At 73.5% G+C, this 55,116-nt stretch carries 51 protein-coding genes, 2 tRNA genes, 1 pseudogene and 1 riboswitch (2 of these 55 cut by a window edge); of the genes and pseudogenes, 18 read left to right on the top strand and 36 right to left on the bottom strand.

The features are described 5' to 3' along the window. Positions 1–1,140: the 5' portion of a LuxR C-terminal-related transcriptional regulator gene (locus ACIGXJ_RS32345; RefSeq protein ID WP_399652985.1), read on the bottom strand. Its footprint begins 705 nt before the window's first position; only the first 1,140 of its 1,845 coding nucleotides appear in the window; the start codon lies at positions 1,138–1,140; its stop codon lies beyond the left edge, outside the window. 94 nt (positions 1,141–1,234) lie between these two features. Between ACIGXJ_RS32345 and ACIGXJ_RS32340 the strand changes: the two genes are divergently transcribed. Continuing rightward, entirely contained in the window at positions 1,235–2,317 is a 1,083-nt protein-coding gene (locus ACIGXJ_RS32340; protein WP_399652982.1) for a M12 family metallopeptidase, read from the top strand. A 130-nt stretch (positions 2,318–2,447) separates the two neighbouring features. On the opposite strand, the gene ACIGXJ_RS32335 is transcribed toward ACIGXJ_RS32340, so the two are convergent. From ACIGXJ_RS32335 to ACIGXJ_RS32250, 18 genes and pseudogenes are all read right to left on the bottom strand, one after another. Then, entirely contained in the window at positions 2,448–3,587 is a 1,140-nt protein-coding gene (locus tag ACIGXJ_RS32335) for an MsnO8 family LLM class oxidoreductase (protein ID WP_399652979.1), read from the bottom strand. Beyond that, positions 3,580–4,650, bottom strand: coding sequence for an LLM class flavin-dependent oxidoreductase (locus ACIGXJ_RS32330; protein ID WP_399652977.1), 1,071 nt, complete (start codon positions 4,648–4,650; stop codon positions 3,580–3,582). The genes ACIGXJ_RS32335 and ACIGXJ_RS32330 overlap by 8 nt, the downstream gene beginning before the upstream one ends. Beyond that, positions 4,647–6,029 (bottom strand): NtaA/DmoA family FMN-dependent monooxygenase, encoded by a 1,383-nt coding sequence (locus ACIGXJ_RS32325; RefSeq protein WP_399652975.1) that lies wholly within the window; start codon positions 6,027–6,029, stop codon positions 4,647–4,649. Before ACIGXJ_RS32325 ends, ACIGXJ_RS32330 begins: the two co-directional genes overlap by 4 nt. A gap of 20 nt (positions 6,030–6,049) precedes the next feature. Beyond that, positions 6,050–7,234 (bottom strand): LLM class flavin-dependent oxidoreductase, encoded by a 1,185-nt coding sequence (locus ACIGXJ_RS32320; RefSeq protein WP_399652972.1) that lies wholly within the window; start codon positions 7,232–7,234, stop codon positions 6,050–6,052. A gap of 107 nt (positions 7,235–7,341) precedes the next feature. Beyond that, complete coding sequence (locus ACIGXJ_RS32315) at positions 7,342–8,355, bottom strand: ABC transporter substrate-binding protein (RefSeq protein WP_399652970.1); 1,014 nt, start codon at positions 8,353–8,355, stop codon at positions 7,342–7,344. Between the two features lie 117 nt (positions 8,356–8,472). Further along, entirely contained in the window at positions 8,473–9,237 is a 765-nt protein-coding gene (locus ACIGXJ_RS32310) for an amino acid ABC transporter ATP-binding protein (protein WP_399652967.1), read from the bottom strand. Beyond that, complete coding sequence (locus ACIGXJ_RS32305) at positions 9,234–10,217, bottom strand: amino acid ABC transporter permease (RefSeq protein ID WP_399652963.1); 984 nt, start codon at positions 10,215–10,217, stop codon at positions 9,234–9,236. The genes ACIGXJ_RS32310 and ACIGXJ_RS32305 overlap by 4 nt, the downstream gene beginning before the upstream one ends. A gap of 223 nt (positions 10,218–10,440) precedes the next feature. Next, positions 10,441–10,596 (bottom strand): hypothetical protein, encoded by a 156-nt coding sequence (locus tag ACIGXJ_RS32300; protein ID WP_399652961.1) that lies wholly within the window; start codon positions 10,594–10,596, stop codon positions 10,441–10,443. 32 nt (positions 10,597–10,628) lie between these two features. After that, positions 10,629–10,738: riboswitch (SAM riboswitch) on the bottom strand. A 63-nt stretch (positions 10,739–10,801) separates the two neighbouring features. Further along, on the bottom strand, positions 10,802–11,464 hold the full coding sequence (locus ACIGXJ_RS32295; protein ID WP_399652958.1) for a glutathione S-transferase family protein: 663 nt from the start codon (positions 11,462–11,464) through the stop codon (positions 10,802–10,804). Between the two features lie 63 nt (positions 11,465–11,527). Continuing rightward, positions 11,528–11,650 (bottom strand): hypothetical protein, encoded by a 123-nt coding sequence (locus tag ACIGXJ_RS32290; protein ID WP_399652955.1) that lies wholly within the window; start codon positions 11,648–11,650, stop codon positions 11,528–11,530. Positions 11,651–11,734: 84 nt separating this feature from the next. Further along, positions 11,735–12,943: a VWA-like domain-containing protein gene (locus ACIGXJ_RS32285; RefSeq protein ID WP_399652953.1), complete on the bottom strand. Its 1,209-nt coding sequence runs from the start codon at positions 12,941–12,943 to the stop codon at positions 11,735–11,737. A gap of 4 nt (positions 12,944–12,947) precedes the next feature. After that, on the bottom strand, positions 12,948–14,150 hold the full coding sequence (locus tag ACIGXJ_RS32280) for an AAA family ATPase (protein WP_399652950.1): 1,203 nt from the start codon (positions 14,148–14,150) through the stop codon (positions 12,948–12,950). Then, positions 14,147–16,021: an ankyrin repeat domain-containing protein gene (locus ACIGXJ_RS32275; protein WP_399652948.1), complete on the bottom strand. Its 1,875-nt coding sequence runs from the start codon at positions 16,019–16,021 to the stop codon at positions 14,147–14,149. Before ACIGXJ_RS32275 ends, ACIGXJ_RS32280 begins: the two co-directional genes overlap by 4 nt. Beyond that, entirely contained in the window at positions 16,018–17,160 is a 1,143-nt protein-coding gene (locus ACIGXJ_RS32270; RefSeq protein ID WP_399652946.1) for a gala protein, read from the bottom strand. The genes ACIGXJ_RS32275 and ACIGXJ_RS32270 overlap by 4 nt, the downstream gene beginning before the upstream one ends. Positions 17,161–17,219: 59 nt before the next feature. Continuing rightward, positions 17,220–17,292 (bottom strand): annotated as a pseudogene (locus tag ACIGXJ_RS32265). Positions 17,293–17,471: 179 nt separating this feature from the next. Continuing rightward, positions 17,472–17,545: transfer RNA gene (locus tag ACIGXJ_RS32260), tRNA-Pro, on the bottom strand. A 53-nt stretch (positions 17,546–17,598) separates the two neighbouring features. Beyond that, a complete protein-coding gene (locus ACIGXJ_RS32255; protein WP_399652943.1) occupies positions 17,599–18,240 on the bottom strand; it encodes an SRPBCC domain-containing protein in 642 nt (213 codons plus the stop codon). 114 nt (positions 18,241–18,354) lie between these two features. Beyond that, positions 18,355–18,861 (bottom strand): hypothetical protein, encoded by a 507-nt coding sequence (locus tag ACIGXJ_RS32250; RefSeq protein ID WP_399652940.1) that lies wholly within the window; start codon positions 18,859–18,861, stop codon positions 18,355–18,357. A gap of 130 nt (positions 18,862–18,991) precedes the next feature. Here ACIGXJ_RS32250 and ACIGXJ_RS32245 point away from each other — a divergent pair, with 130 nt between their 5' ends. Continuing rightward, the gene (locus ACIGXJ_RS32245; protein WP_399652938.1) at positions 18,992–19,336 is read left to right on the top strand and encodes a cupin domain-containing protein; all 345 of its coding nucleotides are present in this window, start codon (positions 18,992–18,994) and stop codon (positions 19,334–19,336) included. A 27-nt stretch (positions 19,337–19,363) separates the two neighbouring features. Here ACIGXJ_RS32245 and ACIGXJ_RS32240 read toward each other — a convergent pair whose 3' ends face one another. Continuing rightward, complete coding sequence (locus ACIGXJ_RS32240) at positions 19,364–20,365, bottom strand: LacI family DNA-binding transcriptional regulator (protein ID WP_399652935.1); 1,002 nt, start codon at positions 20,363–20,365, stop codon at positions 19,364–19,366. 119 nt (positions 20,366–20,484) lie between these two features. Here ACIGXJ_RS32240 and ACIGXJ_RS32235 point away from each other — a divergent pair, with 119 nt between their 5' ends. After that, the gene (locus ACIGXJ_RS32235) at positions 20,485–21,642 is read left to right on the top strand and encodes a Gfo/Idh/MocA family protein (RefSeq protein WP_399653309.1); all 1,158 of its coding nucleotides are present in this window, start codon (positions 20,485–20,487) and stop codon (positions 21,640–21,642) included. 43 nt (positions 21,643–21,685) lie between these two features. Continuing rightward, a complete protein-coding gene (locus ACIGXJ_RS32230; protein WP_399652933.1) occupies positions 21,686–22,690 on the top strand; it encodes a Gfo/Idh/MocA family oxidoreductase in 1,005 nt (334 codons plus the stop codon). A 15-nt stretch (positions 22,691–22,705) separates the two neighbouring features. Here ACIGXJ_RS32230 and ACIGXJ_RS32225 read toward each other — a convergent pair whose 3' ends face one another. The 5 genes from ACIGXJ_RS32225 to ACIGXJ_RS32205 all read right to left on the bottom strand — a co-directional run bounded on the left by ACIGXJ_RS32225 (position 22,706) and on the right by ACIGXJ_RS32205 (position 29,851). Next, positions 22,706–24,088 (bottom strand): glutamate decarboxylase, encoded by a 1,383-nt coding sequence (locus ACIGXJ_RS32225; RefSeq protein ID WP_399652930.1) that lies wholly within the window; start codon positions 24,086–24,088, stop codon positions 22,706–22,708. 283 nt (positions 24,089–24,371) lie between these two features. Then, positions 24,372–25,775, bottom strand: a complete 1,404-nt coding sequence (locus tag ACIGXJ_RS32220; RefSeq protein WP_399652927.1) for a GH1 family beta-glucosidase — start codon at positions 25,773–25,775, stop codon at positions 24,372–24,374. A gap of 90 nt (positions 25,776–25,865) precedes the next feature. After that, positions 25,866–26,747 carry a carbohydrate ABC transporter permease gene (locus tag ACIGXJ_RS32215; protein WP_399652924.1) on the bottom strand — a complete coding sequence of 294 codons (882 nt, stop codon included), beginning with the start codon at positions 26,745–26,747 and terminating at the stop codon, positions 25,866–25,868. Next, the gene (locus ACIGXJ_RS32210; protein ID WP_399652922.1) at positions 26,744–27,706 is read right to left on the bottom strand and encodes a carbohydrate ABC transporter permease; all 963 of its coding nucleotides are present in this window, start codon (positions 27,704–27,706) and stop codon (positions 26,744–26,746) included. The genes ACIGXJ_RS32215 and ACIGXJ_RS32210 overlap by 4 nt, the downstream gene beginning before the upstream one ends. An 843-nt stretch (positions 27,707–28,549) precedes the next feature. Continuing rightward, positions 28,550–29,851, bottom strand: coding sequence for an ABC transporter substrate-binding protein (locus tag ACIGXJ_RS32205; protein ID WP_399652920.1), 1,302 nt, complete (start codon positions 29,849–29,851; stop codon positions 28,550–28,552). A gap of 371 nt (positions 29,852–30,222) precedes the next feature. Here ACIGXJ_RS32205 and ACIGXJ_RS32200 point away from each other — a divergent pair, with 371 nt between their 5' ends. Then, positions 30,223–32,997 (top strand): glycosyl hydrolase, encoded by a 2,775-nt coding sequence (locus ACIGXJ_RS32200; RefSeq protein ID WP_399652918.1) that lies wholly within the window; start codon positions 30,223–30,225, stop codon positions 32,995–32,997. A 100-nt stretch (positions 32,998–33,097) separates the two neighbouring features. On the opposite strand, the gene ACIGXJ_RS32195 is transcribed toward ACIGXJ_RS32200, so the two are convergent. Next, positions 33,098–34,120, bottom strand: a complete 1,023-nt coding sequence (locus ACIGXJ_RS32195) for a LacI family DNA-binding transcriptional regulator (protein WP_399652915.1) — start codon at positions 34,118–34,120, stop codon at positions 33,098–33,100. A 281-nt stretch (positions 34,121–34,401) separates the two neighbouring features. Here ACIGXJ_RS32195 and ACIGXJ_RS32190 point away from each other — a divergent pair, with 281 nt between their 5' ends. Beyond that, the gene (locus ACIGXJ_RS32190; RefSeq protein ID WP_399652912.1) at positions 34,402–34,668 is read left to right on the top strand and encodes a hypothetical protein; all 267 of its coding nucleotides are present in this window, start codon (positions 34,402–34,404) and stop codon (positions 34,666–34,668) included. Then, the gene (locus ACIGXJ_RS32185; protein WP_399652910.1) at positions 34,665–34,805 is read left to right on the top strand and encodes a hypothetical protein; all 141 of its coding nucleotides are present in this window, start codon (positions 34,665–34,667) and stop codon (positions 34,803–34,805) included. The genes ACIGXJ_RS32190 and ACIGXJ_RS32185 overlap by 4 nt, the downstream gene beginning before the upstream one ends. Here the strand turns inward: ACIGXJ_RS32185 and ACIGXJ_RS32180 are convergent. Genes ACIGXJ_RS32180 through ACIGXJ_RS32170 form a run of 3 tightly spaced genes read right to left on the bottom strand, consistent with a single transcriptional unit; the run spans position 34,802 to position 37,738 of the window. Continuing rightward, positions 34,802–35,635 carry an ATP-binding cassette domain-containing protein gene (locus tag ACIGXJ_RS32180; RefSeq protein WP_399652907.1) on the bottom strand — a complete coding sequence of 278 codons (834 nt, stop codon included), beginning with the start codon at positions 35,633–35,635 and terminating at the stop codon, positions 34,802–34,804. The genes ACIGXJ_RS32185 and ACIGXJ_RS32180 overlap by 4 nt on opposite strands. Before the next feature lie 7 nt (positions 35,636–35,642). Further along, complete coding sequence (locus tag ACIGXJ_RS32175) at positions 35,643–36,722, bottom strand: ABC transporter permease (protein ID WP_399652904.1); 1,080 nt, start codon at positions 36,720–36,722, stop codon at positions 35,643–35,645. Next, complete coding sequence (locus ACIGXJ_RS32170; protein WP_399652901.1) at positions 36,719–37,738, bottom strand: sugar ABC transporter substrate-binding protein; 1,020 nt, start codon at positions 37,736–37,738, stop codon at positions 36,719–36,721. Before ACIGXJ_RS32170 ends, ACIGXJ_RS32175 begins: the two co-directional genes overlap by 4 nt. A 367-nt stretch (positions 37,739–38,105) precedes the next feature. Here ACIGXJ_RS32170 and ACIGXJ_RS32165 point away from each other — a divergent pair, with 367 nt between their 5' ends. Next, positions 38,106–38,831 (top strand): SDR family NAD(P)-dependent oxidoreductase, encoded by a 726-nt coding sequence (locus ACIGXJ_RS32165; protein WP_399652898.1) that lies wholly within the window; start codon positions 38,106–38,108, stop codon positions 38,829–38,831. A gap of 89 nt (positions 38,832–38,920) precedes the next feature. On the opposite strand, the gene ACIGXJ_RS32160 is transcribed toward ACIGXJ_RS32165, so the two are convergent. After that, a tRNA-Pro gene (locus ACIGXJ_RS32160) sits at positions 38,921–38,994 on the bottom strand. Positions 38,995–39,097: 103 nt separating this feature from the next. Between ACIGXJ_RS32160 and ACIGXJ_RS32155 the strand changes: the two genes are divergently transcribed. The 3 genes from ACIGXJ_RS32155 to ACIGXJ_RS32145 all read left to right on the top strand — a co-directional run bounded on the left by ACIGXJ_RS32155 (position 39,098) and on the right by ACIGXJ_RS32145 (position 42,669). Further along, complete coding sequence (locus ACIGXJ_RS32155) at positions 39,098–39,613, top strand: DUF309 domain-containing protein (RefSeq protein ID WP_399652895.1); 516 nt, start codon at positions 39,098–39,100, stop codon at positions 39,611–39,613. Positions 39,614–39,751: 138 nt separating this feature from the next. Continuing rightward, positions 39,752–40,525 (top strand): precorrin-6A synthase (deacetylating), encoded by a 774-nt coding sequence (gene cobF, locus ACIGXJ_RS32150; protein ID WP_399652892.1) that lies wholly within the window; start codon positions 39,752–39,754, stop codon positions 40,523–40,525. Between the two features lie 68 nt (positions 40,526–40,593). Continuing rightward, positions 40,594–42,669, top strand: a complete 2,076-nt coding sequence (locus tag ACIGXJ_RS32145; RefSeq protein ID WP_399652888.1) for an MDR family MFS transporter — start codon at positions 40,594–40,596, stop codon at positions 42,667–42,669. A 1-nt stretch (position 42,670) separates the two neighbouring features. Here the strand turns inward: ACIGXJ_RS32145 and ACIGXJ_RS32140 are convergent, their stop codons facing one another. The 4 genes from ACIGXJ_RS32140 to ACIGXJ_RS32125 all read right to left on the bottom strand — a co-directional run bounded on the left by ACIGXJ_RS32140 (position 42,671) and on the right by ACIGXJ_RS32125 (position 47,167). Further along, positions 42,671–43,405, bottom strand: coding sequence for a cobalt-precorrin-6A reductase (locus ACIGXJ_RS32140; RefSeq protein WP_399652884.1), 735 nt, complete (start codon positions 43,403–43,405; stop codon positions 42,671–42,673). Positions 43,406–43,506: 101 nt separating this feature from the next. Next, positions 43,507–44,280 carry a sulfite exporter TauE/SafE family protein gene (locus ACIGXJ_RS32135; RefSeq protein WP_399652881.1) on the bottom strand — a complete coding sequence of 258 codons (774 nt, stop codon included), beginning with the start codon at positions 44,278–44,280 and terminating at the stop codon, positions 43,507–43,509. 135 nt (positions 44,281–44,415) lie between these two features. Then, on the bottom strand, positions 44,416–45,930 hold the full coding sequence (locus ACIGXJ_RS32130; RefSeq protein WP_399652878.1) for a long-chain fatty acid--CoA ligase: 1,515 nt from the start codon (positions 45,928–45,930) through the stop codon (positions 44,416–44,418). 49 nt (positions 45,931–45,979) lie between these two features. Next, the gene (locus ACIGXJ_RS32125; RefSeq protein ID WP_399652875.1) at positions 45,980–47,167 is read right to left on the bottom strand and encodes a thiolase family protein; all 1,188 of its coding nucleotides are present in this window, start codon (positions 47,165–47,167) and stop codon (positions 45,980–45,982) included. Between the two features lie 237 nt (positions 47,168–47,404). On the opposite strand from ACIGXJ_RS32125, the gene ACIGXJ_RS32120 reads away from it, so the two are divergent. Together ACIGXJ_RS32120 and ACIGXJ_RS32115 are read left to right on the top strand one after the other, a co-directional pair. After that, positions 47,405–47,701, top strand: coding sequence for a hypothetical protein (locus tag ACIGXJ_RS32120; RefSeq protein WP_399652872.1), 297 nt, complete (start codon positions 47,405–47,407; stop codon positions 47,699–47,701). A gap of 49 nt (positions 47,702–47,750) precedes the next feature. Next, positions 47,751–48,563 (top strand): SAM-dependent methyltransferase, encoded by an 813-nt coding sequence (locus ACIGXJ_RS32115; RefSeq protein ID WP_399652869.1) that lies wholly within the window; start codon positions 47,751–47,753, stop codon positions 48,561–48,563. Here ACIGXJ_RS32115 and ACIGXJ_RS32110 read toward each other — a convergent pair. Together ACIGXJ_RS32110 and ACIGXJ_RS32105 are read right to left on the bottom strand one after the other, a co-directional pair. Beyond that, positions 48,553–49,788, bottom strand: a complete 1,236-nt coding sequence (locus tag ACIGXJ_RS32110) for an amidohydrolase (protein ID WP_399652866.1) — start codon at positions 49,786–49,788, stop codon at positions 48,553–48,555. The two genes, ACIGXJ_RS32115 and ACIGXJ_RS32110, sit on opposite strands and share 11 nt — an antisense overlap. Before the next feature lie 108 nt (positions 49,789–49,896). Continuing rightward, positions 49,897–50,757, bottom strand: a complete 861-nt coding sequence (locus ACIGXJ_RS32105) for an HAD family hydrolase (protein WP_399652863.1) — start codon at positions 50,755–50,757, stop codon at positions 49,897–49,899. A gap of 117 nt (positions 50,758–50,874) precedes the next feature. On the opposite strand from ACIGXJ_RS32105, the gene ACIGXJ_RS32100 reads away from it, so the two are divergent. The 5 genes in view from ACIGXJ_RS32100 to ACIGXJ_RS32080 are tightly spaced (at most 25 nt apart) and all read left to right on the top strand, a layout consistent with a single transcriptional unit that may run on beyond the window. After that, positions 50,875–51,711 (top strand): SAM-dependent methyltransferase, encoded by an 837-nt coding sequence (locus tag ACIGXJ_RS32100; RefSeq protein WP_399652860.1) that lies wholly within the window; start codon positions 50,875–50,877, stop codon positions 51,709–51,711. 25 nt (positions 51,712–51,736) lie between these two features. Next, positions 51,737–53,140: a glutamine synthetase gene (locus ACIGXJ_RS32095; protein WP_399652857.1), complete on the top strand. Its 1,404-nt coding sequence runs from the start codon at positions 51,737–51,739 to the stop codon at positions 53,138–53,140. A 1-nt stretch (position 53,141) separates the two neighbouring features. After that, positions 53,142–54,278: an amidohydrolase family protein gene (locus ACIGXJ_RS32090; RefSeq protein WP_399652854.1), complete on the top strand. Its 1,137-nt coding sequence runs from the start codon at positions 53,142–53,144 to the stop codon at positions 54,276–54,278. 24 nt (positions 54,279–54,302) lie between these two features. After that, positions 54,303–54,830, top strand: coding sequence for an NUDIX hydrolase family protein (locus tag ACIGXJ_RS32085; protein ID WP_399653306.1), 528 nt, complete (start codon positions 54,303–54,305; stop codon positions 54,828–54,830). Further along, positions 54,827–55,116, top strand: partial view of a (2Fe-2S) ferredoxin domain-containing protein gene (locus ACIGXJ_RS32080; protein ID WP_399652852.1) — the 5' portion only. It continues 109 nt past the right edge of the window; 290 of the gene's 399 nt are visible here — the first part of the coding sequence; it begins with the start codon at positions 54,827–54,829; its stop codon lies beyond the right edge, outside the window. Before ACIGXJ_RS32085 ends, ACIGXJ_RS32080 begins: the two co-directional genes overlap by 4 nt.

Genomic DNA, 55,116 nt, shown 5'->3' with positions numbered 1-55,116 from the left:
GCGCAGGCGCGAGAAGCGGGCGCGTACGGCCGCGTAGGACGCGGGCACCGGGGTGCCGGACTCGGTGAGCCAGTCCCCCGCCGGTGTCGGCAGGTCCCGTACGTCGGCCTGCTCGACGCGCCGTTCCAGTGCGGCCGCCTCGGTCCTGAGCGCGAGGCCGGTCTCCTCGGACGTGGCGGAGAGGCGGCGGGCGCGCAGTCGGCCGGCGGCGGCGCGCAGCGCGGGGCCGTGCAGGGGGTGGGCGAGGCGGACGGCGTCCGGGCTGCGCGGGTGGTCGGTGACGACGACGAGGCCGTCGGACTCCAGGCGTTCCAGGACGCTCAGGTCGCAGTCGGCGGCGTCGAGCGGCAGGGGTCCGGCGAAGGCCAGCCGGTCGAGTGTCTCGCGTTCGGCGGGGTCGGCGCGGTCCAGGACGGTCGCGGCGCGCTCGCGGACGGTGGCGGTCAGCGGGAGCGGGCCGTGCCAGGCGTGCTCCCCGGTGTCCGGGTCGGGCACGAGCGGGCCCCGCTCGCGGACGGCGTCCAGCAGGTCGCGCAGCAGCCGCAGGTCGCCGCCGCACAGGCGGTGCAGCCGGCGCGCGGTGAGGGGCTCGACGGGGCCTCCCGCGGCGGCGGTGACGAGCCGGTCGGTGTCCTCGCGGGGCAGCGGTCCCAGCGTCAGCCGGGGCAGCAGCTCGCCGGTCCACAGCCGTCGCACCGCGCCGGGGGCGGCCATGCCGTCGGTGGCGACGACGATCAGGCGGGTGCGGGCGTGCAGGGCGAGCTGGTGGACCAGTGCGGCGGAGGCGTCGTCGAGGAGATGGGCGTCGTCGACGACGAGCAGCCGTACACCGGACAGCAGGCGCAGCGCGCGGTGCAGGGTCACGGTCTCGGGGAGCAGGTGGGCGAACGCGGCGAACGGCGTGTCGCGGGTCCCGGGGGTGCCGGCGACCCGGGTGTGGCCGGCGCCCCGGACGGCCTCCTCGACCAGTGCGGTCTTGCCGTATCCGGCCGGGCCGGTCACCACGATGCCCCGCCGGCTCGCCGCCGACGACCGCCGGACCTGCTCCAGTTCCTCCTCGCGGCCGGTGAACGGCCAGGTGGTGTCCGGGGACTTGGCCGGGGCGGGGTCGGCGGGCGGCACCGTCTGGAGAGTCGTCACGGTATCGGGAGCCGGGGTACTCAGCCCTGATACAGGGCGACTTGAGCAGACCCCGACTCAGGCGCCCGGCGGGGCCGGACGGCAGGCTGCTGCCATGACCGGACGCTACTGCTCGCTCGCGCAGGCGCCGGCCCCCGCCTTCGCCCCGGGGCTGGCCGCCGAACGGCTGAGCGCGCTCATCGGCGGCCGGCCGATGTGGGTCAACGGCACGGTCCTGCACTACCACTTCTTCGACGGCGACGACGCCTCGGTCATCCACCTGCCCGGTTCCACGGAGACCCGGCGGGTGCCGTGGGCCGGCCCGCGGGAGCAGCGGGACGTCGTGCGCGCCGCGTTCCGCGAGTGGCACGACCTCGGGATCGGGCTGTCCTTCGTGGAGGTCCCCGACCGTTCCGAGGCGGAGCTGCGCATCGGGTTCCAGCTCGGCGACGGCTCCTGGTCGTCGGTCGGCAAGGACGCGCTGCGCGTCGGCATCAACGACCGCACGATGAACTTCGGCTGGGACCTGACCGCGCCCGGCGAGCATGCCACGGCCCTGCACCAGATCGGGCACGCCCTGGGCATGCTGCACGAGCACCAGAGCCCGTGCGCCGGCATCCACTGGGACGACGAGGCCGTCTACGACGAGCTGTCGGGTCCGCCGAACTTCTGGAGCCGGGAGACCACGCACGTCAACATCCTGCGCAAGCTGAGCCCCGCCGAGGTCAACCGCGCGGTGTGGGACCCGCAGTCGATCATGGAGTTTCCGTTCCCGCCGGGCCTGATCCTGGAACCGGAGGAGTTCCGCGGCGGACTCCATCCGCCCGGCACGCTGTCGGCGCTGGACAAGGAGTTCGCGCTGCGCTGGTACCCGCCGCCGGCCGCGCCGCGTCCGCCCGCGCTGGTGCCGTTCCGTTCCGCGCCGCTGCGCCTCGGCCCCGGCGAGCAGGCGGACTTCACCGTCGAGCCGGCCGAGACCCGCGAGTACACGGTCGCCGCGTTCGGCGACTGCGACACCGTCGTCGTGCTGTTCGAGGAGCGGGACGGGGAGCCCCGCTATCTCGCCGGCGACGACGACGGCGGCACCCCGCGCAACGCCACGATCAGATCCCGGCTGGTCAAGGGGCGCCGCTACGTCGTACGGGCCCGTCTGTACTCGGGCTGGGGTCCCGGCGAGACCGCCGTCATGTGCTGGTGACGCCGACCGTACGAGCCACAGTCCGGCACCGGGGGGCGGCCGGGGTTCGTCGGCCTTCGGGGGAGGGCGGCGAGCCCCGGGCCGCGAGCGGGAACCCCGCACCACGAGGGAGGTGCGGGGCTTCCGCCCGTCAGGGGCGCCGCGTGTGGCCGCGGCGGGCCCACTCCTTCGCGAGCAGTTCGTAGGAGCGGACGCGGTCGCGGTGGTCGTGGGTGATGGTGGTGACGAGGAGCTCGTCGGCGCCCGTGGCCTGCTGAAGCTGCTCCAGCCGGTCGGCGACCGCGGCCGGTGAGCCGGTGATCTGGGTGTCGATCCGGTCCTGGACCAGGGCGCGGTCCGCGTCGCTCCACACGTACGCCCGGGCCTCCTCCGGGGTGGGGAAGGGGATCGCGCCCTCGGCGGTGCGGATGCTGCGCACCCACAGCCCGTAGCCGGTGGCGAGTTCGCGGGCCCGGTCGTCGTCCTCGGCGACGACGACGTCCGCGGAGACGCTGACGTAGGGCTCGTCGAGTACGGCGGAGGGCTTGAAGTGTTCCCGGTAGGCGTCGACGGCCTCCAGGACGGTGGCCGGGCTGACGTGGTAGTTCGCCGCGAACCGCAGTCCGCGCGCGCCCGCCGTCTCGGCGCTCTGCCCGCCGCTGCTGCCGAGGATCCACACCTCGACGTCGGCGCCCTCACCGGGTACGACGTGCGCCTCGACGCCCTCGGGTGAGCGGTAGGTGCCGGCGAGCAGGGCGAGGAGGTCGTCGATCTGCTCGGCGTAGTCCTGCGGCTCGGCGCCGGGCTGCAGGAGCAGCTTGCGCTGGAGGGCGATCCGCGGGGAGCCGAGGAGGTGCTCGAAGGAGAAGCGGGGCGGGATCAGCAGCCCGTTGGGGGTGTGCCGGGGGCCGTCGTCCCCGGGCGGGGCGGGCGTCGGCCGGCCGCCCGAGCGCCCGAGGCCCAGGTCCAGACGGCCCGGGTGCAGGGCGTCGATCAGGCCGAACTCCTCCACCGTGCTGAGGGCCGTGCGGTGCCCGAGCTGGACGGCGCCCGAGCCGAGCCGGATGGCCGAGGTCGCGGCGGCCGTCAGCGCGAGGAGCACGGCGGGTGAGGTGCCCGCGACCCCGGGGTTGAGGTGGTGCTCGGCGAACCAGTGGCGGGCGTAGCCGAGGCGCTCGGCCTGCCGCGCCAGGTCGATCGAGTTGCGCAGGGCGTCGGCGGCGGTCGCCCCGGACGGGATCGGCACCAGGTCGAGGACGCCGAGGGGGATCTCGGGGGTGTTCTCAGGCATGAGCGGGCTCCTCACCGGCGCCCCAGGCGAAGGACGGGTCCGGTATCTCCTTGCGCAGGACGGGGGCGACCTCGGACTGGAAGAGCGTGAGCGAGTCCCGGTGGGCGCGGTCGTCCAGTCCCCCGGCGTCCGCGGGCAGGTGCAGCACGCTGTGCCCGAACCGCTCGTGGTAGCGGTGCACCTTCTCGACGACCTGCTGCGGGCTGCCGATCAGGGCCGAGCTGCGCTCGACGAAGTCCTCCAGGGTCTCGAAGACGACCGGCAGGCCGTGCTGCCGCTGGAAGGCCAGGTTGCTCTCGAAGACCGGCCGGTAGGTCCGCACGGCCTCCTGCGAGGTCCGTGCCACATACAGCCCGGCCGTGCCGGCGCCGACCGCGAGGGCGGCCGGGTCGTGGCCGTGGTGCGCCCAGCGTTCGCGGTAGTACGCGATCAGCTCGGCGTACGGCCCGATGGGATGGGTGACGTTCGCCGAGAACAGGGGGTCGCCGTAGCGGGCGGCCAGGTCCACGGACTCGCGGCTGGTGGCGCTGCCGTGCCACACCCGCAGCGGCTGCTGGTAGGGGCGCGGCCAGGTCTCGGCGTCCTTCAGGGGCGGGCGGAACCGGGTGTCGGCGGTGACCCTGTCCTCGCGCCACAGCCGCCGGAAGACCTCGTAGCTCTCGGCGTTGCGCTCCCACTGGTCCTCGGGCGTGACCTGGAAGAGGTCGCGCTGCGCGGAGCCGTTGCCCTTGCCGATGATCAGTTCGAGGCGGCCTTCGGAGAGGTGGTCGAGGGTGGCGTAGTCCTCGAAGGCGCGTACCGGGTCGAGCAGGCTGAGCGTGGTCACCGCGGTGAACAGGCGGATGCGTCCGGTGAGCGCGGCGATGTGGCTGAGCACGACCGGTGGCGAGGAGGACAGGAAGGGCCGCTCGTGCCGCTCCCCCACGCCGAAGCCGTCGAAGCCGAGTTCCTCCGCGAGCAGGGCGTTGTCCAGGACCTCGCGGAAGCGGTCCTGCGTGGACTTCAGGACGCCGGTGACCGGGTCGGGCCGGTGGACGACGAGGGTGATGGCGAGGAACCTCACGACGCCGCCCGCGCGTGGGAGACCTCGTCGGGGTGGGCGAGGCCCAGGTGGTCGCGCAGGGTCGTGCCCTCGTAGTCGGCGCGGAAGACGCCCTGTTCCTGGAGCAGCGGGACGACCTTGTCGGCGAACTCGTCGAGGCCGCCCGGGGTGATGTGCGGGACGAGGATGAACCCGTCGCTGGCGTCGGCCTGGACGTAGTCGTTGATGGTCCTCGCGACCGTCGCGGGGGTGCCGACGAAGTTCTGCCGGTTGCCGGTCTCGATGACCAGGTCGCGGATCGACCACTTGTTGGCCTCGGCGAGCTCCCGCCACTCCCGTGCGGTCGCGACGGGGTCGCGGTACATCCGCACCTGGGCGCGGCCGCGCGCGATGTGGTGCTCGCCGGGATCGGGGTCGATGTCGGGCAGCGGCCCTTCGGGGTCGTACGCGGACAGGTCGCGGTTCCAGACGAACTCCAGGTGCCTGATCGCGGTGGCCCCGCTGACCTGCTGCCGGCGTACTTCGCGGGCGAGCTCCTCGGCCTCCGCGTCGGTGTCGCCGAGGACGAAGCTCGCCGCGGGCAGGATGAGCAACTGGTGCGGGTGGCGGCCGTACTTGGCGAGGCGGGACTTCACGTCCGTGTAGAAGGCGCGTCCCGCGTCGAACTGGGCGTAGCGGCTGAAGATGGCGTCCGCACCGGCGGCGGCGAACTCGCGGCCCTCCTCGGAGTCGCCGGCCTGGAAGATCACCGGCCGGCCCTGAGGGGAGCGCGGGACGTTGAAGCGGCCGTGGATGTCGAAGTGCTTGCCGGTGTGGCGGAAGGCGCCGGCCCCGGCGTTGCTGAGGAAGGTGCCGGTGGCCTGGTCGGCGAGGATCTCGTCGCCGTGCCAGGAGTCGAAGAGTTCGTTCGCGGTGGCGAGGAACTCCTTGGCGCGGGAGTAGCGCTCCTCCTGCGGCAGGAAGCCGCCGCGGCGGAAGTTCTCGCCGGTGAAGGCGTCCCAGGAGGTGACGACGTTCCAGGCGGAGCGGCCGTCGGAGAGGTGGTCGAGGCTGGCGAACTGGCGGGCGACCTCATAGGGCTCGTTGAAGGTGGAGTTGATGGTGCCGGTCAGGCCGATCCGGTCGGTGACGGCGGCGAGCGCGGCCAGCACGGTGAACGTGTCGGGGCGGCCCACCACGTCCAAGTCGTAGATCTTGCCGCCCTGTTCACGCAGGCGCAGGCCCTCGGCGAGGAACAGGAAGTCGAACTTGGCGCGTTCGGCGGTGCGCGCGAAGTGGGCGAAGGAGGAGAACTCGATGTGGCTGCCGGCGCGTGGGTCGCTCCAGACGGTGGTGTTGTTGACGCCGGGGAAGTGGGCGGCGAGGTGGATCTGCTTCTGCGGCTTGCTCGGCTTGCTCATGGGTGTGGTCTCCCTCCGGCTCAGGCTGCGGCGTAGCGGTTGGCGGGGCGCGGCAGGCCCAGCAGCCCGCGCAGGGTGCTCGCCTCGTAGGCGGAGCGGAAGGCGCCCCGGCGTTGCAGCTCGGGCACCAGCGACCGGGTGATCGCGGGCAGGTCGTGCCCGGCGACGGCCGGCCGCAGCCGGAACCCGCTCAGCCCCTCAGCCTGGAACTCCTGGAGCAGGTCAGCCAGTTGGGCGGCTGTCCCGGTGAAGACGCGGGCGTCGCCGCCGTACGGGATGCCGGCGAGTGTGTCGAGCCGTTCACGGCGGGCGACGGCCTCGGCCTCGCTGCCGTCGAGGAACACGACCAGGTCGCCGAAGACGTGCAGCGGCTCGTCCGCCCGTCCGGCCGCCTCCTGCTCGGCGCGGATCTCGGCGACGATCGCGCGGGCCTGGGCGGTGTCGTGCGGGGTGACGTAGCCGACGTCGGCGGCGCGGGCCACCAGCCGGTAGGGCGCGCTCTGGTGGGCGAGGGCGCTGACGACGGGCTGGCCCTGCGGCGGACGCGGGGTTATCGAGGGGCCCTTGACGCTGAAGTGGCGGCCCTCGAAGTCGATGTAGTGCAGCTTGTCGCGGTCGATGAAGCGGCCGGTGGCCACGTCCCGGATCTCGGCGTCGTCCTCCCAGCTGTCCCACAGCCGACGGACGACCTCGATGTAGTCGGCGGCCTCGGCGAAGAGTTCGGGCACCGACGGGTCGTCGTAGTTCTCGATGCGGCTGAGGGTACGGCGGCCGAAGTGGGCGGCCTCGTTGGGGCGGGCGCTGATCTGCACCCGCAGGCCGGCGCGGCCGGTGCTGACGTAGTCGAGGGTGGCGATGGCCTTGGAGATGTGGAACGGCTCGGTGTGTGTGGCGACGACCGTCGGCACCAGGCCGATGTGCGAGGTGAGCGGGGCCACGCGGGACGCGATCAGGACGGCGTCGAGGCGGCCGCGGACCTGGTCGGTGCGCTCGTCCGGGTCGAGGAAGTGGGAGGACTGGGGGCCGAGGCCGTCCTCGATGGTGACGAAGTCGAGCAGGCCGTGCTCGGCCTCGATGACGAGGCCGGCCCAGTAGCCCGCCGTGAACAGCTCGCGGGGCCGGGCGACCGGCTCGCGCCAGGAGGCCGGGTGCCAGCCGGTGCCGTCCAGGGCGACGGCGAGGTGCAGGGGTGACGAGGGTGACATCAGAGGGTGCCTTCCGTTGCGGGCCTCGGAGTTGCCTCAGGGGTGCCGAGTTGCCTCAGGGGTGCCGACGCCTCAGGGGTTGCCCGAGGCGTCGGCGAGGGGCTTCCTCAGGAGTTGGTGAGCGGCAGGCCGGGCGGGTTGACCTCGGACTTGGCCACCGCCTCGCCCGAGAGGTTCCAGGCGGCGAGCCACTTGGCGTAGGCGCCGCTTTCGATGAGGTGGTTGATGGCGGCGGCGAGGGGCTCGGCCAGGCCGCTGTCCTTCTTGGCGGTCGCGGCGATCAGGCCCTGGAGGGTCTCTCCCGCGCCGGAGAACTGGCCGGCGATCCGTGTCGCCTGTGGCGTGCCGGCGGTCTGCGTCGCGTGGTAGGCGAGGTTCGGGTTGGGGCCGAAGTACGCGTCGATCCTGCCGCTGTTCAGGGCCAGGTAGAGGCTGTTGGTCTCCTGGAAGTACTTGACGGTGAGAGGCTTGCCCTCCTTGGCGAGCTTGGCCTTCCACTCCAGGAGGATCTTCTCCTGGTTGGTGCCGTTGCCGACGGAGACGGTCTTGCCGGCGAGGTCGCGGTAGTCGCCGTCGAAGGTCCAGGTGTCGTCCTTCTTCACCTCGAAGGCCAGGTCGTCCTTGCGGTAGGAGGCGAACTCGTACTTGCGCTTGCGCTCCTCGGTGTCGGTGACGTTGGAGAACGCCACGTCGACCTTTCCGCTGTCGAGGCCGATGAAGAGGTTCTCCCAGGTGGAGCGGCGCACTTCGGGTTCGAGGCCGAGGACGGCGGCCACCAGGCGGCCGAGGTCGACCTCGGAGCCGGTGAGGGTCTTCTGGTCCTCGCCGACGAAGCCGAGCGGCGGGCTGCCGGAGGGCAGCGTGCCCGAGCCGATGACCAGCGTGCCGCGCTTTCTGATCTCCTCGGGGAGGCGGGCGCTGATGGACTTCACCTCGGCGACCTTCAGGGTGGTCTCCTCGGCGGCGCCGTTGGAGAGCCGTCCGACGGTCACGGTGCCGGCCTTGTCGGTCGTCGTGGTGGCGGCGTCGCTCTCGCCCCCGCAGGCGGTGAGGCCGGTGGCGAGGGTGGCGGCGGCGGTCGCCGCGGTCAGGCCGCGGAGGAGGGTGCGTCGCGAGAACATGGGTGTTCCTTTTCTGGGGTGTTCGTCGGGTGGGCTGTTCGTCGGGTGGGCTGTTCGTCGGAAAGGGGGTCCGTCTGGTGCGGTGTTCGTCGGGTGGGGTGGCCGTCGGGTGGGGTGTCAGAGGACCTTGGCGAGGAAGTCGCGGGTCCGTTCGTGCCGCGGACGGTCGAGGACCTGGTCGGGCGGGCCCTGTTCGACGATCCGGCCGCCGTCGATGAAGACGATCCGGTCGGCGACCTCGCGGGCGAAGCCGATCTCGTGGGTGACGATGACGAGGGTGGTGCCGCTGGTCGCGAGGTCCTTGATGACGGCGAGGACTTCACCGACCAGCTCGGGGTCGAGCGCCGAGGTCGGCTCGTCGAACAGGATGATCCCGGGCCGCAGCGCGAGCGCCCGGGCGATGGCGACCCGCTGCTGCTGTCCACCGGACAGCTGGCGGGGGTAGGCGGCGGCGCGGTCGGCGAGGCCGACCCGGCCGAGGAGTTCACGGGCGAGCTGCTCGGCGGCGGGCCGGGAGAGCCGTCCGGTGGCGACGGGCGCGGCGGCCACGTTGTCGAGGACGGTCAGATGCGGGAAGAGGTTGAAGTTCTGGAAGACGAACCCGATCCGGCTGCGCTGGGCCAGGATGGCCCGCTCCCCCAGCTCCTTGAGCCGGCCGCGGTGCCGTCGTACGCCGATCAGTTCGCCGCCGACGCTGACATGGCCGATCTCGGGCTTCTCCAGGTGGTTGATGACCCGCAGCAGCGTCGACTTGCCCGACCCGGAGGGGCCGAGGATCACGGTGACCTCGCCGGGCCGGACGGTGAGGTCGACGCCGTCCAGGACGCGCTGGGCGCCGTACCACTTGTGCACGTCGTGCACTTCGAGGGCGGTGGCGGTCATACGGCGGTCTCCCTGCGGGCGCGGTCGCGCAGGCCGCCGAGGCCGGCGCGAAGTCTTTGCAGCGGGGTCGGCGGCAGGGTGCGGGTGGCGCCGCGGGCGAAGTACCGCTCGACGTAGTACTGGACGACGGACACGGCGCTGGTCAGCAGCAGGTACCAGACGGTGGCGACCAGCAGCAGCGGCACGATGTCGCCGGGGTAGGTGCTGCCCATGGTCTGCACCGAGCCGAACAGGTCCAGCAGCGACACGTAGAACACCAGCGAGGTCGCCTTGATCAGGCCGATGAGCTGGTTGACGTAGTTGGGGACGATCGAGCGCAGCGCCTGCGGCAGGACGATCCTGCGGAACTGGTGGCCCTTGGGCAGGCCCAGCGCGGCGGCCGCCTCGTGCTGGCCCTGGTCGACGGAGAGGATGCCGCCGCGGACGACCTCGGAGGCGTAGGCCGCCTCGTTGAGGCTGAGCCCGACGACCGCGACGGCCAGGTCGGTGGCCAGGCGCGACTCGTCGAAGGTGAAGAACGCCGGGCCGAAGGGCACGCCCAGGCTGAGCGTCTGGTACAGGGCGCTGAAGTTGTACAGGAAGAGCAGCACGACGATCAGCGGGATCGACCGGAACAGCCAGGTGTAGGTCCAGCTGGCCGCCCGCAGCACGGGGCTGCCGGACAGCCGGGCCAGGGCCAGCAGGACGCCGCCGAGCAGGCCCAGCGCGGCGCTGAGCGCGGCGACTTCGAGGGTGACGAGGAGGCCGTCGAGGATGACGGGGCGCAGGAACCAGTACTGGAACCGGTCCCACTGGTAGAAGGGGTTGGTCGCCAGGCCGTGGACGAACTGGGCGAGCAGGACGAGGACGACGGCGGTGGCGATCCAGCGGCCCGGGCGGCGCAGCGGCAGCACCCGCTGTGCGGCGAGGGGACGCGGGGGTGCGGGGGCGGCGGGCGTGGCCCGGGCGAGGGACACGGCGGCGCCTGGGGGTTCACTCATGGCGGGCTCCAGCGGAGTCGGACACCCCGGACACCGCGGCGTGACACCGCGGCGGACCCCGCGGGGAGGGCGGGGCGACGGTGGTACGCCGGGACGGCGGTACGGCGTGGTGGCGCGCGGGGAGGGCGCGGGCCGCACGGGACCGGGGCGGGACGGGTGACGGCACACCGCTTCGGCGGTGTTCGTTCAGGGCGTGCGGGGCGGCCGGTGGTGGGGCGGTCGGTCAGACGGCCCGGCGGCGGGCACGGCCCGGTGCGGTACACAGCGCGCTGCTGACGCGCAGGAGGTCGACGGCGCGGTCGGCGACGAGCGGGGGCACGGGCGGCAGGACGCGGCCCCGGGGGCGGCGTCCTGCCGCCGTCCTGGAAGCTGCGTCCATGTCCGTCGTCCTCACCTTGCGGCCCGGGAAGGGCCTCGCGCTTACCGAAACGTACTCCGGTCCGGTCGTCACCTGGGGCACCCCACCGCGGTGCGAGGGTTGCCGGTCAGCAAGCCAGGGCTTGTCGCTGACGCTCATGACCGTTCAGTGCCGTAAGTGAACACACTCGATCGAACGACTGTCAATCCCGGTCCACTTGGCGGACTCAGCCGCGGTCGGCCCAGGGGCCGAAGGCGGCATGGGCGGACAGCCTGCGGAGATACGCGGCGAGCGCGGGCCGGCCGGGGACGTCGCCCGGCGCGAGAGTCACCCACAACTCGATGTCCGCGGCGGTGATGTGACGACCCACCAGACAGCCCGAGGTGTTGTGCCGCAGCCGCTCCTCCAGCTCGTCGAGCGCGGCGGCGGACCCGTCCTGCCGGACGCGCGCGCACAACTGCCGTACGGCCGCGATCTCCTGCTCCGCCCCGCACGGGTACAGCGAGGGCCGGCCCGCGCCGAAGCAGCGGGCGAGGTCGCGCATGATGTCCTGTGCGTGCGTGCTGACGACACGGCCGGACCAGTCGTCCGCGAGCACCGGCGCCGCCGCCGGCCCGGGGTGGTGGTGCGCGCTCGCCTCGTACAGCGGGAGCAGCCGCGAGTGGCCGCCGTCGGGCAGGTCGGGCTCGGCGGGCAGCCAGGTGACGGGCAGCACGGCGTCCAGGCCGAGCAGGGCGTGGGTGACGGCGAGGCGCAGGCCGTCGGGACACGCGGTCGACAGATACAGGCGGTAGCGGCGCGGCACGGCGTAGTGCCCGCTGCGCGCGTCGAGGCCGATACGGCCGCGCAGCGGGGGCAGGGGGCGGGTGGCGAGCGGTGCGACGGACATGGTTCTCCCCGGGTGGAGGCGTGAACGTACGCGCGAAGAGGCCGACGGTGGGAACGGGCGGGCTCAGCCCTGGACGCCGGCCGCGCTGCAGACGCGCAGCAGGTCGATGTGACGGCGGGAGGTCAGCAGCAGCGGCCGCGGGGACACCAGGGGCACCGCTGCGGTGACCTGCTCTCGGCGCCCCATGTTCCCTACCTGTTCACTAGGATTCCTGAGTGGAGTGTCGGCCCGGCTCGGGCCCGCGTCAAGGGGGCGTCCAGCATGCGGCTCTCAGCCGGCCGGGGTGATCCGTACGGTCTCCGCCCAGGCGGGCGGCTGCGGGGCGTCCTCGCCGATCAGGGCGACGACGAGCCGGCAGGAGACGGGTTCCGGCGGCCAGGGCGTGTAGCCGTCGGTGAGCACGACGACGATCTGCGGCGGTTCGGGCGCGGCGAGCGCACGCTCGATGCCCACGGCCATGTCCGTGCCGCCGCCGCCCGCCAGTTCGACCTGGTCGACGGAGGTCACCCGGGACACCGCGTGCACATCGGCGTCGCAGGCGAGGACGGCGACCCGGTTGCCGCCGACGCCCACCTCGCGCAGGACGCCCGAGACCTCGGCGAGCGCGGCGGCGAGGTCGTCCTCGCCCATCGAGCCGGAGGTGTCGACGACGATCGCCACGCGCGGCAGCGGCCGGCGCAGGCTGGGCAGCACGACGCGGCCGCCGAGCGCGGGCGTACGGCGTGAGGGGCGGCGGTAGGTGTAGTCGACGGCGCCGCCCGCCCAGGCGGCGGCCTCGCGGACGGCGCCGGTCAGCGCCTTGCGCCAGTCGACGGTGGGCTCCAGGACCTCCTCCGCCCAGCGCCGCCAGCCCGTGGGGACGGAGCCGCGGGAGCGCTGGTGGGCGCGTACGGCCTGCGCGGTCTGGCGGCGCAGCGCCTCGGCCTCCACCGGGCCGAGCCCGGCCACGCCCGTGCCGCTCTCCGCGAGGTCCCAGGGCGCCGGGACGCCGTGCGCGCCGGACCCGCAGTCCACCGTGTGGTCGGGCGTGGGCGGGATTCCGGGCAGGTAGGTCTCGAACAGGCCGCCCGCGGGGAGGCCGAACAGCCGCGGTTCCATGCGCCCTTCGGGCAGCCGCAGTCCGTCGGAGAGGAGGTCGTCGTTGATCTCGCAGTCCTGCGCGATGTTCACCCGCAGCCGGTCGCGCTGCTCGGCGGCGGGCAGCCGGTCGGCCCTGCCGTGGTGGTCGCGCAGCAGGTGCGCCACCTCGTGGACCCACACTCCGGCCAGCTCCTCGACGTCCGTGGCCTCGACGAAGGCGGGCGCGACATAGCAGCGCCAGTGCCGGTCGACGGCCATGGTGCGCACCTGCGCGGAGGCCACGACCGTGAGGGCGTACAGCGCGGAGGCGAGATAGGGGCGGGCCTCGGCGGCGGTGTAGCGCGCGGCGAGCAGCTTGGCGCGGTCCAGGGCGCCGCCGGGGTCTTCGGGGGCGGTCATGGCCTCAGCGCGGGCCGGGCAGGGCGCCGGCCAGCTGGAGGAGTTCGAGGAAGGCGTCGATGCCGGGCGGGATCGCCCAGTCGGGCTCGCGCATCGCGGCGAGGTCGCGGGCGGCCCGCGCGGCCACGTCGGGCACCCCGGCGTCGACGGCCTTGGCGAGGACGTCCCAGCCCGCCTCCCAGCGGGGCCGGGTGGGTTCGCTCTGCACGGCGGCGACCACGGCGATGAGGAAGGCCAGCTGGCGGTCGCCGCGTTCGGGCAGCGCGAAGGCCGACGGGTCGGCGAGCACCCGGTCGGGGTCGGGCAGGTCGAGGTTCTCCAGGTAGGACAGCAGCTCGATGCCGGCGGCCTCCCCCACGGCACCGGTCAGGGCGGCGGCCTGCGCCTCGCGTCCGGCCCCGGAGGCGTATCCGGTGGCGAGCAGGCGCAGCGCCATCTCCCACGTACGGGGTGAGGGCCAGGCCCGGCCGCGGGCCTCGGCCTCCTTCGGCATGTGGTGGACGAGGCCCGGGCGGGCGGTCAGGAAGCCGGAGACGACACCGCGGGCCCGCGCGACCGCGCCCGGCACCCGGGCGGGGTCCACCGTGGGCAGGGCCGTCCGCGGCCAGGTGCCGGCCATGCCGCGGGCGACCGTGCGCGGGTCGTGCGTCCACTCGAGGTGGACGAAGCGGTTGGCGAGCGGCGGGGTGAGGTGCCAGCCGTCGGCGGCGCTGGAGGGCGGGTTGGCGGCGGCGACGATCCGCACCGACTCCGGCAACCGCAGGCTGCCGACCCGGCGTTCGAGCACCACCCGCAGCAGGGCGGCCTGCACGGCGGGCGGCGCCGACGACAACTCGTCGAAGAACAGCAGCCCGTGCCCGGTGCGGGCGAGCCGCACGGCCCAGTCCGGCGGGGCCATCGGCACGCCCTGCGTGGCCGGGTCGTCACCGACGATGGGCAGCCCGGCGAAGTCCGACGGCTCGTGGACGCTGGCCACGACCGTCTCCAGACCCACCCCGAGCGCGTCGGCGAGCCGCTCCATGCCGGCCGACTTGCCGATGCCGGGCTCGCCCCACAGCAGCACGGGCTGATTCGCCGTCACCGCCAGGGCCAGGGCCTCCAGTTGGGTGTTGCCGGCCGGTTCGCTGCGGGTGATCCGCAGACGGGCGTTGAGGGCGTCGGCCGCGGCGAGGGCGGCGGGCACGGAGGCGGTCACGGAGGCGGTCACGTGGTGGTGTCCTCGTCGTCGGGGAACGACTCGTCCTCGGGGAACGGCTCGTCATCGGGGAACTGCTCGTCATCGGGGAACTGCTCGTCATCGGGGAGCTGCTCGTCCTCGTCCCATTCGGGCTCCGAGTCGCGGTCGCTCATGTACTCGTCGAACCAGTCGGAGCCGATGCCGGGGTGCTCCTGCTGCACACGGCGGCGCAGGAACATCAGGTCGGTCCGCTCGAACCGGCGGGCGACCTGGGCGAGGGAGAGCTCCATGTCGTCGACGACGTCGATCCGGGCGCCGGCGTCGAGGAGGTCCCGCACCAGCTCGGCCGAGCCCTGGCTCTGCACGGCGTTCTGCAGCGGCGTGCGGTACGTCTTGTCCTTGGCCTCCAGGTCGAGCCCGGCGGCCAGCAGCCGCGGCAGCAGCTCCCGGTGGTCGAGCAGATGGAGGACGTGCAGCAGGCCGCGTCCCCTGCGGTCGCGCACGAACGGGTCGGCCCCGGCGTCGAGCAGCGCCAGCACGGCAGGGGTGTCCCCGTGCTGGACGAGCTGGAACAGCTCGCGCCGCTGGTCGCGCAGGGCACGCGGCAGGCGCCCCTCGCCGCTGCTCCAGGCGTGCCGGACCGCGAAGCAGCCGGACACGGTGCCGCCGAAGGCGCGCAGGGCGAGTTCGCGCTGCTGCTCCTGCTCGGTGTGCGGGATGTCCAGGGCGCCGCCCCTGGTAGCGACCTCGTGCCAGACGCCCCCGCAGCGCACCCGCACCGGCTTCGGCGGGGCCGGCTCGGGCGGGCCGGCGGCGGGCCCGGCCTGCGGGAACAGGGCGGCGGTCACCAGGGGGTGCAGTTCCTCGGGCCGGATGCGGCCGGCCCGCAGCAGGGCGATGTCGGGCAGCCGCTGCCAGACGTACGTGGGCAGCCGCGGGACGTCGTCCTCCTGGCCGCGCTCGTGTGCGGAGACCTGCGCCGCGCTCTCGGCGTTCCCCTCGGGCAGGGTGACCCGCAGGTGGCCCTGCCATCCCACGGGGTGCTGGAACCGGGTGCCGCGGCCGGCCCGCGCGAGCAGGCCGATCTCGGGGCCGAGGCGGGTGAGGTCGGGCGCGACGAACGAGACGAGCCCGGCGACGTCGAGGTCCCGGTACGAATACCGGCCGCGGGGCGGGGCGGTCAGGTCGAGGTCGACCCCGGCGGCGGCGTAGGCCTCGGTGTGGTCACCGCGTGCCTGGAGGACCGCGACCCACTCCGCGCGGGCCGCCGGGTCGGCGGTCCCGGGGTCCTCGGCGGGCAGCTCGTCGTCGCTGAGCGGGGTGCCGTCCGGGCGCAGGAACGGCAGCCGGTCGCAGTCGAACGGGCCCGCGCTGAGACGGAGTTCGCCGGTGCGGCGGGCGTCCCAGAAGCGGCGGGCGGCCGTCCAGTCCTCGGTGGTGTACGTCACCCCGTGCAGCCGGTCCTCCGCGGGCGGGACGGCGGGCCCGAAGTGCAGGCGCAGCCGCTGGGGCCCCTCCAGCATCGGGGTGTTCGTCAGCGACAGGACCGGCCCCGCGGGGCCGTAGGAGGCGAGGACGACCCGCCGGGCGGGCGTGAGGGTGGTGTGGCCGCCGAGGGCGCGCGGCAGATGCCAGCGCAGCAGGTCCGGCGCGAGGTGGCGCAGGTCGTCGGCGACGGAGGCGGCCACCTCGGGGCCGTACCGGTCGGCGACGCGCTCGGGGTCGAGGTCGGCGGGCACGTCCACGGCGCACACCGCGCACGCGGCGCGCCAGTCACCCGCGAGGCGCGCCTCGGTGGCCTGCTCGATCATCCGGCGCGGGACGGCGTAGCGGCGGATGCGGGCCCAGGCGGAGGCCTCGTCGGGGCGCAGCGCCCCGGGTGTCGTCGGCAGCGGGCTCATCGGTACACGCTGCCGATCGCACGCAGGTCGGGGTGGGTCGGCCGGGCTGGGCGCAGCCGGCCGGCGAAGGCCCGCTTGACGCGGCGGGGCAGGCCGGGGCCGAGGCCGACGTACTCCAGGCGGTGGCTGTCGGGCAGCGCGGCGAGCAGGTTCTTCGCGCCGTGTCCCGTGATGCCCGTGTGGCGCAGTTCGAGGCGGCGCAGGGGGCTGCCGGGCAGCGCGCCGGCGAGGGCGAGGGCGCCGTCGTCGCCGGTGGCGTTGGCGGGGGCGCCGAGGCTGCGCTCGGACATGGCGCGGCCGAGGTCGAGGGTGTCGATGCCGTCGAGCGCGCCGGCGAGGGCGCGGGCTCCCGCCGGGCCGATGCCGTTGCCGCCGAGGCCGAGCCGGACGGGCCGGGCGGGGTCGGTGGCGGCGGCCAGCACGGCGGTGCCCTCGTCGCCGAGGTGGTTGGCCGTCAGATACAGCTCACGCACGCCCGCGTCGCGGAGCAGGGCGGCGAGCAGCGGCGCGTCGGCGGCGGTCAGGCCGTTGCCGCCGAGGAACAGCCGCTCCAGCGGGGCGTCCCGCTCCAGCAGCGCCTCCAGCAGGAGCCGTACGCCCGCGGCGCCGATGCCGGAGTTGACGAGGTCGAGGGTGCGCAGGCCGGTGTTGCGGCGCAGCAGCCTGGCCAGGGTGCGGGCGCCGGTCTCGTGGACGGGGTTCCGCTTGAGCCACAGGGCGCGGACCGTGGTGTCGTCGGCGAGCGCCTCGGCGAGGGCGCTCACGCCGTCCGGGCCGATGCGGTTGCAGCCGAGGTAGAGGGTGTGGATGCCGTGGGGGGCGTCGGCCGTCAGCGCCCTCGCGACCGACCGGACGCCTTCGTCGCCGAGGGAGTTGGTGCCGAGGAGCAGGTGGGCGGCGTGCGGGGAGCCGGTGGCGACGGGCAGCAGCCGGGCGGCCCCCTGCGGTCCGAGCCCCTGCTTGCACAGGTCGACCCGGCCGTCGCCGCGCAACGTGCCGAGCGGGAACGCCTCGTCGGCGGTGACGGGCCGCGCGTCCGCGAGCCGGTCCAGCAGGGGTCCGAGCCGCACCGGATCGGCGAGCGGCAGATCGGGGTGCTCGATCGCGGGGCAGCGTACGGGCGTTGTCGGCTGGTTCATCACCACTCCACCGGTCCTTCGCCGGTGCCCGGCGTCCGCGTCGAGATCAACGAGTGACGCAAGGCCGGTCGGATTCGAACCGACGTCCTCCAGCTCGATGCGTGGGCGCGACGACCACTGCGCTACGGCCTTGCTGCGGAGGATCATAGCCGCACACGCGATCGATTTCGATCACTGGTCAGGGAGGGCGCGGGCTGTGGAGGGACGAGGCGGGCGCGGGCCGGTCCTCGGTGTGTACGGCGGGCAGCCGGGCGGCGCCGGACATGACGAGAGGGGCCTCGGAAGGCCCCTCTTCGCCCGTGTCTTCACCGTCGGGACGACAGGATTTGAACCTGCGACCCCTTGACCCCCAGTCAAGTGCGCTACCAAGCTGCGCCACGTCCCGGTGTCGCGAACCGCGGGTGATCCCGCGTGATCGTGCAGGTAAACCCTACCGCATCAGGCGGACGGGTCCTCGCCCGTGTAGGCGGCGCGGGTGCGGTCGGCGGCGGCGCGGGCCACGGCGGGGTCCTCGCCGCCGGTGACGTGGGCGGTGTACCAGTTCTCCGCGGCCGCCTCGACGAAGGCGAGGCCCTCCGGGGAACCGAACCAGGACATGGCCCGGGCCGGGTCGACAGGGGCGCCGCTGCTGAGGTGGAGGGTGAGGCCGACCAGCGCCATCTCCCAGCCGACACCGACCGCGCCGGGGCCGAACCGGGCCCACTTCGCGTCGTCGTCGGGGTCGAGGTGCGCCAGCTCCAGGCGGGTGCTGCCCTCCCTCTCGGGAGTCAGGCGCAGTTCGACGCGGCTGACGTCGCCGCCGTACTCCCAGGTGGCCAGGAAGCCGCGGGGCGGGTCGCAGCGCTCGACCGTGCCGCCCGCGTGGTTCTCCAGCTGGTAGCGGCCGCCGGTGCGCAGCTCCCCCGACACCGGCAGGAACCACTGCGGGATGCGCTCGCGGTCGGTGCAGGCGGCCCAGAGCTCCTCGGCCGGGACGTCGTAGCTCCGGCTCACGCTCACCGCGCGGACCTCGCCGCCGTCGACGGCACGGCGGCCGACCTCGCGGCGTACGGAGTCGATCTGCCGGGTCACGTCGATCATGGGGCTCCTCCGGGTGCGTCCGTACGCCACCCATCCAAGCAGGGGCGCCGGTCCCGGGCATCCAGGACGCGTGCGTGCGGGTCGGTCCGCGGGGAGGGGCCCGTACGGGCGGCGCTACTTGATGAGCGCGTTGGCGACCACCACGACCATCCCGAGCAGCGCGTCCACCAGGCCGAGGAGAACGGCCCGGCCCCACGACCGGTGCGCCCAGCGTGCCGTCAGCACGCCCAGTGCGAAGAGCAGCGCGACGTTGAGGGTGAAGGCCGGGTACTCCACGCTCTGCGCAGGCCACCACCCCCAGCCGGCGCCCGCGAGCACCAGCACGGTCGGCAGGACTGCGGCGACCAGCGGCCACTCGGCGGCGAGACTGCGCAGGACGTCCCAGCGGCGGTGCTGTCCGCGCTCGGCGATGTAGTGGGCGTAACCGTGGGCCAGCGCCGAGGCGAGCGCGGTCACCAGCAGCCACAGGGCGTCGTAGCGGCGGTCGCTGCGCGAGGAGTGGCCGTACTGGGTGAGGGCGGCGACGATCGAGCTGGCCAGGACCGCCCCGTACACCCCGCCGAACAGAACGGCCTCCCGGGTGTCGTGCCCGTGCCGCCGCGGGGCCGCGTTCTGCGCCATGCCCTCCACGATCACGCGGCGGGATCACGTCCGCCACTTCGCCGGCCCGACGGAATGTCCCGTCACCAGGGCCGATACCCCACACTCTGTCGCCGCCGGGGGCCCGCGCCGGCTCGCTAGGGTCGGTCCCATGACTGACAGCTTCGCTCTCCACATCCCCGACGCCGAGCTCGAACCCGAACCGCTGGACCCGGCGCAGATCGTGTCGGGTACGCCCGAGGTGACCGGGAAGGTGGTGTGGGAGTCGGCGGACGGCAGGCAGATCCGGGGCGTCTGGCAGATCACCCCGGGCGTGGTGACGGACACGGAGGCCGACGAGCTGTTCGTCGTCGTCAGCGGCCGCGCGACCGTCGAGGTCGATGACGGCCCCACCCTCCAGGTCGGCCCCGGTGACATGGCCGTACTGCGGGCGGGTGACCGTACGACCTGGACGGTCCACGAGACACTGCGCAAGGCGTACGCCATCAGTCTCTGAAACCGTCGGCGATGCCCGGCCGCCCACTCACCCCGGCGGCGGCCCCGTCGTCCCCCGCACCTCCAGCGTCGGCGCGGCTAGATGGACCCGGCCCTCGCCGCCCGCCGAGGCGAACCGGTCGAGGAGGAAGCGGGCGGCCCGGCGGCCCACCTCGTGGCCCGCCTGGTCGACGGTCGTGAGCCACAGGTGGCGCAGCCGGGAGACACCGGTGTTGTCGTAACCGGTCACCGACACGTCGTGCGGCACCCGCAGGCCGAGGCCCTCGGCCGCCGAGAGGACCCCGACCGCGGCGGTGTCGTTGACGGCGAGGACGGCCGTCGGCCGGTCGGCCCGGGCCAGCAGGCGTACGGCGGCGCGGTGGCCGCTCTCCTCGGTCATGTCGCCCGGCTCGACCACGGCCCCGGCGGCGATCCCGTGTTCCCGCATGACGTCCTCGAAGGCGCGGCGGCGCAGTTCACCGACGGCCCCGTACCCGGCGAGGTGGGCGATCCGGCGGTGGCCGAGGCCGATGAGGTGCTCGGTGACCAGCCGGACACCCCGCTCGTCGTCGCCGGCCACCAGGTCCACGCCCGGCGGCACCGGCTCGCGTGCCCCGGCCACCACGAGCGGCACCCGCCCCGCGACCGCGTCGAGGGCGGCGGGCTCGGGCAGGGTGCCGACCACGACGAGGCCGTCCACACCGAGGGCCGTCAGAGGTCCGGCCGGGTCCTGGCCCGCGCGCCGGTTCAGCCGGGCGTCGGCGAGGAGCATGTTCAGGCCGTTGTCGTGCAGCAGGGAGTTCAGGCCGTCGAGGAGGTCGACGAACCAGGGGTTGCGCAGGTCGTTGAGGAGGACGCCGACCGTGCGGGTGCGCTGCTCGCTGAGGCTGCGTGCGGCCGCGTTGGGCCGGTAGCCCAGCTCCCGTACGGCCCGCAGCACGGCGTCCCGCTTCTCCGGGCGCACCTGCGCCGAGCCGCGCAGGACCAGCGAGACCAGCGACTTGGACACCCCGGCCCGCTCGGCGACGTCACGGATGGTCGGCTGCCTCATGCGGTGGACCGTTCCATGCGGCGCGCCGGTTGTCAAAGGGCTTGACACCTCGCGCAGGCCGCGCCCAGGGTGGCCTGGACAGCTGTTGGACCGGTCCAAGTCAAGGGGTCAGCCACATGGTGGTGCGCGCGCTCGGTGTCGCCGTCGTCGGGTTCGGCTGGATGGGCCGGGTGCACAGCCGGGCCTACGCCCGTGTTCCGCACCACTACCCGCGCCTGGGCGTACGGCCGGACCTGGTGGCGGTCGCCGAGGAGGTGCCGGGCCGCGCGGAGGAGGCGGCCGCGCAGTTCGGCTTCGCCTCCGCCACCCGTGACTGGCGGGAGCTGGCGGCCGACCCGCGTGTCGAGGCGGTCAGCATCACCGCGCCGAACTTCCTGCACCGCGAGATCGGCACGGCCATGGCCGCCGCGGGCAAGCACATCTGGATCGAGAAGCCGGTCGGGCTGGGCCTCGCCGACGCCCGCGCGGTCGCCGACGCGGTCGCCGCGGCAGGGGTGCAGGGCGCGGTCGGCTTCAACTACCGCAACGCGCCCGCCGTCGAGACGGCCCGCGACCTGATCGCCGCCGGGGAGATCGGCGCGGTCACCCACGCCCGCGTCCGGTTGTTCTCCGACTACGCCGCCCACCCCGACTCCGCCCTGACCTGGCGCTACGAGCGGGAGCGCGGCGGCAGCGGAGTGCTGGGCGACCTCGCCTCGCACGGCGCGGACCTCGCCCGCCATCTGCTGGGCGACATCACCGAACTCACCGCCGACAGCGCGGTGTTCGTCACCCACCGGCCCCGCCCCACCGGGGCCGTCGCCGGCCACGCGCGGGCCACGGGCGGCGCCCCGGGCCCGGTCGGGAACGAGGACTACGTCGGCTGCCTGCTGCGCTTCGCCTCCGGCGCCCGCGGTGTCCTGGAGGCCTGCCGGGTGTCGGTCGGCGAGCAGAACGCCTACGGCTTCGAGGTGCACGGCACCAAGGGCGCGCTCTTCTGGGACTTCCGCAGGATGAACGAGCTCGGCGTCAGCCGCGGCACGGCGTACCAGGACCAGCCCGTGAGCCGGGTCTACGTCGGCCCCGGCGACGGCGAGTTCGGGGCCTTCCAGCCCGGCGCGGCGAACGCCATGGGCTACGACGACCTCAAGGTCGTGGAGGCGTACCGCTTCCTGCGCTCGATCGCCGAGGGCCGGCCGTACGGGGCCACGCTCGGGGACGCGGTGCGCAGTGCCGCCGTCCTGGAGGCGATGGAGCGCTCGGTGAGCAGCGGCGGCTGGATCGCCGTGCGGCCATGACCCCTTTCCGTGACAGCCGTCCACGACCCTCTCAAGGAGCCCCATGCGCATCGGAATCCTCGGCCTCGGCCGGATCGGCGTCTTCCACGCCGAGACGCTCCGCGGACTGGACGCGGTCGACTCGCTCGTCGTGGCCGACCCGTCCCCGGACGCGGCGCGGGCCGCCGGGGAGCTGTTCGGCGCGCAGGTCGTGGACTCGCCGGAGGCGCTGTACGCGGCGGGGGTCGACGGTGTGGTGGTCGCCGCCGCGACGGACGCCCATCCGGAGCTGCTCCGGGCCGCGGTGGCGGCGGGGTTGCCGGTGTTCTGCGAGAAGCCGGTCGCCCGGACGATGGCGGAGGGCGTCGAGGTCCTCAAGGCCGTCGAGGGGTCGGGCGTGCCGGTGCAGATCGGGTACAACCGCCGCTTCGACGCCGGTTTCGCCGCTGCCCGCCGGGCCGTACGGTCCGGGGAGCTGGGCACCCTGCACACCGTACGGTCGACGACGCTGGACCCGGCTCCGCCGCCCGCCGCGTACGTCGCCGCATCCGGGGGCATCTTCCGGGACTGCGCGGTGCACGACTTCGACATCATCCGCTGGGTGACCGGCCGCGAGGTCAGCGAGGTGTACGCCGTCGGCGGCAACCGGGGCGCCGCCCACATCCGGGAGGCCGGGGACGCCGACACCACGGGCGCGCTGCTCACCCTGGACGACGGGACGCTCGCGGTGGTGTCCAACTCCCGCCACAACGGCCGGGGTCACGACGTGCGCATGGAGATCCACGGCTTCGCCGACTCCCTCGCCGTCGGCCTGGACGACCGGTTGCCGCTGCGGTCGGCGGAGCCGGGCGTGAGCTTCCCCGCGGGCACGCCGCACGACTTCTTCATGGACCGCTTCGCCGCCGCCTACCGCGCCGAACTGGCCGCGTTCACCGAGGTGGTGGCCGGGTCCCGGCCCTCGCCCTGCACGGTCGCGGACGCGCTGGAGGCGGGATGGATCGCGGAGGCGTGCACGCTGTCCCTCGCCGAGCACCGGCCGGTGCGGCTCGCGGAGGTGCGCACCGGGTGACGTGCCGGTGGCGCGTCAGTGGTGGAAGCCCGGCTGCTCCGCCACGTGCGGCGCGGGCGCCTCGGTGAGCCGGGTGACGGCGGCGCGGATGTCGTCGGCGAGCAGCGCGATCTTGTCGTAGCCGACGCCGTGCCGGACCAGGACGCGGGCGACGACGGTGTCCTGGCGTGCGGCGGGCAGCGGGTACGCCGGGACCTGCCAGCCGCGCCGGCGCAGCTGGTCGGAGAGGTCGTAGAGGGTGAACGGCGTCGCGGCCGGGTCGGTGAGGGTCCAGCAGACCGCCGGGAGGCCGCCCTCCCCGTCGTGCAGGACGGTGAAGGGGCCCATGGCGGCCAGCTTGCGCGCGAGCATCCTGGCGCTGTCCGCGCAGGCCCCGTGCACCTTGGTGTAGCCCTCGCGGCCCAGCCGCAGCAGGTTGTAGTACTGGGCGACGACCTCGCCGCCGGGGCGGGAGAAGTTCAGGGCGAAGGTCGGCAGGTCCCCGCCGAGGTAGTCCACCCGGAACACCAGGTCCTCCGGGAGCAGGTCGGCCGAGCGCCACACCACCCAGCCGACGCCGAGCGGGGCCATGCCGTACTTGTGCCCCGAGGCGTTGATCGAGGCGACCCTCGGCAGCCGGAAGTCCCACTCCAGGTCGGGCTGGAGGAAGGGGGCGACGAAGCCGCCGCTGGCCGCGTCGATGTGCAGCGGGATGTCGAGGCCCAAGTCCTCCTGGATGCGGTCCAGTTCGGCGGCGATCTCGGCGACCGGCTCGTAGACGCAGGTGTAGGTGACGCCGAGGATGGCGACGACGCCGATGGTGTTCTCGTCGACGTGGTCGCGGAGTTGGTGGGCGCGCAGCCCCCGCGCGCCCTCCTCCAGCGGCACCTGGCGCAGTTCCACGTCGAAGTAGCGGGCGAACTTCTCCCAGCACACCTGCACCGGCCCGGCGACGAGGTTGGGCCGGTCGGTGGACCTGCCCTCGGCGCGGCGGCGTTCGCGCCAGCGCCACTTCAGGGCGAGGCCGCCGAGCATGCCGGCCTCGCTGGAGCCGGTGGTGGAGCAGCCGACGGTCGAGGTGCCCTGCGGGGAGTTCCACAGGTCGGCAAGGATGTGGACGCAGCGGTTCTCGATCTCCGCGGTCTGCGGGTACTCGTCCTTGTCGATCATGTTCTTGTCGAGGCACTCGTCCATCAGGGCGTGCACCTCGGGCTCCGCCCAGGTGGTGCAGAACGTGGCGAGGTTCTGCGCCGCGTTGCCGTCCAGGGTGAGCTCGTCGTGGATGAGGGCCCGCACCGCCCGGGCGTCCGACACGCGCTGCGGGATGCGGTACTTGGGCAGGGCCGCTTCGCTGATGGGCAGGGCGTACACGTCGTCGAAGGGTGCCGCGTCGCCGCGGTTCGTCCGGTGCAGCGCCATGTCCTTGGTTCCCCGGGTCGAGGGACGTGTGGGAGAAGGGGGCCGGAAGCGAACACCCGAGCAGCACGCGTGAGGACTGCGAAGCCGCTACCGGCCCCCTCTTGTCCGTCAGTCTGGCGCGGCGGGGGTGGGGGCGCCTGTTCTGCGCGTCCGGACGGGGCGGACGCCCGGGGCGGAGGCGGGCCGGGTCGTCGGCCACCGGGCCAGCGGGTCACCGGGTCACCGGGTCACCGGGTCACCGGGTCACCGGGCCAGCGGGCCAGCGGGTCACCGGGTCACCGGGTCACCGGGCGGGGACGCCGCCGCGCGCGATGGCGTCCGCGTACCAGAGGGCGCTGGACTTCAGGGTGCGGCGCTGGGAGGCGAAGTCGACATGGACGATGCCGAAGCGCTTGCTGTACCCGTAGGCCCATTCGAAGTTGTCCAGCAGCGACCACAGGAAATAGCCCCGTACGTCGGCGCCGTCCTCGATGGCCCGGTGCACGGCCGCGAGGTGGGCGTGCAGGTAGTCCACCCGCTCGGGGTCCTTGACCTCGCCGGAGGGGTCTGCGTAGTCGTCGTAGGCCGCGCCGTTCTCCGTGACGAGCAGCGGGGTGCCCGGCAGGTCGTCCCGCAGCCGCAGGAGCAGTTCGTGCAGGCCGTCCGCGTCCACCGGCCAGTCCATCGCCGTGCGCGGGCCGGGTACGGGCAGGAACCGCACGTACTGCTCGGCGCCCGCCCACGGGGAGGGCGACTCGGACGTGCCGGCGGCGACCATCGCGGGCGAGTAGTAGTTGATGCCCAGCGAGTCGATGGGGGCGGAGGCCGTCTTCAGGTCACCGTCGGCCACGAAGGACCAGTCGGTGATCGCGGCGGTGTCGCGGACCAGGTCCGCGGGGAGCCGCCCGTGGAAGACCGGGTCGAGGAAGATCCGGTTGCCCACGGCGTCGATCCTGCGCGCGGCGTCCACGTCCTCGGGCGCGTCGGTGTGCGGGCGCAGCGCGTGCAGGTTGAGCGTCAGGGACACCTCCGCGGAGCCGGGCAGGGCCGAGCGCAGGGCGCGGGTGGCCAGTCCGTGCGCCAGGTTGAAGTGGTGGGCGGCGCGCAGCGAGGCGAGGGCGCTGGTGCGGCCGGGGGCGTGGACGCCGTTGCCGTAGCCGAGGAAGGCCGCGCACCAGGGCTCGTTGAGGGTGGTCCAGGTCGCGACCCGGTCGCCGAGCGCCCCGGCCATGAGGCCGGCGTAGTCGGCGAAGCGGTAGGCCGTCTCCCGGTGCGGCCAGCCGCCCGCGTCCTCCAGTTCCTGCGGCAGGTCCCAGTGGTAGAGCGTGGCCACCGGCCGGATCCCGGCCTCGCGCAGTCCGTCGGTGAGCCGCCGGTAGAAGTCCAGGCCCCGCTGGACGGCGGGGCCGCGGCCGGTGGGCTGCACGCGCGGCCAGGCGATGGAGAAGCGGTAGTCGGTGACGCCGAGGCGGCGCAGCAGGGCGATGTCCTCGCCGAGGCGGTGGTAGTGGTCGGCGGCGATGTCGCCGGTGTCGCCGTTGCGCACCTTGCCGGGGGTGCGGCTGAAGGTGTCCCAGATCGACGGGGTGCGGCCGTCCTCGGCGGCGGCGCCCTCGATCTGGTAGGCCGCGGTGGCGGTGCCCCAGCGGAAGCCGTCGGGGAAGCGGAGCAGCGCGGTGGTGCCAGGGCGTGCGTCGAGCGCGGTCATGAGCAGGGGGCTCCAGAAGGTGTGAGGTCGGTGATGAGGGGGTGCGGCGGCCGGGCCCGCCGGATGCCGTGCGGGCCCGCGCCCCGTGGGTCAGCCCTTGACGGCGCCCTGCATGATCCCGCCGACGATCTGCCGGCCCAGCAGGCCGAAGACCAGGAGCACGGGCAGCGTGCCGAGCAGGGTGCCGGCCATGATCACGGACTGGTCGTGGACGTAGCCGCCGCCGAGCTGGCGCAGGGCGACCTGGACGGTCGGCTCGGAGGAGGACAGCGCGACGATGGGCCAGAAGAAGTCGTTCCAGGCGGCCATGAAGGTGAGCAGGCCGAGGACGGCCATACCGGGCCGGGCGACGGGGACGACGATCGACCAGAAGATCCGCGCGGTGGAGGCGCCGTCGACGCGGGCCGCCTCGATCAGCTCGTCCGGCAGCGACTGCACCAGGTACTGCCGCATGAAGAACACCCCGAAGGCCGACACCAGGCCGGGCAGGATCACCGCCTGGAGCTGGTTGACCCACTGCAGCTCGGCGATCAGCATGAACAGCGGGATCACGCCCAGCTGCGGCGGGATCATCATGGTGCCCACGGTGACCGCGAGCAGGGCGCCCCGGCCCCGGAAGCGGAGCTTGGCGAAGGCGAACCCGGCGAGCGTGCAGCACAGCACGGTGCCCAGGGTGATCGAGCCCGACACGATCAGGGAGTTCAGCAGCGCCTTGCCGATGTCGGCCTCTTCCAGCACCGCCTCGAAGTTGCGCATCAGGTTCGGGCCCGGCAGCAGGGTGGGCGGCACCCTCGCCATGTCGGCGTTGGAGCGGCTGGCGGCGACGATCGTCCAGTAGAACGGGAAAGCGGAGATCAGTACGGCGACGATCAGGATGGCGTAGGCGAGCCTGCCGCCCTGCATGGTGCGGCCCGCGCCCGAGCGGCGCCGGCGCTGCTCGGGTGCGGCCGGCGGATGGGCCAGGGCGGTCATCGGACGGCCTCCTTGCGGGAACGGCGGCGCGCGATCAGGGCGTTGAGCCCGACGAGCACCAGGATGAGCACGAACATCACCCAGGCCACGGCGGCGGCCCGGCCGAGGTGGAAGAAGCCCCAGCCCTGCTCGTACATGTAGAGGCCGAGCGTCTGGTACTGGTGCGAGATGCCGCCCGAGATCGAGCCCTCGAACAGCAGCGGTTCGCCGAACAGCTGGGTCGCGCCGATGGTGGAGACCACGACCGTGAACACGATGGTCGGGCGCAGCCCGGGCAGGGTGACGTGGAAGAACTGCCGCCACCGGGAGGCCCCGTCCATCTCGGCGGCCTCGTAGAGCTCGGCGGGGATGGACTGCATGCCGGCCAGGTAGATCAGCGCGTTGTAGCCGGTCCAGCGCCAGATGACGATGCTGGACACGGCCACCTGCGAGGCCACGGTCCCGGTCTGCCAGTCGACCGGGCCGACACCGACGAGCCCCAGCACATAGTTGACCAGGCCGAAGTCATGGCCGAACAGCTGGGCGAAGACCAGCGTGGCCGCGGCGACCGACGTCGCGTACGGCAGCAGCATCGCCGTACGCAGGAACGTCCGGCCCCGCAGCTTGTAGTTGAGCAGGTGGGCGAGCCCGAGCGCCATCACCAGCTGGGGCACCGTGGAGAGCACCCCGATGGTGAACGTGTTGCGCAGCGCCAGCCAGAAGTAGTCGTCCTCCAGCAGCGCGGCGTAGTTGCCCAGCCCACGCCACTCCATGTCGCCGGGCGTCTGCAGCTCCACCCGGTACAGCGACACGAACGCCGTGTAGATCAGCGGGAAGAGGCCGAAGGCGGCGAACAGGGTGAAGAACGGGGCGATATAGGCGTACGGCGAGAATCTCTGCCAGGCCCGCCGGACAGTACCGGTCCGGGCAGGCTCCGCCTGCTTGGACGGAGCCGGCGGGGCGGGTGCGGTGAGGGTCACGGTGCGGCCCTTCGAGGTGGTCGGGGCGAGGTGCGGGGGTGGAACGGACGGGACACGACCCCATTGGGGGGGCCGTGCACCCGACGGACGGGGCCTGGTACCGGGCCGGGCGAACCGGTGCGCCCGGCCGGACGGGGCGGAGACGGCGTCGGGTCACTCGGACTAGCTGGGGCGTTCAACCGGGCGGGGCGGAGGCGGGACCGGGCGAACCGGTGCGCCCGGCCGGGCGGGGCGGAGACGGCGTCGGGTCACTCGGACTAGCTGGGGCGTTCAACCGGGCGGGGCGGAGGCGGGACCGGGCCACAAACGGGAGCGGCCGGCCGGGCGGGGCGGAGTCGGGGCCGGGTGACTCGGACAAGCTGGGGCGCCCGACTCGGCGGAGGCGGCTCGGGCCACACGGACGAACCAGAGCATCCGACCGAGCCGAGGTGGAGCCGGGCCGCCCGGACGAACCGGAGCGTCCGACTGGGCGGAGGTGGCGTCGGGCCACACGGACGAACCGGAGCGTCCGACCGGACCGCGTGTCGGGACCCGGCCCACACGGACGAACCAGAGCGTCCGACCCGGCGGATGCGGGCCCGGGCCGCTCGGACGAACCGGAGCACCGACCCGGGTAAGCGGGACCGGGCCACACAGGCGAACCCGTGCCTCCGACTCGGCGGGAGCGGGACCGGGTCGCTCAGGCGATCCGGCGGGTACGGCCGGGCGGACGGGAGTGGCCCGGACGGACCGGCGGACCGGCGGACCGGCGGACCGGCGGACGCCACCCCGTACACCGGCCGGCCCCCGCCCCCGCCCCCGCCCCCGCCCCAGCAGCGCGCACGGCCCAGCAGCGCGCCCGGCTCAGCCCGTGATGTTGGCGACGCCCTTCTTCGCGTTCTCCCACGCCTTGTCCGGCGCGGTCCCCTTGCGCTCGACCTCGCCCAGGGCGTTGGTGATCTGCTGGTTGACGTTCTGGTCGTGAATGCCGAGGACCTGGACGGGCGCGGCCTTGGCGGCGTCGCCGAAGATCTGGCCGATCGGCGCGCCGGAGAAGTACGGGTCCTCGGCGTCGGCGATCTGCGCGATGGCGTCCGTGGCGGACGGGAAGCTGCCCTGCTTCCGGAAGAGCTTGGCCTGCTGCTCGGGCGCGGTCAGCCAGGCGACCAGCTTGTACGCCTCTTCCTTGTTCTTCGCGGCCCGCGGCACGGCGAGGTAGGAGCCGCCCCAGTTTCCGGCGCCGCCGGGCAGCGCGGCGACGTCCCACTTGCCCTTGCCCGCGTCACCGGCCTGGCCCTTGATGTAGCCGAGCATCCAGGCCGGGCAGGGCAGCGTCGCGAACGAGCCGGCGGCGAATGCCTGGTTCCACTGCGGCGACCACTGGTCCAGCTCGGCGCTCAGACCGCTCTGCGCGGCCTCCACCGAGGTGTCCCAGGCCTTCTTCAGGGCGGGGTTGGTCTCCCAGATCAGCTTCCCGGAGGCGTCGTAGTAGCGCTCTTCCTCCTGGCCGATCATGACGGAGAAGAGGCTGCCGACGCTGTCGAGCCAGGCGCTCTTGGCCGGGGCCTTCTTCTTGTACTGCTTGCCGAGCTGGAGGTAGCCCTCCCAGGTGGACCACTTGCCGGCCACTTCGGCCCGGTCCGTGGGCAGGCCGGCCTTGGCGAAGAGGTCCTTGCGGTAGCACATCGCCTCGGGGCCGACGTCGGTGCCGAGGCCGAGGACCTCGCCGTTCTTGCCGGTGGCGGCGGCCCACTTGGCCGCGGCGAACTCGCCCTTGAGCCGGTCGGCACCGTACTCGCGCAGGTCCTCGAACTTGTCGGCCTGCTGCTGGGTGACGGAGGCGATGCGGCCCACCTCGATGCCCTGGACGTCCGCGAGGCCGCCGCCGCCGGCGAGGCGGGTCTGCAGGGACTTCCAGTAGTCGGCCTCGTCCTCGGTGTCGGTCTGCTTGATGGTGACGCCGGGGTGGAGCTTCTCGTACTCGGCGTAGAGCCCGGCTTCCTTGTAGCCGAAGGAGCCGAAGAGGTCGACGGTGATCGTGACCTTTCCGCCGGCACCGTCGGAGGCCCCGTCGGAGGAGCCTCCGCAGGCGGCGAGGAGCGACCCGGCGAGCGCGACCGCCCCCAGGCGGACGGTGGCCCTCTTGGCTGCTCTGGCAATGGGCATGGGAAGCCTCCTTGGCTCCGGGGTGGAACGAGCGCAACGTTCCTGAGAGCGCTCTCAAAACGTGAGGGGAGCGTGCCCGTGTCCGGCGCATCCCGTCAAGACTTGAAAAAGCAACGAAGCGGTCACGCAACCTAATGTCCGATTCGCGATGAACGCGTCCCGGCCGTGCGCGATCTATTGACAGCAGATTTCAGAAGTCTTACGTTGCGCCAACCTGAGAGCGCTCTCAGGCGGGGGTTCCTGACTCGTTCCACCAACGGCATCCGCTGTGGCTCCACCGCACTCCCCCCGGGCTCCGACAGCGCCCCCGGTGTGCCGCGGCCCGCCGCCGGCGAACTCCCGTCCCTTTGCGACGACATGAGGTGTTCCCCATGCCAACCCCTCGATCCCGGCCGGCCGCCGCGCTGGTCCTGGCCTCCGCCCTGGCCGCCGTCGGCCTGGGCCCGGCCGCGACGCCCGCGGCGGCCGCCACCGTCCCCGTAGGGGCCGGGAGTTACTCCGACACCCGGCCGTCCGGCACCACGGGCCCCACGAACAACACCGGCGCCCCGGTCACCCCCAAGGTCACCCAGGCCGCCCAGGGCAAGCCCGTGCCCACCAACGACTGGTGGTCCTCCCTCGCCTTCCAGCGCTACGGCGACAACCCGTACTCCACTCCCATGTACGGCCACCCGCTCACCTACCAGGCCGTCGCCGGCGGACTCGAGGTCGGCTACCCGACCAGCCCGGCCGTGGTCGGGGAGGGCCGCCAGTACGAGTACGCCCACAAGCGGGACCTCACCCTCGGTCTGACCGGGCTCAACTCGCCCGACACCAAGGCCGACGCCTGGTCCGACTGGACGGTCACCCCCTACTGGTCCGACGGCACCCGCACCCTGCGGACCACCATCGGCCACGGCCTGCCCTTCGTGTACGCGCAAGGATCCGGCGGCAACGCCCAGATCACCACCGCGGCCACCCCGACCGTCTTCTCCGACCAGGGCAACGTCCTCGGCATCACGGTCGGCGGCCACCACTACGCCCTCTTCTCGCCGACGGGCACCGACTGGACCGTCTCCGGCACGTCGATCACCGCCGGCCTGGGCGGCAAGGACTACTTCTCCCTCGCCGTGCTGCCCTCCACCGACGCGCTCGCGACCTTCCGCAAGTACGCGTTCAGCTTCGTCACCGGCTCGCAGGTCGACTGGAGCGCCTCGGGCGGCACGGTCGGCGCCACGTACCGGCTCACCACCGAGGCGAAGGAGGGCACCGAACGCGGCACCCTCCAGGCGCTCTACCGGCACCAGTGGCTGCACACCACCGACGCCCTCACGTCGTACACGTACGTCTCGCCCCGCGGCACCATGAAGGTGCGGGAGGGCGCGTCCTTCACCACCCGTCAGAAGGCCGCCCCGGTCCTGCCGGGCCTGCCGAGGACCGGCGCGGTCGACACCGCCAGGCTGCGCGGCTACCTGTCCGAGGTCGCGAATTCCGCCGACCCCTTCTCCGGGGCCACGGACACCTACTGGACCGGCAAGGCGCTGGGCAAGCTCGCCCAACTGGTGCCACTCGCCGACCAGATCGGCGAGAGCGCGGTCCGCGACAAGCTCATCGGCCTGCTCAAGGGCCGCCTCCAGGAGTGGTTCACCGCGGGCGGTGCGAGCGAGTTCTCCTACGACACCAACTGGAAGACGCTGATCGGCTACCCGGCCTCCTACGGCAGCGACGCCGAGCTCAACGACCACCACTTCCACTACGGCTACTACGTCTACGCCGCCGCGATCGTCGCCCAGTACGACGCATCCTGGGCCGCGGACTCGGCCTGGGGCGGCATGGTCAAGGCCCTCATCCGCGACGCCGCCAACCCGAGCCGCACGGACAGCGCGTTCCCGTTCCTGCGCGGCTTCGACGTCTACGCCGGGCACAGCTGGGCCTCCGGCCACCAGGGCTTCGCGGCCGGCAACAACCAGGAGTCCTCCTCGGAGTCCACCAACCTCAGCGCGGCACTGGTGCTGTGGGGCTCGGCCACCGGCAACACCGCCCTGCGCGACCTCGGCAGCTATCTGCTCGCCACCGAGGGCGAGGCGATCGCCCAGTACTGGTTCGACGCCGACCAGCAGGTCTTCCCCGGCTCCTTCACCCATGACACGGCCGGCATGGTGTGGGGCAGCGGCGCCGCGTACTCCACCTGGTGGACCGCCAACCCGGAGGAGATCCACGGCATCAACGTCCTGCCCGTGACCGCGGGCGGTTCCCCGCACCTGGCCGGGCACAAGGAGGCGATCCGGCGCAACCTCGCGGAGCTGGAGCGCGAGAACGGCGGGCCCGCCGTCGAATGGCGCGACATCCTCTGGGAGTTCCAGTCGCTGGCCGACCCGGCCGGCGCGAAGGCGAAGTGGGACGCCGGCAACGCCGGATACACCCCTGAGCAGGGCGAGTCCAAGGCGCACACGTACCACTGGATCACCACCCTGGACGCGCTCGGCGCCCCCGACCCGTCCGTGACCGGCGACCTTCCCACCTCGGCGGTGTTCACCAGGAGCGGCACCCGCACCTACGCCGCCCACAACTACGGCTCCACGGCCCGCACGGTCACCTTCTCCGACGGCAGGACGCTCACCGTGCCCGCGCGTTCCACCGCGACCGGCACCGGCGCCGACACCGGCGGAACCGACCCCCAGCCGTCCACCGGCAACACCTTCCGGCTGCGCTCCGGCGGCGTCCTCACCACGGCCACCGGCTCCACGGCCGGCAGCGACACCATCCCCTCCGCGGAGGGCCGCAACTACGACGGCGTACCGAACAAGCCGCTCGTCTACGAGGTCAAGGGCGTCAACGGCACCCTCAAGGCGGGCGCGACGACCACGTTCCGCCTCCCGGTGGACGCGGGCACCGCGGTCGGCCTCGGCCAGCAGGCCCGGATCAGCTACGACCTCACCGGCGACGGCACCTTCGACCGGATCGAGACGTACCACTACTTCGCCACCGACCCGGTCACCGGCTGGGAGGAGTACAACCAGACCCGCGGTCTCAAGAGCGCCGCCGGCACCCTCGGGAACCTGAGCGGGGGCACCGTGCGGCTGGAGGTCTGGAGCGCGATCGGCAACGCGAGCGCGCAGCTGCGCACGGGCACCGACACGTCCGTGGTGGTCATCCCCTACGAGTGACGCGTGCGGGCGCCCCTGACCACGAGGGCGTCCCGGCGGACGACGGCGGGCACCGGGCTCAGGCCCGGCGCCCGCCGTCGTCATGTCCGCGGCTCGCCTCTCAGGCGGAGACCCGGCGCACCAGCGTCGTCGGCGTGATCACCGAGGCGGGCACGTCGCCGCCCGGCGAGTCCAGCAGCCGCATCAGCAGCTTGACCATGATCCGGCCCATCCCCTCGATGTCCTGGCGGACGGTGGTGAGCGGCGGCTCGGCGGCCCGCACCACGGCGGGCATGTCGTCGAAGCCGACCACCGCGACGTCCTCGGGCACCCGCACCTTCCGCTCGCGCAGGGTGCGCAGCGCGCCCAGGGCCATGGCGTCGTTGGAGGCGAAGACCGCGTCGGTCGCGGGGCACCGGTCCAGCAGCTCGGCCATCGCGCGGGCGCCGCTCTCCTCGGTGAAGTCGCCCTGGCACAGCAGCAGCGGGTCGGCGTCGACCAGGACGTCCCGGTAGCCGCGGATCCGGTCCATCGCCGAGGTCTGGTCGCGGGGGCCCGCGATGTGCGCGATGTGCCGGCGCCCCAGGGAGACCAGATGGCGCACGGCCTCGCGCGCACCACCGCGGTTGTCGCAGTCGACGTACGGCACGTTCAGGCCCTCGCCCGCCGCCGGGCGTCCCCCGAGGACCGCGGGGACCCCGGTGCGGGCGATCAGCTCCGGCAGCCGGTCGTCGTGGAGGGAGAAGGCGAGCGCGCCGTCGACGTGCCCGCCCCCCAGATAGCGCGCGATGCGCTCGTGGTCGCCGGTGCCCTCCGCCCACAGCAGCACCAGCTGCGCGTCGTGCGCGGTCAGCTCCCGGCTGATCCCCCGTACCTGCTGCTCGAAGAACGGGTCGGAGAACACCCGGAACTCGGGTTCCGCGATGATCACCGCGACGGCGCCGTTGCGCCGGGTGACCAGGCTGCGGGCGGCGTGGTTGGGCACGTAGCCCAGTTCCTCGACGGCCAGGCGCACCCTGTCGACGAGGGCGGGGCGTACGCCCGCGCCTCCGTTGACGACCCGGGAGGCCGTCGCGCGGGACACGCCGGCGCGCGCGGCGACGGCTTCCAGCGTGGGACGAGGCCTCACGGTCTGCTCCGACACGGCGGGCGCTCCTCCTGTGCGTCTGCGATCGCTCTGCGAGGGATCTGCCACGAAATGGGATCTGTGCCCACCACAATAGACGCAGGCGCGGGGCTCTGAGAGCGCTCCCGAGCCGGCGCGCGGCACACGACGGCCGTCGGCGGCGCCGGGCCGGCCCCTGTGGGACGGCGCCCTCGGCTCGACCGTGCCGCCGGCCTGCCGGGGATGAGAAGGTTCAGGGCTTACGAGGGGGTACGTCTGCACCGGCGCGGTCGCGCCGGCCAGGATCGGCACGCGGCAAGGTGCCGGGCGCGCTCACGGGGCGGCGGGGCGCCGGTCAGGTGCCGGCCGAGGAGTGGCACTGCAACCACGGCATCAGGCTGGTCGCCGAGCAGGCCACGGGCCGCATCCTGTACGCACGCCTCGGGCCGCGGCAGACGCCGCGCGCGCCGGGCGCGGCGAAGGACGCCGTGGTGCCGCTGGACGTGCCGCGGGCGGCGCACACGGCCGCCACACAGAGGTTCGCGGTGGACAGGGCGCGCCACGGGAGCGCCCTGCTGCGGGCGTGAGCACCTCCGTGCCCGTCGGCGCCGCCGCGGGCGGGTTCCCGCTCGCCGTGTCCGGCGCGGCGCCGCTCGTAGGGGGCCGGCGGCCGGGCGCCCCGGAGCCGGAGGCCACCGCGCCCGTGAGCCGGCCGGCCGGCTAGGGAGCGACGTCCTCGGGCTCCGGGAGTTCCCCGGTGTCGACGCCGCTCACTTGGGCCAGTTCGTGCTTGAGGGTGGCGAGTTCGGCGCCGCCCGCCATGTGGTGGGTGAGTTCCTCCAGGGTGACCCGGTCGCGGGCGGCGGAGAGTTCCAGGGTGCCGAGGCGCAGCACGCTGAAGTGGTCGCCGACCAGGTAGGCGTGGTGGGGGTTGTGGGTGATGAAGATGACGCCGAGGCCGCGGTCGCGGGCGGCGGCGATGTACTTCAGGACCACGCCGGACTGCTTGACGCCGAGGGCCGCGGTGGGCTCGTCGAGGATGAGGACGCGGGCGCCGAAGTGGACGGCGCGGGCGATGGCGACGCACTGGCGCTGGCCGCCGGAGAGCGTGCCGATGGGCTGTTCGAGGTCGTCGAGGACGATGCCCATCGCGCGGAGTTCGGCGTCCGCGGTCCGCTTCATCGTCTCGATGTCGAGGCGGCGCAGCGGCCAGGGGCCCTTGGTGAGTTCGGAGCCGAGGAAGAAGTTGCGCCACACCGGCATCAGCGGCACGGTCGCCAGGTCCTGGTAGACGGTGGCGATGCCCCGGTCCAGCGCCTCGCGCGGGCCGGTGAAGCGGACGGGTGTGCCGTCGACGAGGAACTCGCCCTCGGTGTGCTGGTGCAGCCCCGAGACGATCTTGATGAGGGTGGACTTGCCGGCCCCGTTGTCGCCGAGCACACAGGTCACCCTGCCCGGGTGCACGGACAGGTCGACGCCGTGCAGGGCGCGGACGTTGCCGTAGGACTTGCCGGCCCCGCGGAGTTCCACGAGCGGCTGGTCGGTGGTGGTCATGGGCGGGTCACCTCCGGGTCGCCGTACGGCTGACCCACAGATTGATCAGGACGGCGCCGAGCAGCATCACGCCGAGGAACGCCTTGAACCAGTCGGGGTTCCAGCCGGCGTAGACGATGCCCTGCTGGACCATGCCGAACATGAACGCGCCGAAGACGGGCCCGACGGCGGAGCCGTAGCCGCCGGTGAGCAGGCAGCCGCCGATCACGGCCGCGGCGATGTAGATGAGCTCCTGGCCGACGCCCTCGCCGGACTGCACGGTGTGGAAGGAGAACAGCTGGTGCATGCCGGCGAACCAGGCGCCGAGGCCGACCAGCATGAACAGCGAGATCTTGGTGAAGGTGACCGGGACGCCGACGGCCCGGGCGCTGTCCTTGTCGCCGCCGACCGCGAAGACCCAGTTGCCGTACTTGGTGCGCAGCAGCACCCAGGTCGCGAGCGCGGCGAAGAGCAGCCACCACACCACGGTGATCTTCACCTGGACTCCGCCGACGTCGAACCCGGACGCGAAGACCGCCCTGGCCTGGTCGAAGCCGTCCATGTCGCTGATGTCGTCGGTGGCGACGTTGCCGGTGACCCACTTGGTGACGGCGAGATTGACGCCCTGGAGGATCAGGAAGGTGCCGAGCGTGACGAGGAAGCTCGGCAGGCCGGTCCTGATGAGCATCCAGCCGTTGAACAGTCCGACGGCGAGCGACACCGCGAGGGCGACGACCACACCGACCCAGACGTTCATGGTCAGCTGGTAGCTGACCATGCTCGCGGTCAGCGCCGAGCTGATCACGGCGACGCCGGAGGAGAGGTCGAACTCGCCGCCGATCATCAGCAGGGCGACCGGCAGGGCCATGATGCCGATGGTGGACGACTGGTAGAGGACGTTCGCCATCGAGCTGCCGTCGCGGACCGCGGGCGCGGCGACGAGGAAGAACACGAACACGGCGAGCGCGCCGAGGAGGACACCGACCTCGGGCCGGGCCACCAGTCTGCGGGCGAGGGACCGCCGGGAGGTGCGGCCGTCGGCCTCCTTCCCGGGGCCGGGGGCCGGCGGCGCGGTCGCCGCCGGCTGTGCCTGCCGGGCCGTGCTCACCGGGTGCCCTTCGTGGCGAACGCGTCCACGCCGGCCACGTTGGACTTGTCGACGAAGGCCGGTCCGGTCAGCACCGGCTGTTCGCCGCCGCCCATGTAGTTGCCGTTGTTCTCGTAGAGCCACAGCGAGTCGATCGCCAGGTAGCCCTGGAGGTAGGGCTGCTGGTCGACGGCGAACTCGATGGTGCCGGCGGATATGGCCTTGGTCAGTTCCTTGTTGAGGTCGAAGGTGGCGACCTCGGCGTCGCTGCCCGCCTCGGAGACGGACTGGGTCGCGGTGAGCGCGATGGGGGCGCCGAGCGCGACGACGTGGTCGATGTCGCCGTCGCGCTTGAGCTTGGCGGTGATGGTCGACTTGACGGAGGGCATGTCGGTGCCGTTGACGAAGAGGTTCTCGAGGGTGCCGGAGAACGTCTTCTTCACGCCGTCGCAGCGCTGGGTGAGGCCGACGTTGCCCTGCTCGTGCATGACGCACACGGCTTTCTTGGCACCGACCTCGTTCAGCCGCTTGCCGAGGGCCTCGCCGGCGACGGTCTCGTCCTGGCCGAAGAACTCCAGCAGGCCGAGCTGCTGCCAGTCGCCGACACCGGAGTTGAGGCCGACGACGGGTATGCCGGCCGCCTTCGCCCTGGCCACGACGTCCTTGAGGGCGTCGGGTTTGGCGAGGGTGACGGCGATGCCGTCGACCTTCTGGTCGATGGCGTTCTGCACGAGGCCCGCCTGGTTGCCCGCGTTGGGGTCGGCGGAGTAGATCAGCTCGACGTTGTCCTTGGCTGCGGCGGCCTCGGCGCCCTTGCGGACGATGTCCCAGAAGGTGTCGCCGGGCGACTGGTGGGTGACGAGGGCGATCTTGATCCGGGGTGTGCCGGCCTTGCCCGCGGAGCCGCCACCGCCGCCCTCCTCGGCCTTCTTGCCGCCGGAGCTGCTGGAGCAGCCGGCGAGGGCCAGCGCCGCCGCCGCGGCCAGGGCCAGGGCGGGGGTGATTCTGCGGGAGCGGGGGCGAGAAGAGCGGTCCATCTTTCCTGCACCTCACTGTGCGACAGGGGGAAGGCTCGGCTGCTGACGACCGGCACGGCCGTTCGACCGGTCCGGCTGTCGCGACCGGATTCCACTCCCTCGCCACACCCGCTGTCAATACTTTGTCAAGACATCATTTCAGGAGCAGGTAAGAATGTCAGCACAAAGAAAGAAGCGGAGCCGGTGTGGCCGCCCGGCCGTTCCCTACCCGCGGCCACGGCGGCCAACCGGCCCCGCTTCCCTCCCGCGCTGCCGGACCCGGCAGGCCGTACCGTCGATATGTGGACAACCGTGAACAGACCCCGCGCCCGCTCGCGGCCCGGGCCACCGGTCGCACGGCCCGCCCGACCGCGCGGGCGGTGCGGCCATGAGCCGGGTCCTGGTGACGGGCTCCGCGGACGGCCTCGGCCGGGCCGCCGCGGACGCGCTGCTGTCCACCGGGCACGAGGTGGTCGTGCACGCCCGCGACGAGCGGCGCGCGGCGGCCCTCGACGAGCTGCTCGGCCGCGGGGCGGACCTCGTGGTGGGCGACTTCACCGACCGTGCCGCCGTACGGCGGATCGCCGCCGAGCTGAACGCGGCACAGCCGCTCGACGCGGTGATCCACAACGCCGGTGTGTGGAGCGGGCCCGCGGTCATGCCGGTCAACATCGTCGTGCCCTACCTGCTGACGGCCCTCCTGCGCGCCCCGCGCCGCCTGGTGTACCTCAGCAGCAGCTCGCACTTCGGCGGGCGGCCCTCACTCACCGGGGTCGACTGGCGCGGCCGCAGCGCGGGCTCGTACTCCGACAGCAAGCTGTTCGTCACGACGCTCGCCGCGGCCGTGGCACGTCTGCGCCCGGACGTGCTGAGCAACGCCGTCGACCCGGGCTGGGTGCCGACCCGGATGGGCGGCCCGAACGCCCCGGACGACCTCGAACTCGGCCACCGGACCCAGGTGTGGCTCGCCACCGCGGACGATCCGGAAGCCCTCACCACCGGCGGCTACTGGTACCACCGGAACCGGCGCCGCCCCCACCGCGCGGTCCACGACGAGGCGTTCCAGGACCTGCTCCTGCGGACACTGGCCGAGGAGACGGACACCGCGCTCTGACGCCTGCTCCCCCGGGGGCCGCCGGACACACGGAAGGCCGCTCTCTCGAAGAGGAGAGAACAGCCTTCCGACCTGCGATGTCCGCAAAGTCGGGACGACAGGATTTGAACCTGCGACCCCTTGACCCCCAGTCAAGTGCGCTACCAAGCTGCGCCACGTCCCGGTGCGGTGATCCGCGGTCACCCGCGTGATCATGCGGACAGTACTTTACCCCACCCCGCGGGGCGGGCCGAAAGGGGGCGGCGGGCCGGGCGGAGAATGGGCGCATGGAGCACGAGGCGGGCCGTGGCGGCACCCGGGACCGGGACAGTGAGGGGCGGGCGCGCAACGCCCGGCCCCGGGACGGGCTGGGGCGGCCGCTGCCGTACGGGGCCCCAGGGGTGGAGCGGCAGCCGGAGGGAGTGCCGCGCAGCCCTCGGGAGACCGTCGAGGAGGCCCAGTCGCTGCTGGACGCGGGCAAGCCGTTCCACGCGCACGAGGTGTTCGAGGACGCCTGGAAGTCGGGGCCCGAGGCGGAGAAGGGCTTGTGGCGCGGGCTCGCCCAGCTCGCCGTCGGGCTCACGCACGCGGCCCGCGGCAACGCCACCGGCGGCGCCCGGCTGCTGCGGCGCGGCGCCGCGGCGGCCGAGGAGTGGGCCGCCGCAGCGGGCCTGCCCCGGCCGCACGACGTGGACGTGGCCTCGCTCGCGGCCTGGGCACGGGAGCTGGCGAGCGCGGTGGAGGCCGGGGGCGGCCGGCCGGTGAACGCGGCCGCGCGGGCACCCCGGCTGAGGGGGCGGTGAGCGCAGTGGAGGCCGGGGGCGGCCGGCCGGTGGACGCGGCCGCGCGGGCACCCCGGCTGAGGGGGCGGTGAGCGCGGGGTCACCGGGAGAGCACGGCCGGTGTACGCGTTGTCGGTGGCGTACGGCAGACTCGGGGGCGTGCGAAGGATTCATGTCATCGGTATCGGCGCGGGCGACCCGGACCAGCTGACCCTGCAGGCGGTCAGGGCGCTGCGGGACACGGACGTCTTCTTCATCCTGGAGAAGGGCGAGGTGAAGGCGGACCTCACCGACCTGCGCCGGGACATGCTCCGGGCGCACATACCCGAGGGGACCTACCGCGTGGTCGAGGCGCGCGACCCCGAGCGCGACCGCGGCGCCGGCGGGGCCGCCTACTCCCCGGCCGTCGGGGACTGGCGCAGCGCCCGCGCCGACATCTACGAGCGCCTGATCACCGAGGAGCTCGGCGAGGAGGAGACGGGCGCGTTCCTGGTGTGGGGCGACCCCTCGCTGTACGACAGCACGCTCGGCATCCTCCAGGAGGTGCTGGAGCGCGGCGGTGCGGCCTTCGAGTACGACGTCGTGCCCGGCATCAGCAGTGTCTCGTCGCTGGTGGCGCGGCACCGCACCGGGCTGAACCGGGTGGCCCGGCCGGTGCAGATCACCACCGGGCGGCGGCTCGCCGAGGGCTTCCCGGAGGGCGTGGACGACGTGGTGGTGATGCTCGACGCCCACCAGACCTTCCGGCGGTACGCGGACCAGGACATCGACATCTACTGGGGTGCGTACCTCGGCACCCCGGACGAGATCCTGGCCTCCGGCCCGATCGCGGAGGCCGCTCCCCGGATCGAGGCCCTGCGGGCCGAGGCGCGCGAGCGCAAGGGCTGGATCATGGACACGTATCTGCTGCGCCGCAACCCGAAGGACGGCTGAACGGCCCGCGGAACCCGCACAGTCGGCTCCCACGTGCGCACCGGACCCCCCGGTGTGATCGTGGCCTCGTGACAGTCGCCGAGGAAACCGCTCCGCCCGCCGCGCAGCCTCCCGTGCTGGACAGCCGCCGTCGCAACGTCGTGTTCGTGACGATCATGCTCGGCATGCTGCTCGCGGCCCTCGACCAGACCATCGTGGGCACGGCGCTGCCGACGATCGTCTCCGACCTCGGCGGCGCGGAGCACATGTCGTGGGTGGTGACGGCGTATCTGCTCGCGGAGACCGTCTCGACCGTGCTGGTCGGCAAGTTCGGCGACCTGTTCGGCCGCAAGGTGGTCTTCCAGGTCTCGGCGGTCGTGTTCATCACGGGCTCGTTCCTGTGCGGTCTCGCCTCGAACATGTCGCTGCTGATCGCCTGGCGGGCCATGCAGGGCATCGGCGCGGGCGGGCTGATGGTGACGTCCATGGCGCTGATCGCGGACGTCATCCCGCTGCGCGAGCGCGGCAAGTACCAGGGCGCGATCGGCGCGGTGTTCGGAGTGTCCACGGTCGTCGGCCCGCTGCTGGGCGGGCTGTTCACCGACCATCTGTCCTGGCGCTGGGCGTTCTACGTGAACGTGCCCATCGCGGTCGTGGTCGTGCTGGCCGCGGCGCGGACCATCCCGGTGGTGAAGTCGGCGACCCGCCCGGTCATCGACTATCTGGGCATCGCCCTGGTCGCGGCGGGCGCGAGCGCGCTGATCCTCGCGACGAGCTGGGGCGGCAACGAGTACGCGTGGGGCTCGGGCGTCATCATCGGCCTGTTCGTGGGCGGTCTGCTCGCGCTCGGGCTGTTCTGCTTCGTGGAGACCCGGGCGGCCCAGCCGATGCTGCCGATGCGGCTGTTCGGCAACCCGGTGTTCACGGTCTGCTCGGTGCTCAGCTTCATCGTCGGCTTCGCGATGCTCGGCGCGATGACGTATCTGCCGAGCTATCTGCAGTACGTGGACGGCGACTCGGCGACGGTCTCCGGCGTGCGCACCCTGCCCATGGTGGTCGGCCTGCTCATCGCGTCGGTCTTCAGCGGCAACGTGGTCAGCCAGACGGGCAGGTACCGGATCTTCCCGATCGCCGGCGCGCTGGTGATGAGCCTCGGCCTGTATCTGATGTCGCTGATGGGGCCGTCGACGGGGGCGTGGCTGGAGTCGCTGTACATGTTCGTGCTCGGCACCGGCATCGGACTGTGCATGCAGGTCCTGACGATCGCCGTGCAGAACACCGTCGACTACGCCGACCTCGGCACCGCCACCTCCGGCGTCACCTTCTTCCGTACGCTGGGCAGTTCGTTCGGCACCGCGGTGTTCGGGACGATCTACACCAACACCCTCACGCCCAACCTGCGTGCGGCGATCGGCGAGGCCACGGCCACCGGCACGGTGGACCCGGCGGCCGTCGGCCGGGCCGCGACCAGCCCCGAGGGGGTGCACGGGCTGCCCGAGCAGGCGGCCGTGCCGATCGTCGACGCGTACGCGGACACCCTCCAGACGGTGTTCCTGTGGACCGTCCCGGTCGCGGCGCTCGGCTTCCTGGTCGCCCTCCTGCTCAAGCAGGTTCCCCTGCGCGACAGCGCCCGGATGGGATCCACCGACATGGGCGAGGGCTTCGCCTCACCGCACGGCGCCGACTCGCAGCGGCTGCTGGAGGCCGCCGTCGCGAGGGTCATCACCGGCACGGACCTGGACACGGCCCGCAGACTGCTGCGCGACTCCGACAGCCCGCTCGACATCGCCGGCGCCTGGGCCGTGATGCAGGTCGAGATCCTCAACCGGCTGATCGGCCACGCGAGTCTCGGGATCATCGCGGCCCGCAGGCACCTGCCACCGGAGGTGCTGCTGCCGGTGTTCGACCGCATGGTCGAGGAGGGCTACCTCACCCGCGACGGCATGGTCCTGTCCCACACCGGCGCGGGCGCCCGCGAGGCCGCCCGCCTGGGCGACGCCTGGGGGCACTGGCTGGAGGGCCGGGTGCGCGAGGACATCGGCCGCCCGCCCGGCGCGGACCTGCGCGCGGCGGTCGACACGATCGCCAAGCGGCTGCTGGTGGAGGACCTCAACAGCGGACTGCCCGACCGCGCGGAGCGGTTGGCCTCGGCCGCCGCGCGGTGAGTCACAGCCCCAGCCGGTCCAGGACACCCGCGAGGTCGGGCACCGCGACCACCCCCGCGGGCAGCGGCGGCCGCCGTACGACGACCACGGGCAGGCCGAGCCGCCGGGCCGCCGTGAGCTTGGCCGCGGTCGCCTCTCCTCCGCTGTCCTTGGTGACGACGACGTCGATACGGCGGTCCCGCAGCAGGTCGGTCTCCTCGGCCTCGGTGAACGGGCCGCGGGCCAGGACGACTTCGGTGTGCGGGGGCATGGGCGGCTCGGGGGGCTCCACGGAGCGTGCGACGAAGTGCAGTCCGGTGAGGTGGGCGAAGGCCCCCAGCCCCAGGCGGCCCGTCGTCAGGAACACCCGGTGCCCGAGGCCGGGCAGCAGTGCGGCGGCCTCCGCGAGGGAGGCCGCCCAGTGCCAGCGGTCCCCCGGTCCGGGGTGCCAGCCGGGCCTGCGCAGGACGACCGCCGGGACACCGGTCATGGCCGCGGCTCGGGCGGCGTTCGCCGTGATGGCCTCTGCGAAGGGGTGGGTGGCGTCGACGACAGCGGTCACGCCCTGCTCCCGCACCCAGGCCGCCAGCCCCTCGGCGCCCCCGAACCCGCCGACCCTGACCTCCCCCTCGACGGCGCCGGGCCGCTTCACCCGGCCCGCGAGGGAGGTGGTGACCCGGACACCGGGGCGGTCCGCCAGCTCGCCGGCCAGACGGCGGGCCTCGGTGCTGCCGCCGAGGATGAGGATGTGGGGCATGGGGCGAGCGTACGCGGCCACGCCGTGGCGGCTGGTCGCGGGCGTGCGGGGAGGGCGCCTTCGAGTCATCGACTCGTTCGCGGGGCTCGGCGTCTGCCGGGTCAGCGCAGCAGCAGCTGAAGCGCTCCGAGCACGGTCGCAGCGATCACCAGCTGCTCGAACAGCCGCTGGTTGATCCGGTTCACCGCCCATGTGCCGAGGAACGCGCCGGGTACGACGAACAGCACGAGCGCGGCGTCGAGCAGCAGCGAGCGCCCGTCGATCAGTCCGAGCCCGGCGCTGAAGGGCACCTTCGCCACGTTGACGATCAGGAAGAAGAACGCCGACGTGCCGAGGAAGCCGAGCTTGCGGAACCCCGCCGACAGCAGGTACATCGACATCACCGGGCCGCCCGCGTTGGCGACCATCGTGGTGAAGCCGCCGAGGACGCCGTAGGAGCGGGCCTTGATGCGGCCGGCGCGGGTGGTGACCGCGTCCGGGCCGTCCTCCTGGCCGGCGGTGCGCCGCCGCCACAGCGTCATCGCCGTCATCAGCAGCAGGGTCACGCCGATGGAGACCCGTACGACACCGTCGTCGGCCCACACCAGGAACACCGTCCCGGCCACCACGCCGGCCGCGACCGCCGGGAACAGCCGCAGCAGGGTGGGCCAGTGGGCGTGCCGCCGGTAGGTGAGGACGGCCAGCACGTCCCCGGCGATCAGGATCGGCAGCAGCACTCCGGTGGAGGCACGGGCGGGCAGCACCGCCGCGAAGATCGCCAGGCTGACGGTGTTGGCCCCGCTCACGGCCGTCTTGGAGAACCCGACGAGCAGGGCCGCGGCGGCGAGGGCGGCGAACTCCCAGCCGGTGAGGTGCCACGAGGAGATGATGTCCATGCGGGGACCGATGCTATGCGCAGGGCCCGGGCCGTCGTACGGCGGCCCTCGCGGTCCTGGACGCGCCACGCCGTGACGGCGCTTCCGGGACGCCCGACGCCGTGACGCCGGCCTCGCCCTCCGCGGACCGGCCCGCTATCCCACCGCGTACCGCGCGCGCAGTTCCCGCTTGAGGACCTTCATGCTCGGCCCGAGCGGCAGGGTGTCCGTGAACTCCACGCGGCGCGGGTACTTGTGCTTGCCGAGGCGTTCGCGGGACCACTCGGTGAGGGCGGCCGCGTCCGGCTCGGGGGTGCCCGGCGCGGGCACGACCACCGCGCACACCTCCTCGCCGTGCAGCTCGTCCGGCAGGCCGATGACGGCGACCTGCGCGACGGCGGGGTGGCGCATGAGCACCTCCTCGACCTCGCGCGGGTAGACGTTGAAGCCGCCGCGGATGATGACGTCCTTCTTGCGGTCGACGATCCTGAGGAAGCCCTCGTCGTCCTTGGTGCCGAGGTCGCCGGTGCGGAACCAGCCGTCGACGAGCGCCTCGGCGGTGGCCTCGGGCCGGCCGAGGTAGCCGGAGAAGACGTTGTGGCCGCGGATGACGACCTCGCCGAGCTCGCCGGGCGGCAGCAGTTCGACGGCGCCCTCCAGCTCCGCGCGGGCGATCTCCACGTCCACGCCCCACAGCGGGTGCCCGATGGTGCCGGCCCTGGTGCCGAAGCAGGGCTGGTTCACGGTCGCCGTGGGCGAGGTCTCCGACAGCCCGTAGCCCTCGTAGACCGTCGTCCCGAAGGCCGCCTCGAAGCGCTCCAGCACGGCGACGGGCAGCGAGGCGCCGCCGGAGATGCAGATCCGCAGGCGGGGCAGGGCCTTCGCCTCGGCCGCGGCGGCGGCGAGGGCGACGAACATGGTGGGCACGCCGTGGAAGGTGTCGACCTTCTCCGCCACCATCAGCTCGATCGCGCGGGCCGCGTCGAAGCGCGGCAGCAGCACGAGGGTGGCGCCCGCGCGCCAGGTGGAGTTCAGCGACACCGTCTGGCCGAAGGCGTGGAAGAGGGGCAGCGCGCCGAGGGCCCGGTCCTCGGGGCGTATGTCGTTGGCGTCGAAGGCGTTGACGGTCGCGTTCATCACCAGGTTGAAGTGGCTGAGCACCGCGCCCTTGGGCACGCCGGTCGTGCCGCTGGTGTAGAAGACGACGGCCGGGTCGTCGGCGTTCCGGGTGACGTACGACGGGAGCGGCTCGGCGATGGCGGCGAGCTTCTCCAACTCGCCGCCCAGCGTGACGACTTGGACGCCGACGGCCTCGGCCGCCGCCGTGCCGGTCTCGGCCTGCGCGGGATGGCACAGCAGCAGACGGGCGCCGCTGTCCTTCAGGACGTGCTCCACCTCCGGCGCCGACAGCAGCAGATGGACGGGGACGACGACCCCGCCGGCCGCGGCGATCGCGTAGTAGGCGATCGGGAACTCGGCGGTGTTGGGGGCCATCAGCGCGACCCGGTCCCCGGGGCGGAGGCCGAGCGCGGTGAGCGCCCCGGCCTGGGCGCGGGCCCGCCGCCAGACCTCGCCGAAGCTCAGCCGCAGATCGCCCTCGACCAGGGCTTCCTTGTCGGGGCGGCGCCGGGCGTTCTCGGCGAGGATGCCGGCGAGGGAGAGGGTTGCCATCGGGGAATGCTCCGTCTCTGCTGTGTGGCTGTGCGGCGGTGGGTGGGTGTCAGTGCCTCTCGACCAGCACCGCGCTCCCCTGCCCCACCCCGACGCACATCGTGGCGAGCCCCCGGGACGCACCCGTACGGCGCATGCGATGCAGCAGGGTCGTCAGGATGCGGGCGCCCGAGCAGCCGAGGGGGTGGCCGAGGGCGATGGCGCCGCCGCTGGGGTTGACCAGGTCCGGGTCGATGCCGAGCTGGTCGACGCAGGCCAGGGCCTGCGCGGCGAAGGCCTCGTTGAACTCGGCCTCCTGGACGTCGCCGACCTCCCAGCCGACCCGGGCGAGCGCCTTGCGCGTGGCCGGGACGGGGCCGATGCCCATCACGTCGGGGTGGACGCCGGCGGAGGCGCCGGCGACGTAGCGGCCGAGGGACTCCAGGCCGAGTTCGTTCAGGGCCTCCTCGCTGACCAGCAGCAGGCCCGCGGCGCCGTCGTTCATCGGGGAGGCGTTGCCCGCGGTGACGCTGCCGCCCGCGCGGAAGACGGGCTTCAGGCGCGCCAGCTTCTCGTAGGAGGTGTCCTCGCGGATGCATTCGTCGGCGTCGACGACGACCCCGTCCGGCCGCTCCACCGGCAGGAGTTCGTCGTCGAAGTGGCCGTTCTTGCGGGCCTGCGCGGCGAGCTGGTGGCTGCGCAGGGCGAACTCGTCCTGCCGTTCGCGGGTCACGCCGTGGCGGGCGGCGACCTCCTCGGCGGTCTCGCCCATGGACAGCAGTCCGTGCAGGTCCTTCATCGCCGGGTTGACCAGCCGCCAGCCGAGCCGGGTGTCGGCGGTCTCGATGCGGTGCGGGAGGGCCTCGTCGGGCCGGGGCAGCACGAAGGGGGCACGGCTCATGGACTCGGAGCCGCCCGCGAGGACGATGTCGGCCTCACCGGAGGCGATGGTGCGGGCGGCGGCGGTGACCGCCTCGAGGCCCGAGGCGCACAGCCGGTTCACGGTGGCGCCCGGCACGGTCTCGGGCAGGCCCGCGAGGAGGGCGGCCATGCGGGCGACGTTGCGGTTGTCCTCGCCGGCCTGGTTGGCCGCGCCCCAGTAGACGTCGTCGACGCGGGCCGGGTCGAGGGCGGTCACATCGGCGACCAGGCCGCGGATCACGGCCGCGGCGAGATCGTCGGGACGGACGGCGGACAGGGCGCCGCGCAGCTTGCCGATGGGCGTGCGGCGGGCGGCCGCGAAGTGGACGGGACGCACGGTGGGACTCCTGACCGACGACGCTGTGGGACCAGAACTCTCGATGAGCCGGGGCTCGCGCTGAACAAGAGCCCTTGTGGACCGAGAGCCCTTAATTAGCACTGCTAGTTTCGGACTATAGACGCCCGACTGCCCCGCTGGGAAGATCCACCGCAACCTTCCACCCGCGCCGCCGGAGGACACATGCCCGAGCACACCTTCCCGAGCAACGCATCGCCCCCGCGAGGCCCAGCAGACATGGCCGGACATCGCCCCCGGCTCGACGGCAAGGCCCCAGCCGTGGCCGCGCGGCTCGGGCTGCGCCAGGACGCCGACCGGCTGCCCGGCCCTTCCGGTTCTTGCGGCCCTCCCGGCCTGCCCGGCCTGCTCGGCCTGCTCGGCCTGCCCGGCCTGCCCGGCCTGCCCGGCCTGCCCGGCCTGCCCGGCCTGCCCGGCCTGGCCGGAAGGGCCGAACCGGCTGTGCCAGCGGGCCCGTTGGTGCGGGCCGCGCCGGAGGAGGAGGTGGCCGAAGACTGTCTCCGCGCGACCGCTTGATCGTGTCAGACTGCTCGCACGACGCCCGCCGCCAGACCGAGGAGCATGTGTGACCGGGACCCAGCCGGCCTCCCCGTACATCGACACCAGCAGGCCGCACCCGGCCCGGGTCTACGACTGGTATCTCGGCGGCAAGGACAACTACCCGGTCGACGAACAGCTCGGCCGGCAGATCATGGCCATCGACTCCGGCGCCCCGCGGGCCGCGCGCGCCAACCGCTGGTTCATGCAGCGGGCGACCCGGCTGCTGGCCAGGGAGACCGGAATCCGCCAGTTCCTGGACATCGGCACCGGCATACCGACCGAGCCCAACCTCCACCAGATCGCCCAGGGCGTGGCACCCGAGGCACGGGTGGTCTACGTCGACAACGACCCGATCGTCCTCGCACACGCAGGCGCCCTGCTGCGCAGCACCCCCGAGGGTGTCACCGAGTACCTCCAGGCCGACGCGCGCGAGCCGCGGACCATCCTCGAACAGGCGGGCCGCATCCTGGACTTCGAGCGCCCGATCGCCGTGTCGCTGATCGCGCTGCTGCACTTCATCGCGGACGAGGACGGCGCCCACGACCTGGTGAGCACGCTGGTCGACGCGCTGGCGCCGGGCAGCTGCCTGGTGCTGTCGGCGATGACGGCCGACTTCGAGCCGGAGAACGTACAGCGGGGCATCGACGCCTACACCGCCCAGGGCGTGACCCTCGTCGCCCGCGACAGGGCGGGGATGGCCGGCTTCTTCACCGGGCTCGACCTGCTGGAGCCCGGAGTCGTGTCGGTGGCCGACTGGCGGCCCGAGCTCGCGGAGGGCGAGTCCGACCTCGGCCGCGGGCCGGTGTCGCTGTACGGCGCGGTCGGCGTCAAGCGCTGAGGCGGCTCAGGGCAGCCGACACCAGCGTCTGCACCCCGGGCACGAGCACGGAGGGGTCGGGGGCGAACAGCGGGCTGTGGTTGCTGGGCACGGCCTCGAACTTCTCCGGCAGCCCGTCCCCCGGCGCCGCCTCCCACGCCTCGGCCGGGGTGGACGTCACGAACCAGTAGTCGTACGGCACGCCTTCGGGCACGAGCAGCGAGAAGTCCTCGCTGCCCATCGCCGGGCCGAGGTCCAACACCCTCTCCGTGCCGAAGAGTTCGCCGTGCACCGCGGCGATCTCGGCGTCCAGGGCCGCGTCGTTGACGGTGACGGGATAACCGGTGTCGCGGACCGTCACCTCCGGCGGCACCGGGCAGCCCGCGGCCGCGCACTCGCCCTCGACGATCCGCCGCACCGCGGCGAGGACCCGGTCCCGCACCAGCGGGTCCTGGCTGCGCAGGTTCACCGAGAGCCGCGCCTCGGACGGGATGATGTTGGGCTTCGTACCGGCGTGGAACTCCCCCACCGTCAGCACCACCGCGTCCTTCGCCGCCACCTCCCGGGAGACGACGGTCTGCAGCCGGGTGACCACGTGCGCGGCCGTCACCACCGGATCGACGGTCGTCTCGGGGCGCGAGCCGTGCCCGCCGAGGCCGTGCACGACGACGTCGACGGTGTCGGAGGCCGACATGATCAGCCCCGGCGTGTGCGCGTACAGGCCCACGAGCCCGGGAGTGACGTGCTGGCCGAGGAGCACGTCCGCGCGCGGGAACCGCTCGTGCAGGCCGTCGGCGGCCATGGCGGCGCCGCCGCCGGTCTCCTCGGCGGTCTGCCCGACCACCACGAGCGTGCCGGACCAGGCGTCGCGGCCCGCCGCGAGCACCTCGGCGGCGGCCGCCAGCCAGGTGATGTGCAGATCGTGCCCGCAGGCGTGCATCACACCGTCCACGGTCGAGGCGTACGGCAGTCCGGTCGCCTCCCGCACCGGCAGCGCGTCCATGTCTCCGCGCAGCCACACCACCGGTCCGTCGCCGTTGCCGAGCACCCCGACCACGCCCGTGCCGGCGACGCCCTCGGTGACGGTGAACCCGGCCGCGCGCAGCCGCAGGGCGAGCTTCGCGGCGGTGCGGTGCTCCTGGAAGCCCAGTTCGGGGTGGCGGTGCAGGTCCTCGTAGAAGTCCGCCAGCTCCCGGTGCCGGAGCGCGGAGGTCAGTTCCCTGGTCAGCCGGACGGGCTCGGTCATCTGGCTCCCTCTCGTCGGAGTCTCGTCGAACTCACGCCGTACGCAGTTGGACTCACGTCGGACTCTCGTCGCGGGCGAAGGCCCTGATCACCGGCCACCATGGCACGGCTACGTGAACAGCGGCAGTCCCAGCACGCGCGCGACGGTGCGCAGCACTCCGTTGTCGGTGTTGGCGGGCGCCAGGTGCCGCGCCCGGCGCACGACCTCAGGGTGGGCGTTGGCCATGGCGAAGGACCAGTCGGCGGCGTCGAGCATCTGCAGGTCGTTGAGGTAGTCGCCGAAGACCATGGTCTGCGCGGGTGTGACGCCCAGCTCCCGCTGGAGGCGGCGCAGCGCGGCGCCCTTGTCGGCCGTGCGGTTCATCAGGTCGACCCAGTGCTCGCCGGAGACGACGACCTGATGGGTGGCGGCGAAGGCCGCGAGGGCCGGGGCGGTGGTCTGCTCGGCGGGCCCGAAGTCGAACAGAGCGATCTTGAGGATCTCGTCCTCGACGGCCGTGGCGTCGGCGACGACCCGGTTCTCGACGTAGTAGCGGCGGACCTCGGCGAGGAAGGGCTCGTCGGCGCGTTCGACGTAGGCGGAGCGCTTGCCGCAGACGACCGCGCCCACGTCGACGCCGTCCGCGTTCAGCCGGCGTACGGTCTCCAGCACCTCGGCGACCACGGCCCTGTCCAGCGGGTCGGAGCTGAGCTCGACGCCGTCGCGGACGACGTAGGTGCCGTTCTCGGCGATGAAGACCATGCCGTCGGCCGCGCGGGAGAACTCGCGGGCGAGGGTCGCGTACTGGCGGCCGCTGGCCGGGCAGAACAGCACGCCGCGCTCGCGCAGCAGCTCCAGCGCGGTCCACAGCTCGGCCGGAGGCCGCTTGTCGTCGTCGAGGAGGGTGCCGTCCATGTCGGTGACGATCAGCCGGATGTCGGCCGGGGCGGCGGCGGTGTGGAGGGGTGCGGGCGTCGGGGAGTAGGGCATGTCTGCTTCCTGGCTCGGCGGGTACGGACCTCCACGGCACCTCGTCGTTTCCGTGAACGACCGTCCACCCTACCGGGGCGGCCGAATCCCGGGACAGCTGATCATGGGCGGGGCACAATGGCGGCGAGGTGCCGCGAGAGGGAGGCGAGCGAGGTGAGCGACAGCCCGGAGGGTACGGCCCGGCCGGACACCACCGTGGCGCACAACGCCCGGGTCTGGAACTACTGGATCGGCGGCGAGGACCACTACGAGGTGGACCGGCGGGTCGGCGCGCAGGTGGCCGGCCTGTTCCCGGTGATCCGGGACGTGGCGCGCGCCGACCGCGACTTCCTGGGCCGTGCGGTCGCCCTCCTGGCCGGTGAGCGCGGGGTGCGGCAGTTCCTGGACATCGGCACCGGCCTGCCGACCGTCGACAACACCCACGAGATCGCCCAGCGGATCGCCCCCGACTCGAAGATCGTGTACGTCGACAACGACCCGACCGTCCTGCTGCATGCCCGCAACCTGCTGACCAGCACTCCCGAGGGCGTCACCGGCTACCTCGACGCCGATGTGCGCGAGCCCGAGACGATCGTGGCGCGGGCCGGCGGGACGCTGGACTTCGAGCGGCCGGTCGCGGTGATGATGCTCGGCGTCCTGAACTTCGTGCCGGACACCGACCAGGCCCGCGAGATCGTGCGCCGGGTCATGGCCGCCGTCCCGTCGGGCAGCTTCCTGGTGCTGACACACCCCACCTTCGACGCGGACCTCGGCGGCGAGGGCAATGTGGCGGCGATGGAGTTCTGGAACGCCCACGCGACCCCGCCGATCACGGCCCGCCCCCGCGAGGAGGTCGCCGGCTTCTTCGCGGGGCTGGACCTGCTGGAGCCGGGCCTGGTGCCGTGCTCGCGGTGGCGGGCGGAGGCGCACGCGCCGGTGGTGCCGCAGTTCGGCGCGGTGGCCGTGAAGCCGTGACGCCCACGGCCTGTGAGGAGGACGTATGACCACCCTGGCCGACCCGGTCCCCGGCGGCCGTCCCGGCGACGTCGAGCGGGCGACCGCGCTCGCCGCCGAGCTCGCGGGTCGGGGCGTGCACGGGATCGTGCTGGCTTACGTCGACACGGCGGGTGTCGGCCGGGTCAAGACGATCCCGGCCGGACGGCTCGCGGACGCCGCCGCCTGGGGCGTGGGCATGTCGCCGGTGTTCGACACCTTCCTGGCAGGCGACGCGATCGTCACCACGGACGTGCTCGGCTCCCCCGACGGCGATCTGCGGCTCTACCCCGACCTGGACCGGCTCACCGTGCTGGCCGCGCAGCCCGGCTGGGCGTGGGCGCCGGTCGACCGGATCACCCAGGACGGCGAGCCGCACCCGGGCTGCTCGCGCACCTTCCTGCGGCACACCCTCACCGACGCGCGGGCCCGGCACGGCCTGGACTTCCGGGCCGCGGTGGAGATCGAGTGGGCGCTCGGCCTGGACTCGGCGCCGCCCGGCGAGTTCGTGCCGGCGGCCACGGGACCGGCGTACGGGGCGACCCGGCAGGTGGAGATGAGCCGTTTCGGCGCGGACCTGCTGGCCGTGTGCGCGGCGCAGGGCGTGGACGTCGACCAGTTCCATCCGGAGTACGCGGCCGGGCAGTTCGAGATCTCCACCGGCGCGCTCGACCCGGTCGCGGCGGCCGACCGCAGTGTGCTGGTGCGGCACACCGTCCGCGCGGTCGCCCACCGGCACGGACTGCGGGTCTCCTTCTCCCCCGCCGTCAACGCGACAGGTGTCGGCAACGGCGGGCATCTGCATCTGTCCGCCTGGCGCGACGGCGTCAATCTGCACACGGGCGGGGTCCGGCGCCACGGCATGACCGCAGAGGCGGAGGCGTTCGCGGCCGGTGTCCTCGCCCGGCTGCCCGCGCTGACGGCCGTGACCGCGCCCAGCCCGGCCAGCTATCTGCGGCTGCGGCCCTCCCAGTGGGCCGGCGTCTACACCGCGTGGGGCCTGGAGACACGGGAGTGCGCGCTGCGCCTGGTCGCCGGTACGGCCGGGCTGCGCGACCGCGCCGCGAACCTGGAGGTCAAGCCGGTCGACCTGGCCGCCAACCCCTACCTGGCGCTGGGCTGTGTGATCGCGGCGGGCCTGGACGGGGTGGAGTCGGAGGCGGTCCTGCCCGCCGAGACCACCGGCGACCCCGCCCTGCTCGCCCCGGAGGAGGCCGCGGCCCGCGAGGTGCGGCGCCTGCCGAAGACCCTGGCCGAGTCCGTCGAGGCGTTCCGCGGCGACGAGGTGCTGCGCACCGCCCTCGGGCCGGTCCTCGCCGACGCGGTGACCGCCGTGCGCGAGGGGGAGGCCGCCCAGGTGGACGGTCTCGAGGACGCGCAGATCGCCGCCGCCTACCGCTGGGTGTACTGAGATGAGGCCCGCCGGAGCCGTGCACGAGGCGCTCGCCGAGCTGGCGTTGACCGACCACCACTGCCACGGCGTGGCCACCGGCGCCCTGACGCCCGCCGGGTTCGAGGCGCTGCTCACCGAGGGCGACCCCTGGCCGGGTGTCTCGGCCTTCGACACACCGGTCGGCACGGCCGTACGGCGTCACTGCGCGCCGCTGCTGGACCTGCCGCGGCACGCGCCGGCCGGGGAGTACCTGGCCCGGCGGGCGGAGCTGGGGCCGCGGGAGGTCGAGCGCCGGTTCCTCACCGCGACCGGCACGGCGGTGTTCTGCGTCGACACGGGGTTCGCGCCGGACCTGCTGGGCAGCCCCGCCCAACTCGCCGAAGCGGCGGGGGCGGTGGCGTTCGAGGTGGTGCGGCTGGAGAGCGTCGCCGAGGCCGTGGCGGCGCGGGGCGTGGAGGCGGACGCGTACGCCGAGACCTTCCGCGCGGCCGCGCTGGACGCCGTGCGCCGGCCCGGCGTGGTGGGCGTGAAGTCGGTGGCCGCGTACCGGACCGGCTTCGCCCTGGACCCCGCCCGGCCCACGGACGCGGAGGTCACCGCCGCGGCCGGGCGCTGGCTGGCGCGCGGCGGCCGGCTGGACGATCCGGTGCTGGTCCGCCAACTCCTGTGGACCGCCGTCGACCTGGGGCTGCCGCTCCAGCTGCACACCGGGTTCGGCGACAACGACCTGCGGATGCACCGCTCGGACCCTGCGCTGCTGACCGACTGGCTGCATCTGACCTCCGGCACGATCCCCGTACTGTTCCTGCACTGCTGGCCCTATCAGCGCCAAGCCGCCTATCTGGCCGCGGTGTTCGAGCAGGTGTACCTGGACGTGGGGCTCACGCTGCACCATGTGGGCCCGGTGCGGGCGCGGGCGGTGCTGGAGGAGGCGCTGGAGATCACCCCGTACCGCAAGCTGCTGTACAGCTCCGACGCCTGCGGTCTCGCCGAGTTCCACTGGCTGGGGGCGCTGGCCTTCCGCCGCGGGCTCGGCGAGCTGCTGCAGGACCGGGTGGACGCCGACGAGATGGCCCCGGCGGACGCCGTACGCCTCGCGCGGTGGGCGGGAGCGGACAACGCCCGCCGGGTCTACCGCCTTTCCGACGACCTCTGAAAGTATGATCAAGCAATGTCTGACATGACCGAAACCACGCCCGGCTGGCTGACTCCCGACGAGCTGGAGATGGCACGCGCCCGCATGCCGATCCTGTACGTCGAGGCGGTGCCGGTGCGGGTGGACGACAGCGGCGAGGTCACCAGCATCGGACTGCTGCTGCGCATCGGCCCGGACGGCACGGTCAGCCGTACCCTGGTCTCGGGCCGGGTGATGCACCACGAGCGGGTGCGCGACGCGCTGCTGCGCCATCTGGAGAAGGACCTCGGCCCGGTGGCGCTGCCCCGTGTACCGGCCTCCCCGCAGCCGTTCACGGTCGCGGAGTACTTCCCCACGGCGGGCATCACTCCGTACCACGACCCGCGCCAGCACGCGGTGTCCCTCGCCTACGTCGTCCCGGTCACGGGTGACTGCCGGCCCCGGCAGGACGCCCTGGACCTGGTGTGGTTCAGCCCGCAGGAGGCGGCGTCGGCGGCGGTGCAGAGCGAGATGCCGGGCGGGCACGGGGCGCTGCTGAAGCAGGCGCTCGCGCATGTGGGCCTGACGTTTTGAGCCCCTTCGTCAGCGCCGCCCGTCCGTGCACGCTGGTGGTCTGCCGGGGCTGCTGCTGCGGTGACCGCCGCAAGAACCCCGGCTTCGACCACGACTGGCAGCTTCAGGTGCTGCGGGCCGCCGCGGCCGACTCCGGCGGCCGCTTCGCCGTGCGTACGACGGACTGCCTGGGCCCGTGCGGACAGGCCAACGTGGTGGTGGTCCAGCCCTCGGCGGCGGGCCGGCGGGCGGGCGGCCGCGCGGTGTGGGTGGGCTTCGCGCTGGACGACGCCTGCACGGAGGACCT

This window comes from Streptomyces sp. NPDC053367 (assembly GCF_044545925.1).
Taxonomy (GTDB): domain Bacteria; phylum Actinomycetota; class Actinomycetes; order Streptomycetales; family Streptomycetaceae; genus Streptomyces.
This window is presented reverse-complemented; position numbering and strand designations above follow the sequence as displayed.

Bases quoted from the DNA above. Each gene is read 5' to 3' on its own strand.
- ACIGXJ_RS32180 (WP_399652907.1), bottom strand. From the start codon at position 35,635: ATGACCACCACCGACCAGCCGCTCGTGGAACTCCGCGGGGCCGGCAAG.
- ACIGXJ_RS32250 (WP_399652940.1), bottom strand. From the start codon at position 18,861: ATGGCGCAGAACGCGGCCCCGCGGCGGCACGGGCACGACACCCGGGAG.
- ACIGXJ_RS32200 (WP_399652918.1), top strand. From the start codon at position 30,223: ATGCCAACCCCTCGATCCCGGCCGGCCGCCGCGCTGGTCCTGGCCTCC.
- ACIGXJ_RS32215 (WP_399652924.1), bottom strand. From the start codon at position 26,747: ATGACCGCCCTGGCCCATCCGCCGGCCGCACCCGAGCAGCGCCGGCGC.
- ACIGXJ_RS32165 (WP_399652898.1), top strand. From the start codon at position 38,106: ATGAGCCGGGTCCTGGTGACGGGCTCCGCGGACGGCCTCGGCCGGGCC.
- ACIGXJ_RS32240 (WP_399652935.1), bottom strand. From the start codon at position 20,365: ATGAGGCAGCCGACCATCCGTGACGTCGCCGAGCGGGCCGGGGTGTCC.
- ACIGXJ_RS32285 (WP_399652953.1), bottom strand. From the start codon at position 12,943: ATGACCGCCCCCGAAGACCCCGGCGGCGCCCTGGACCGCGCCAAGCTG.
- ACIGXJ_RS32340 (WP_399652982.1), top strand. From the start codon at position 1,235: ATGACCGGACGCTACTGCTCGCTCGCGCAGGCGCCGGCCCCCGCCTTC.
- ACIGXJ_RS32205 (WP_399652920.1), bottom strand. From the start codon at position 29,851: ATGCCCATTGCCAGAGCAGCCAAGAGGGCCACCGTCCGCCTGGGGGCG.
- ACIGXJ_RS32320 (WP_399652972.1), bottom strand. From the start codon at position 7,234: ATGTCACCCTCGTCACCCCTGCACCTCGCCGTCGCCCTGGACGGCACC.
- ACIGXJ_RS32335 (WP_399652979.1), bottom strand. From the start codon at position 3,587: ATGCCTGAGAACACCCCCGAGATCCCCCTCGGCGTCCTCGACCTGGTG.
- ACIGXJ_RS32105 (WP_399652863.1), bottom strand. From the start codon at position 50,757: ATGCCCTACTCCCCGACGCCCGCACCCCTCCACACCGCCGCCGCCCCG.
- ACIGXJ_RS32300 (WP_399652961.1), bottom strand. From the start codon at position 10,596: ATGGACGCAGCTTCCAGGACGGCGGCAGGACGCCGCCCCCGGGGCCGC.
- ACIGXJ_RS32100 (WP_399652860.1), top strand. From the start codon at position 50,875: ATGGCGGCGAGGTGCCGCGAGAGGGAGGCGAGCGAGGTGAGCGACAGC.
- ACIGXJ_RS32310 (WP_399652967.1), bottom strand. From the start codon at position 9,237: ATGACCGCCACCGCCCTCGAAGTGCACGACGTGCACAAGTGGTACGGC.
- ACIGXJ_RS32305 (WP_399652963.1), bottom strand. From the start codon at position 10,217: ATGAGTGAACCCCCAGGCGCCGCCGTGTCCCTCGCCCGGGCCACGCCC.
- ACIGXJ_RS32315 (WP_399652970.1), bottom strand. From the start codon at position 8,355: ATGTTCTCGCGACGCACCCTCCTCCGCGGCCTGACCGCGGCGACCGCC.
- ACIGXJ_RS32170 (WP_399652901.1), bottom strand. From the start codon at position 37,738: ATGGACCGCTCTTCTCGCCCCCGCTCCCGCAGAATCACCCCCGCCCTG.
- ACIGXJ_RS32220 (WP_399652927.1), bottom strand. From the start codon at position 25,775: ATGACCGCGCTCGACGCACGCCCTGGCACCACCGCGCTGCTCCGCTTC.
- ACIGXJ_RS32155 (WP_399652895.1), top strand. From the start codon at position 39,098: ATGGAGCACGAGGCGGGCCGTGGCGGCACCCGGGACCGGGACAGTGAG.
- ACIGXJ_RS32110 (WP_399652866.1), bottom strand. From the start codon at position 49,788: ATGACCGAGCCCGTCCGGCTGACCAGGGAACTGACCTCCGCGCTCCGG.
- ACIGXJ_RS32095 (WP_399652857.1), top strand. From the start codon at position 51,737: ATGACCACCCTGGCCGACCCGGTCCCCGGCGGCCGTCCCGGCGACGTC.
- ACIGXJ_RS32245 (WP_399652938.1), top strand. From the start codon at position 18,992: ATGACTGACAGCTTCGCTCTCCACATCCCCGACGCCGAGCTCGAACCC.
- ACIGXJ_RS32230 (WP_399652933.1), top strand. From the start codon at position 21,686: ATGCGCATCGGAATCCTCGGCCTCGGCCGGATCGGCGTCTTCCACGCC.
- ACIGXJ_RS32135 (WP_399652881.1), bottom strand. From the start codon at position 44,280: ATGGACATCATCTCCTCGTGGCACCTCACCGGCTGGGAGTTCGCCGCC.
- ACIGXJ_RS32130 (WP_399652878.1), bottom strand. From the start codon at position 45,930: ATGGCAACCCTCTCCCTCGCCGGCATCCTCGCCGAGAACGCCCGGCGC.
- ACIGXJ_RS32120 (WP_399652872.1), top strand. From the start codon at position 47,405: ATGGCCGGACATCGCCCCCGGCTCGACGGCAAGGCCCCAGCCGTGGCC.
- ACIGXJ_RS32270 (WP_399652946.1), bottom strand. From the start codon at position 17,160: ATGAACCAGCCGACAACGCCCGTACGCTGCCCCGCGATCGAGCACCCC.
- ACIGXJ_RS32085 (WP_399653306.1), top strand. From the start codon at position 54,303: ATGACCGAAACCACGCCCGGCTGGCTGACTCCCGACGAGCTGGAGATG.
- ACIGXJ_RS32275 (WP_399652948.1), bottom strand. From the start codon at position 16,021: ATGAGCCCGCTGCCGACGACACCCGGGGCGCTGCGCCCCGACGAGGCC.
- ACIGXJ_RS32290 (WP_399652955.1), bottom strand. From the start codon at position 11,650: ATGGGGCGCCGAGAGCAGGTCACCGCAGCGGTGCCCCTGGTGTCCCCG.
- ACIGXJ_RS32255 (WP_399652943.1), bottom strand. From the start codon at position 18,240: ATGATCGACGTGACCCGGCAGATCGACTCCGTACGCCGCGAGGTCGGC.
- ACIGXJ_RS32295 (WP_399652958.1), bottom strand. From the start codon at position 11,464: ATGTCCGTCGCACCGCTCGCCACCCGCCCCCTGCCCCCGCTGCGCGGC.
- ACIGXJ_RS32090 (WP_399652854.1), top strand. From the start codon at position 53,142: ATGAGGCCCGCCGGAGCCGTGCACGAGGCGCTCGCCGAGCTGGCGTTG.
- ACIGXJ_RS32225 (WP_399652930.1), bottom strand. From the start codon at position 24,088: ATGGCGCTGCACCGGACGAACCGCGGCGACGCGGCACCCTTCGACGAC.
- ACIGXJ_RS32325 (WP_399652975.1), bottom strand. From the start codon at position 6,029: ATGAGCAAGCCGAGCAAGCCGCAGAAGCAGATCCACCTCGCCGCCCAC.
- ACIGXJ_RS32140 (WP_399652884.1), bottom strand. From the start codon at position 43,405: ATGCCCCACATCCTCATCCTCGGCGGCAGCACCGAGGCCCGCCGTCTG.